This window comes from Proteiniphilum sp. UBA5463 (genome assembly GCF_002427225.1).
Classification (GTDB): Bacteria; Bacteroidota; Bacteroidia; order Bacteroidales; family Dysgonomonadaceae; genus Proteiniphilum; species Proteiniphilum propionicum.
Genome location: NZ_DIQL01000004.1, coordinates 455 through 53,657 on the forward strand (window position 1 = coordinate 455; position 53,203 = coordinate 53,657).

Annotated in this window: 72 protein-coding genes and 1 tRNA gene (1 of these 73 only partly in view); 19 read left to right on the forward strand and 54 right to left on the reverse strand. The window is 42.7% G+C overall.

The features are described from left to right. Positions 1–17: 17 nt before the first annotated feature. The 26 genes from B3B27_RS00755 to B3B27_RS00880 form a co-directional block, all read right to left on the reverse strand. Positions 18–233, reverse strand: a complete 216-nt coding sequence (locus B3B27_RS00755) for a hypothetical protein (RefSeq protein WP_286846510.1) — start codon at positions 231–233, stop codon at positions 18–20. A gap of 73 nt (positions 234–306) precedes the next feature. Beyond that, positions 307–609 (reverse strand): hypothetical protein, encoded by a 303-nt coding sequence (locus B3B27_RS00760; RefSeq protein WP_286846512.1) that lies wholly within the window; start codon positions 607–609, stop codon positions 307–309. Next, complete coding sequence (locus B3B27_RS00765; protein ID WP_286846514.1) at positions 599–1,153, reverse strand: HNH endonuclease signature motif containing protein; 555 nt, start codon at positions 1,151–1,153, stop codon at positions 599–601. The genes B3B27_RS00760 and B3B27_RS00765 overlap by 11 nt, the downstream gene beginning before the upstream one ends. Before the next feature lie 320 nt (positions 1,154–1,473). Beyond that, a complete protein-coding gene (locus B3B27_RS00770; protein WP_286846516.1) occupies positions 1,474–1,770 on the reverse strand; it encodes a hypothetical protein in 297 nt (98 codons plus the stop codon). Between the two features lie 206 nt (positions 1,771–1,976). Beyond that, positions 1,977–4,052 (reverse strand): AAA family ATPase, encoded by a 2,076-nt coding sequence (locus B3B27_RS00775; protein ID WP_286846518.1) that lies wholly within the window; start codon positions 4,050–4,052, stop codon positions 1,977–1,979. Further along, entirely contained in the window at positions 4,053–4,514 is a 462-nt protein-coding gene (locus B3B27_RS00780) for a hypothetical protein (RefSeq protein WP_286846520.1), read from the reverse strand. Position 4,515: 1 nt separating this feature from the next. Then, positions 4,516–4,950, reverse strand: a complete 435-nt coding sequence (locus B3B27_RS00785) for a DUF1367 family protein (protein WP_286846522.1) — start codon at positions 4,948–4,950, stop codon at positions 4,516–4,518. Continuing rightward, the gene (locus B3B27_RS00790) at positions 4,947–5,156 is read right to left on the reverse strand and encodes a hypothetical protein (RefSeq protein ID WP_286846523.1); all 210 of its coding nucleotides are present in this window, start codon (positions 5,154–5,156) and stop codon (positions 4,947–4,949) included. Before B3B27_RS00790 ends, B3B27_RS00785 begins: the two co-directional genes overlap by 4 nt. Continuing rightward, on the reverse strand, positions 5,149–5,301 hold the full coding sequence (locus B3B27_RS00795; protein ID WP_286846524.1) for a hypothetical protein: 153 nt from the start codon (positions 5,299–5,301) through the stop codon (positions 5,149–5,151). Before B3B27_RS00795 ends, B3B27_RS00790 begins: the two co-directional genes overlap by 8 nt. An 11-nt stretch (positions 5,302–5,312) precedes the next feature. Beyond that, entirely contained in the window at positions 5,313–5,582 is a 270-nt protein-coding gene (locus tag B3B27_RS00800; RefSeq protein ID WP_286846526.1) for a hypothetical protein, read from the reverse strand. Between the two features lie 28 nt (positions 5,583–5,610). Beyond that, positions 5,611–6,516 (reverse strand): hypothetical protein, encoded by a 906-nt coding sequence (locus tag B3B27_RS00805; RefSeq protein ID WP_286846528.1) that lies wholly within the window; start codon positions 6,514–6,516, stop codon positions 5,611–5,613. Continuing rightward, complete coding sequence (locus B3B27_RS00810) at positions 6,488–7,201, reverse strand: hypothetical protein (protein WP_286846530.1); 714 nt, start codon at positions 7,199–7,201, stop codon at positions 6,488–6,490. The genes B3B27_RS00805 and B3B27_RS00810 overlap by 29 nt, the downstream gene beginning before the upstream one ends. A gap of 1 nt (position 7,202) precedes the next feature. Next, positions 7,203–7,571, reverse strand: coding sequence for a hypothetical protein (locus B3B27_RS00815; RefSeq protein WP_286846532.1), 369 nt, complete (start codon positions 7,569–7,571; stop codon positions 7,203–7,205). After that, complete coding sequence (locus tag B3B27_RS00820; RefSeq protein WP_286846534.1) at positions 7,568–8,551, reverse strand: hypothetical protein; 984 nt, start codon at positions 8,549–8,551, stop codon at positions 7,568–7,570. The genes B3B27_RS00815 and B3B27_RS00820 overlap by 4 nt, the downstream gene beginning before the upstream one ends. Positions 8,552–8,560: 9 nt before the next feature. Beyond that, positions 8,561–8,752, reverse strand: a complete 192-nt coding sequence (locus B3B27_RS00825; RefSeq protein WP_286846537.1) for a helix-turn-helix domain-containing protein — start codon at positions 8,750–8,752, stop codon at positions 8,561–8,563. 15 nt (positions 8,753–8,767) lie between these two features. Then, positions 8,768–8,832, reverse strand: a tRNA-OTHER gene (locus B3B27_RS00830). Positions 8,833–9,439: 607 nt separating this feature from the next. After that, positions 9,440–9,625, reverse strand: a complete 186-nt coding sequence (locus B3B27_RS00835; RefSeq protein ID WP_286846539.1) for a hypothetical protein — start codon at positions 9,623–9,625, stop codon at positions 9,440–9,442. Between the two features lie 328 nt (positions 9,626–9,953). Beyond that, positions 9,954–10,397: a ribonuclease HI gene (locus tag B3B27_RS00840; protein ID WP_286846542.1), complete on the reverse strand. Its 444-nt coding sequence runs from the start codon at positions 10,395–10,397 to the stop codon at positions 9,954–9,956. A gap of 18 nt (positions 10,398–10,415) precedes the next feature. After that, positions 10,416–11,303, reverse strand: coding sequence for a hypothetical protein (locus B3B27_RS00845; protein ID WP_286846544.1), 888 nt, complete (start codon positions 11,301–11,303; stop codon positions 10,416–10,418). A gap of 277 nt (positions 11,304–11,580) precedes the next feature. Then, positions 11,581–12,549, reverse strand: coding sequence for a ribonuclease H-like domain-containing protein (locus B3B27_RS00850; RefSeq protein ID WP_286846546.1), 969 nt, complete (start codon positions 12,547–12,549; stop codon positions 11,581–11,583). A gap of 21 nt (positions 12,550–12,570) precedes the next feature. Further along, positions 12,571–13,140, reverse strand: coding sequence for a hypothetical protein (locus tag B3B27_RS00855; protein ID WP_286846548.1), 570 nt, complete (start codon positions 13,138–13,140; stop codon positions 12,571–12,573). Positions 13,141–13,222: 82 nt separating this feature from the next. Next, positions 13,223–13,711 (reverse strand): transglycosylase SLT domain-containing protein, encoded by a 489-nt coding sequence (locus B3B27_RS00860; protein ID WP_286846550.1) that lies wholly within the window; start codon positions 13,709–13,711, stop codon positions 13,223–13,225. After that, positions 13,708–14,148 (reverse strand): hypothetical protein, encoded by a 441-nt coding sequence (locus tag B3B27_RS00865; protein ID WP_286846552.1) that lies wholly within the window; start codon positions 14,146–14,148, stop codon positions 13,708–13,710. Before B3B27_RS00865 ends, B3B27_RS00860 begins: the two co-directional genes overlap by 4 nt. Before the next feature lie 247 nt (positions 14,149–14,395). After that, positions 14,396–22,282, reverse strand: a complete 7,887-nt coding sequence (locus tag B3B27_RS00870; protein ID WP_286846554.1) for a discoidin domain-containing protein — start codon at positions 22,280–22,282, stop codon at positions 14,396–14,398. A 238-nt stretch (positions 22,283–22,520) separates the two neighbouring features. Beyond that, positions 22,521–23,630: an RNA-guided endonuclease InsQ/TnpB family protein gene (locus B3B27_RS00875; protein ID WP_286846556.1), complete on the reverse strand. Its 1,110-nt coding sequence runs from the start codon at positions 23,628–23,630 to the stop codon at positions 22,521–22,523. Positions 23,631–23,749: 119 nt separating this feature from the next. Beyond that, positions 23,750–24,166, reverse strand: coding sequence for a hypothetical protein (locus B3B27_RS00880; RefSeq protein WP_286846558.1), 417 nt, complete (start codon positions 24,164–24,166; stop codon positions 23,750–23,752). 118 nt (positions 24,167–24,284) lie between these two features. Here B3B27_RS00880 and B3B27_RS00885 point away from each other — a divergent pair, with 118 nt between their 5' ends. Then, on the forward strand, positions 24,285–25,370 hold the full coding sequence (locus tag B3B27_RS00885) for an RNA-guided endonuclease InsQ/TnpB family protein (RefSeq protein WP_286846560.1): 1,086 nt from the start codon (positions 24,285–24,287) through the stop codon (positions 25,368–25,370). A 31-nt stretch (positions 25,371–25,401) separates the two neighbouring features. Here the strand turns inward: B3B27_RS00885 and B3B27_RS00890 are convergent, their stop codons facing one another. The 7 genes from B3B27_RS00890 to B3B27_RS00920 are packed head-to-tail and all read right to left on the reverse strand — an operon-like array spanning position 25,402 to position 32,042. Next, entirely contained in the window at positions 25,402–29,550 is a 4,149-nt protein-coding gene (locus B3B27_RS00890; protein WP_286846563.1) for a tape measure protein, read from the reverse strand. A gap of 3 nt (positions 29,551–29,553) precedes the next feature. After that, positions 29,554–29,886 (reverse strand): hypothetical protein, encoded by a 333-nt coding sequence (locus B3B27_RS00895; protein ID WP_286846566.1) that lies wholly within the window; start codon positions 29,884–29,886, stop codon positions 29,554–29,556. Beyond that, positions 29,829–30,260, reverse strand: coding sequence for a hypothetical protein (locus B3B27_RS00900; protein WP_286846567.1), 432 nt, complete (start codon positions 30,258–30,260; stop codon positions 29,829–29,831). Before B3B27_RS00900 ends, B3B27_RS00895 begins: the two co-directional genes overlap by 58 nt. A 43-nt stretch (positions 30,261–30,303) precedes the next feature. Then, complete coding sequence (locus tag B3B27_RS00905; RefSeq protein ID WP_286846568.1) at positions 30,304–30,876, reverse strand: hypothetical protein; 573 nt, start codon at positions 30,874–30,876, stop codon at positions 30,304–30,306. Between the two features lie 2 nt (positions 30,877–30,878). Beyond that, positions 30,879–31,286: a hypothetical protein gene (locus B3B27_RS00910; RefSeq protein WP_286846570.1), complete on the reverse strand. Its 408-nt coding sequence runs from the start codon at positions 31,284–31,286 to the stop codon at positions 30,879–30,881. Beyond that, positions 31,283–31,726 (reverse strand): hypothetical protein, encoded by a 444-nt coding sequence (locus B3B27_RS00915; RefSeq protein ID WP_286846572.1) that lies wholly within the window; start codon positions 31,724–31,726, stop codon positions 31,283–31,285. Before B3B27_RS00915 ends, B3B27_RS00910 begins: the two co-directional genes overlap by 4 nt. Further along, the gene (locus B3B27_RS00920; protein ID WP_286846574.1) at positions 31,713–32,042 is read right to left on the reverse strand and encodes a hypothetical protein; all 330 of its coding nucleotides are present in this window, start codon (positions 32,040–32,042) and stop codon (positions 31,713–31,715) included. The genes B3B27_RS00915 and B3B27_RS00920 overlap by 14 nt, the downstream gene beginning before the upstream one ends. Positions 32,043–32,059: 17 nt before the next feature. On the opposite strand from B3B27_RS00920, the gene B3B27_RS00925 reads away from it, so the two are divergent. Further along, positions 32,060–32,221, forward strand: a complete 162-nt coding sequence (locus B3B27_RS00925) for a hypothetical protein (protein WP_286846576.1) — start codon at positions 32,060–32,062, stop codon at positions 32,219–32,221. Between the two features lie 175 nt (positions 32,222–32,396). On the opposite strand, the gene B3B27_RS00930 is transcribed toward B3B27_RS00925, so the two are convergent. From B3B27_RS00930 to B3B27_RS00940, 3 genes are read right to left on the reverse strand one after another with little or no spacing between them, the layout of a single operon-like run. After that, positions 32,397–33,536 (reverse strand): major capsid protein, encoded by a 1,140-nt coding sequence (locus B3B27_RS00930; RefSeq protein WP_286846578.1) that lies wholly within the window; start codon positions 33,534–33,536, stop codon positions 32,397–32,399. 2 nt (positions 33,537–33,538) lie between these two features. Next, on the reverse strand, positions 33,539–34,177 hold the full coding sequence (locus B3B27_RS00935; RefSeq protein ID WP_286846580.1) for a hypothetical protein: 639 nt from the start codon (positions 34,175–34,177) through the stop codon (positions 33,539–33,541). A gap of 5 nt (positions 34,178–34,182) precedes the next feature. Continuing rightward, positions 34,183–34,791, reverse strand: coding sequence for a hypothetical protein (locus B3B27_RS00940; protein WP_286846583.1), 609 nt, complete (start codon positions 34,789–34,791; stop codon positions 34,183–34,185). 229 nt (positions 34,792–35,020) lie between these two features. Here B3B27_RS00940 and B3B27_RS00945 point away from each other — a divergent pair, with 229 nt between their 5' ends. The 8 genes from B3B27_RS00945 to B3B27_RS00980 all read left to right on the forward strand — a co-directional run bounded on the left by B3B27_RS00945 (position 35,021) and on the right by B3B27_RS00980 (position 41,068). Then, the gene (locus B3B27_RS00945; RefSeq protein WP_286846585.1) at positions 35,021–36,577 is read left to right on the forward strand and encodes a terminase large subunit domain-containing protein; all 1,557 of its coding nucleotides are present in this window, start codon (positions 35,021–35,023) and stop codon (positions 36,575–36,577) included. A gap of 3 nt (positions 36,578–36,580) precedes the next feature. Further along, positions 36,581–37,321 carry a DNA-methyltransferase gene (locus tag B3B27_RS00950; RefSeq protein WP_286846587.1) on the forward strand — a complete coding sequence of 247 codons (741 nt, stop codon included), beginning with the start codon at positions 36,581–36,583 and terminating at the stop codon, positions 37,319–37,321. Positions 37,322–37,410: 89 nt separating this feature from the next. Next, positions 37,411–38,697, forward strand: coding sequence for a phage portal protein (locus B3B27_RS00955; protein ID WP_286846589.1), 1,287 nt, complete (start codon positions 37,411–37,413; stop codon positions 38,695–38,697). Positions 38,698–38,759: 62 nt separating this feature from the next. Continuing rightward, positions 38,760–39,251 (forward strand): hypothetical protein, encoded by a 492-nt coding sequence (locus B3B27_RS00960; protein ID WP_286846591.1) that lies wholly within the window; start codon positions 38,760–38,762, stop codon positions 39,249–39,251. After that, positions 39,248–39,490: a hypothetical protein gene (locus B3B27_RS00965; RefSeq protein WP_286846593.1), complete on the forward strand. Its 243-nt coding sequence runs from the start codon at positions 39,248–39,250 to the stop codon at positions 39,488–39,490. The genes B3B27_RS00960 and B3B27_RS00965 overlap by 4 nt, the downstream gene beginning before the upstream one ends. Then, the gene (locus B3B27_RS00970) at positions 39,478–39,906 is read left to right on the forward strand and encodes a hypothetical protein (protein WP_286846596.1); all 429 of its coding nucleotides are present in this window, start codon (positions 39,478–39,480) and stop codon (positions 39,904–39,906) included. Before B3B27_RS00965 ends, B3B27_RS00970 begins: the two co-directional genes overlap by 13 nt. Continuing rightward, entirely contained in the window at positions 39,903–40,688 is a 786-nt protein-coding gene (locus B3B27_RS00975; RefSeq protein ID WP_286846598.1) for a hypothetical protein, read from the forward strand. The genes B3B27_RS00970 and B3B27_RS00975 overlap by 4 nt, the downstream gene beginning before the upstream one ends. Then, the gene (locus B3B27_RS00980) at positions 40,685–41,068 is read left to right on the forward strand and encodes a hypothetical protein (RefSeq protein WP_286846600.1); all 384 of its coding nucleotides are present in this window, start codon (positions 40,685–40,687) and stop codon (positions 41,066–41,068) included. The genes B3B27_RS00975 and B3B27_RS00980 overlap by 4 nt, the downstream gene beginning before the upstream one ends. A 67-nt stretch (positions 41,069–41,135) precedes the next feature. Here B3B27_RS00980 and B3B27_RS00985 read toward each other — a convergent pair whose 3' ends face one another. The 9 genes from B3B27_RS00985 to B3B27_RS01025 form a co-directional block, all read right to left on the reverse strand. Continuing rightward, a complete protein-coding gene (locus B3B27_RS00985; protein ID WP_286846601.1) occupies positions 41,136–41,360 on the reverse strand; it encodes a hypothetical protein in 225 nt (74 codons plus the stop codon). Positions 41,361–41,433: 73 nt separating this feature from the next. Further along, the gene (locus B3B27_RS00990) at positions 41,434–41,724 is read right to left on the reverse strand and encodes a hypothetical protein (RefSeq protein WP_286846602.1); all 291 of its coding nucleotides are present in this window, start codon (positions 41,722–41,724) and stop codon (positions 41,434–41,436) included. Positions 41,725–41,735: 11 nt separating this feature from the next. Then, the gene (locus B3B27_RS00995; protein WP_286846603.1) at positions 41,736–42,116 is read right to left on the reverse strand and encodes a hypothetical protein; all 381 of its coding nucleotides are present in this window, start codon (positions 42,114–42,116) and stop codon (positions 41,736–41,738) included. Position 42,117: 1 nt separating this feature from the next. Then, positions 42,118–42,651 carry a hypothetical protein gene (locus B3B27_RS01000; RefSeq protein ID WP_286846604.1) on the reverse strand — a complete coding sequence of 178 codons (534 nt, stop codon included), beginning with the start codon at positions 42,649–42,651 and terminating at the stop codon, positions 42,118–42,120. A gap of 1 nt (position 42,652) precedes the next feature. Next, complete coding sequence (locus B3B27_RS01005; RefSeq protein WP_286846605.1) at positions 42,653–42,871, reverse strand: hypothetical protein; 219 nt, start codon at positions 42,869–42,871, stop codon at positions 42,653–42,655. A gap of 13 nt (positions 42,872–42,884) precedes the next feature. Beyond that, positions 42,885–43,148, reverse strand: a complete 264-nt coding sequence (locus tag B3B27_RS01010; protein WP_286846606.1) for a hypothetical protein — start codon at positions 43,146–43,148, stop codon at positions 42,885–42,887. 2 nt (positions 43,149–43,150) lie between these two features. Further along, on the reverse strand, positions 43,151–43,423 hold the full coding sequence (locus B3B27_RS01015) for a hypothetical protein (protein WP_286846607.1): 273 nt from the start codon (positions 43,421–43,423) through the stop codon (positions 43,151–43,153). Between the two features lie 3 nt (positions 43,424–43,426). Next, complete coding sequence (locus B3B27_RS01020; RefSeq protein WP_286846608.1) at positions 43,427–43,762, reverse strand: hypothetical protein; 336 nt, start codon at positions 43,760–43,762, stop codon at positions 43,427–43,429. Positions 43,763–43,765: 3 nt separating this feature from the next. Continuing rightward, positions 43,766–44,122 carry a hypothetical protein gene (locus tag B3B27_RS01025; protein WP_286846610.1) on the reverse strand — a complete coding sequence of 119 codons (357 nt, stop codon included), beginning with the start codon at positions 44,120–44,122 and terminating at the stop codon, positions 43,766–43,768. 1,135 nt (positions 44,123–45,257) lie between these two features. On the opposite strand from B3B27_RS01025, the gene B3B27_RS01030 reads away from it, so the two are divergent. The 9 genes from B3B27_RS01030 (at position 45,258) to B3B27_RS01070 (ending at position 49,670) form a co-directional block, all read left to right on the forward strand. Further along, complete coding sequence (locus B3B27_RS01030) at positions 45,258–45,566, forward strand: hypothetical protein (RefSeq protein ID WP_286846611.1); 309 nt, start codon at positions 45,258–45,260, stop codon at positions 45,564–45,566. 32 nt (positions 45,567–45,598) lie between these two features. Continuing rightward, positions 45,599–45,922, forward strand: a complete 324-nt coding sequence (locus tag B3B27_RS01035) for a hypothetical protein (protein WP_286846612.1) — start codon at positions 45,599–45,601, stop codon at positions 45,920–45,922. 88 nt (positions 45,923–46,010) lie between these two features. Continuing rightward, the gene (locus B3B27_RS01040) at positions 46,011–46,427 is read left to right on the forward strand and encodes a hypothetical protein (protein ID WP_286846613.1); all 417 of its coding nucleotides are present in this window, start codon (positions 46,011–46,013) and stop codon (positions 46,425–46,427) included. Between the two features lie 89 nt (positions 46,428–46,516). Beyond that, a complete protein-coding gene (locus B3B27_RS01045) occupies positions 46,517–46,822 on the forward strand; it encodes a hypothetical protein (protein WP_286846614.1) in 306 nt (101 codons plus the stop codon). Between the two features lie 9 nt (positions 46,823–46,831). Then, positions 46,832–47,056, forward strand: coding sequence for a hypothetical protein (locus B3B27_RS01050; RefSeq protein WP_286846615.1), 225 nt, complete (start codon positions 46,832–46,834; stop codon positions 47,054–47,056). Between the two features lie 596 nt (positions 47,057–47,652). Next, positions 47,653–47,916, forward strand: coding sequence for a hypothetical protein (locus B3B27_RS01055; RefSeq protein ID WP_286846617.1), 264 nt, complete (start codon positions 47,653–47,655; stop codon positions 47,914–47,916). A gap of 57 nt (positions 47,917–47,973) precedes the next feature. Continuing rightward, on the forward strand, positions 47,974–48,201 hold the full coding sequence (locus tag B3B27_RS01060) for a hypothetical protein (RefSeq protein WP_286846618.1): 228 nt from the start codon (positions 47,974–47,976) through the stop codon (positions 48,199–48,201). A gap of 199 nt (positions 48,202–48,400) precedes the next feature. Continuing rightward, positions 48,401–49,369 carry a tyrosine-type recombinase/integrase gene (locus tag B3B27_RS01065; RefSeq protein WP_286846619.1) on the forward strand — a complete coding sequence of 323 codons (969 nt, stop codon included), beginning with the start codon at positions 48,401–48,403 and terminating at the stop codon, positions 49,367–49,369. 121 nt (positions 49,370–49,490) lie between these two features. Continuing rightward, positions 49,491–49,670, forward strand: a complete 180-nt coding sequence (locus tag B3B27_RS01070) for a hypothetical protein (protein WP_286846620.1) — start codon at positions 49,491–49,493, stop codon at positions 49,668–49,670. Between the two features lie 228 nt (positions 49,671–49,898). Here the strand turns inward: B3B27_RS01070 and B3B27_RS01075 are convergent, their stop codons facing one another. The 9 genes from B3B27_RS01075 to B3B27_RS01115 form a co-directional block, all read right to left on the reverse strand. Next, a complete protein-coding gene (locus B3B27_RS01075) occupies positions 49,899–50,141 on the reverse strand; it encodes a hypothetical protein (RefSeq protein ID WP_286846622.1) in 243 nt (80 codons plus the stop codon). Between the two features lie 2 nt (positions 50,142–50,143). Further along, positions 50,144–50,881 carry a helix-turn-helix domain-containing protein gene (locus B3B27_RS01080; RefSeq protein ID WP_286846623.1) on the reverse strand — a complete coding sequence of 246 codons (738 nt, stop codon included), beginning with the start codon at positions 50,879–50,881 and terminating at the stop codon, positions 50,144–50,146. Further along, positions 50,812–51,261, reverse strand: coding sequence for a hypothetical protein (locus B3B27_RS01085; protein WP_286846624.1), 450 nt, complete (start codon positions 51,259–51,261; stop codon positions 50,812–50,814). The genes B3B27_RS01080 and B3B27_RS01085 overlap by 70 nt, the downstream gene beginning before the upstream one ends. Further along, entirely contained in the window at positions 51,245–51,685 is a 441-nt protein-coding gene (locus B3B27_RS01090) for a hypothetical protein (protein ID WP_286846626.1), read from the reverse strand. The genes B3B27_RS01085 and B3B27_RS01090 overlap by 17 nt, the downstream gene beginning before the upstream one ends. Positions 51,686–51,986: 301 nt before the next feature. Continuing rightward, positions 51,987–52,268 carry a hypothetical protein gene (locus B3B27_RS01095; protein WP_286846627.1) on the reverse strand — a complete coding sequence of 94 codons (282 nt, stop codon included), beginning with the start codon at positions 52,266–52,268 and terminating at the stop codon, positions 51,987–51,989. Continuing rightward, on the reverse strand, positions 52,261–52,551 hold the full coding sequence (locus B3B27_RS01100) for a hypothetical protein (protein ID WP_286846630.1): 291 nt from the start codon (positions 52,549–52,551) through the stop codon (positions 52,261–52,263). Before B3B27_RS01100 ends, B3B27_RS01095 begins: the two co-directional genes overlap by 8 nt. Further along, on the reverse strand, positions 52,551–52,760 hold the full coding sequence (locus B3B27_RS01105) for a hypothetical protein (protein ID WP_286846632.1): 210 nt from the start codon (positions 52,758–52,760) through the stop codon (positions 52,551–52,553). Before B3B27_RS01105 ends, B3B27_RS01100 begins: the two co-directional genes overlap by 1 nt. A 23-nt stretch (positions 52,761–52,783) precedes the next feature. After that, on the reverse strand, positions 52,784–53,059 hold the full coding sequence (locus B3B27_RS01110; protein ID WP_286846634.1) for a hypothetical protein: 276 nt from the start codon (positions 53,057–53,059) through the stop codon (positions 52,784–52,786). 5 nt (positions 53,060–53,064) lie between these two features. Continuing rightward, positions 53,065–53,203, reverse strand: partial view of a hypothetical protein gene (locus B3B27_RS01115; protein ID WP_286846636.1) — the final stretch only. It continues 311 nt past the right edge of the window; 139 of the gene's 450 nt are visible here — the last part of the coding sequence; its start codon lies beyond the right edge, outside the window — the gene reads right to left on this strand; it ends in the stop codon at positions 53,065–53,067.

A 53,203-nucleotide genomic window follows, 5' to 3' on the forward strand; every position in this document is an offset into this window, starting at 1 on the left:
TATTCGTAAACGCCACGTTAGCGGTTATTGCCCCAAACCTCTCTAATGTAATCTTTCATTACCATAAATACTGTTTTCCAAAACATATCTTCTTCAGTATTTGTGTTTATTTCGTGAGATGGGTTTCTGCTATACCATAAGTGCATTAATACCTTTTCATTGTAAGGCAACGAACCGCTAACATCGGTTTTGTTCAATGCCTCGTTTTTCTTTTGTTCAAAATTTTCATTCATAAGATATTTTTTTTTAAGTTGAAAGTTTATTTTTTTAATTCGGTACTAAACAAAGCCTCGCCCCGTTAATTAATTATTCTATCGGTCTCCAGCCGATAATATTATCAGATCGCCATACTTTATTGAAAAAAACGATCTCAAAATAAAACCCAAGACGATTTGACTTGCACTTGCATAAATATAAACCAGCATCATCCGGCAACTCCTCTTTCGGGTCTCTCCAACGAATGGCTTCATTATAACCGACCATAAATGATTTGTGAGCAACCCCTAAAAGTTCATTTATGATATAAAAACCACTGTGATTAGAACTTATCAATTCCTCTTGTAATTCTCGAACGAAGGCTATTGCTTTTTCTTCTGCTTCATTTTTCATAATATATAATACTTGTTTTGTTTGGATTCTGCCCACATAACATCGCCGCAAGCGTTGAATATTTTAGTCCCATATCTTTAGCAGCGCTTGTTACTGTAGGATATATTTTCCCCGTATCATTGTTGATAACCTTTCTCGCCATGCGATTATTTTCCCCGGTTCTCATCCTGCCAGCGTCCCTTAAAATTTTTCTATGTCTATCCCCTATTTTGCTTAATCCAATACTAAATGCGTGTTTGCAATTTTCACTTCTTGTACACCACTCCAGATTAGCGACAGAATTGTTTTCCTTATTTCCGTCAATATGATTTACATCAAGAGATTTATCATCAGATGGAATAAATGCCTCGGCTATAAGTCTTTGAACTTTTATTGTTTTTGATTTATAATATCCAACACTAAGTCCAACTCTTAAATACCCCTGTTTATCTTTCGACATTTTTAGAAATTTATCCGTCTTTGCGCTATATATTCTGCCATCATTTGTTGCGAAGTACCCCTTATATTCATTAATTTCTTTAAATATTATTTCTTCTACTGTCATAATCTTTAGCTTATATCGTCAACCTCCAAATCAAATTCCCATAATGGGTTTTCCGTTGAAATCTGGGCAGTATATCCCAAACAAAACTCCACCCATTCTTCCATTTCAGCATCGGTGCACTCACACGGTGCTGTTACTGTTATTGTGTATTCCCTTGTCATAATCCCTCCTGTCTTAATTTTTCTTCTTTCATTTCTTCTTCGGTTTAAACTTTGCTATCAATTCGTTCTTGCTCCAAATCTCCTTGTCTTTCGTTATCCTGATGTCGTATTCGACGCTTTGGATGAACCGCCAATACTCAAGTCGCTCCGTGAATATCCTCATACCGCCATTCCAAGTTTAAGTTCTACAATCCTTGCCGAATCAGCGACAAGCAACTTTTGCCAGTATCCGTGTGCAAGGTAGTCGTTGATGGATAGTTTCGTCTCCATCTGCTTCAACCCGTTGATAATCGAACTGTGGCTCTTATATCCGAACATGTCCGCTATCCGCATCAGGCACCAGCCTCTTCTTCTTAGATAATAGTACACCGCAAATCTGGCGTAGGTGAATCTCACTTCTCTCGACTTGTCAAGCAAATCGACACCGAGTATGTTTGAAAATTGCTCTGCTGTCATGTCAAAATAATGTTAGTTGTCTTTGGTGATTTATTAATCTCTGTTTCGCCTGCTCGTAATAATCCTTATCCAATTCAATAGCTGTTAAATCAAACTTTAAGTCGTGGCAAGCTATGCCAATTGATAAACTCCCAAAATGGGTGTCTAAAATTGTATCACTAAAAAATAGTCAGGAAGCCCACGTGTTTCAACCGTGGGAGGAATGACTAAAATGGTAGTTTTTCTATTGGTGTGAATGGTAAATCGTTCATAAAGGATGTATTTCCCGTAGGAGCGAATGATAAATCATTCTTGAACTGCTCCTCGCTGGTGTTGAACTTCGGTGTTGCTACCGAAAGACCCGAATCCAGTTCCTGCCAGTTATACACGAAATTTTCAAACGGCTCATTCAACATCCGCTTGCTCTCTATCTCGAAGTACAACCCGACCATGTAGTCCTGAACACCCAAATCCCTGTTCTTCGCCACCTCGATCACGTTGTGGAACTTGTGATAATGGGATGCAACAGCTTCGCCGAAATATTCATTCGATTGTCGTATGTAGTCGTTGTTAACCCTGTGGACAATAAAGACGTTGTCGGCAAGGTTTCTGATATTCCCCGTACCGCTAATGTCGTCCGGTCTTAATAGCGCCTTGGATTTCTTCGGGTGTGCAACAACATGTATATGCACGTCAAACTCCTTTGCCAAAGCGGACAATGACTTCACGGCGCTCGTCTGTTGAGCGTTCATCTCGTTCCCAAGCTCGTCAAGCTCGAGCGTCATTATATTATCCAGTACCACCACGTCAATATCTTTCTTTCCCAACCGCTCCCTCAAATCGGCAAGAAGCTGGGTGTACTCGCTTCCGTAATCGTTGTTGTAAAGAAAGAAGTGCCCGTCAAGCCACTTGTCAATAAGAACCCCGTGTCTCTTTGGAACGTAGAACCTGTTCTCATTTTCGGTAGCCATCGTGAACTGTCTCCCTGCTGCCTGCAAGCGCAACCAGTTCTTAACCCTGCTCGGAGTGAGTTCTCCCGAATACATCAGCACGTTGAATCCGTCGTTTACCGCAGTAAGTGAAAGCTGCCCCAAGACGGTGGATTTCCCAGATGAGGAGCTCCCAGTCCATATTGAAAGCTCTCCTTTCATGAACCCAATAATCTTCCTGTCCAGTTCGTCAAAATGCGAACGGACGTAAACAAGGTTGCTCCTGTCTATGTCCTGTATCTCCGACATCTCTAAGAACTTCTCCCCCTTGTCCTCTTTCTGCGCTTTCTTTACTTCGGGTTTCGTTCCGTATGCGGAATGCCTGTGCGGAGAGTACTCGTATGCCCTCGGCTCGAACATCTTCCTTACATCCTGCCACCGATATTGAGAACAGGAGTTGTGAAAACACTTGTATCCTATCGCCCCGCTATCGAGTCTGAATATTGCCGCATCCTTTCCGGTGTGGGTATGGTCAAACAGACAATGCTCCAACACGTACTTCTCGCCACCTGCATACTTAGTCCGCTCTCTTACCTTTATGCCGTGACTTGAAATAAAGTTGTCTATATCGAACCTGTCCGCACCGTAGCTGTTCCATCTGTTCCTCTCGTCTGGAACCGGAAGCATCGCCGCAACCTTTTTCAACAGGGATATGTCTGTCGGCTTTATCTCGTCCGGCGCTTTTGTTATCCTGCTCTCCCTGTGCGGCCTGTCCTTGCTGTCCTTTCCCTTTCTCGCAAATGTGCCGTAGAGCTTCGTAATCCTCGAAGCGTTAAAAACTGTCGTGTCTATCTGCGCCTTTGGAGTAGAAAAGAACATATCCAACACCTGAAGAACCTCACGTATCAGCTTTGTATTTTCGTCGCTGTTTTTAAGAAATATCGGGTACAACAAGTGAAAGCCGTTTCCACTGTCGGCAGATACCGGAGACGAAAAACCGATGTCCCTAAGGAACTTATACACCTTTAGTCCCGCATCTCTCGCTTCCGCCTTTTCTTCGTCGGTAGCGCCAACCCCGGTTGGTCTTGTCGGGTCAATATCAATAAGAAGCCATCTCCTGTTGGTGATGTCGGCGTCTGATGTTGTATTCTTTGACAACTGAAAACACTCCTGCTGCTTGCGGTCGTAGCATCCCTCTGCAATGTCGTTGAACACGAAGTATATGTTATCACGGCTGAAAGGTTTCAACGCCTCTATAAGACTGTCTGCGCTCTTGAAGTACCCGCTGTAAACCTTGTCGCCTATTATTCTTACCTCTACCAGTCCGTTGTTCTTGATGACATCGACCGCCATCCGCACTTGCGTTTCATCCATTTACTGCGCCTCCGTTATCTTTCTTAAATCCCTGTAACCGGCAATTTCAACGGTCTTGGGTTTTTCAGTTAAATCATACTCCGGCAGGTTGTTCAAAAACGTACCGAAGTTCTTCATGTACACCTTGTCTCGTTTGCAGTCATCAACATACCTCTGTATCGTACGCACAAGCTGATCTCTTGTCTTGTCTTTCAGCAGCCGTGCTATCTTCCCCCTGTCGGAAGAACTCTTACCCAGGTTTCTGCCAGTAACGACACATCTCGTCGGGTATGATGAATAAACGGCATCAACATCTTCCTTGTCAGCTACCGGCTCTTCCCTTGCCATGAACACACTCTTTGCCATGTTGTAAATGGCATCCACCTGCGATTCATAGTATATGTCCGGCGCATTGTCGGGGATTGTTTTCAACACCGTATGCAGGTACTCCCGAAATTCGGTCTTGTCGCTTTTCTTTGCCATATCAGAAGTTTATCAGATTCTTTTCAAATTCACTTTCCGAAATTCCCCGAAGAATAGTGGAGAATATCACATCTTTTACCCTGTCATACAGGTCTCTGAACTCGTGCTCATCCATGCTCGAAAAGGAAACGGACTTCGGCACATCCACCCATTCCTTTAATCGGAATGAAAACACCTTGTCGCAATGCCCGGCGGCTACTTCGAGAGACTTCCTGAATACCTCCTTATTCCCGTGAAAGAACTCCACCTGCTTCTCGTTAAGATACTCCCAGGTGCAGTTAATCAATGCGAAGTACAGATTGTGAAACCGGATATTCCTCGGCTGCTTTATCTCCGCCTGATATACCTCTCCTATTTTCAACTTCTTCTTTTCGTCATGGTCGGCATCGTACATCGGCACGAGACCTCTTGCCGTGTTAAGCAGGTTTAGCTTCATAGCTTCTGTACTATTAAATCGTTTATTCCTTTCCAGACCTTGATCTTTCCGTCAATATACAGCTTGTTTAAAGCCTCCCTAAGAGGTTCTTCTCCCATATCGGAACACTTGTTCCATATCTCGATGAAAGGGGCGCAAATCGGCTCTATTTTAGCTTCTCTGCGCCCTCTCTCTATCGTGTCGATTGTGGAAAGAATCCTATCCAACTGCATGTTTCCGTATCAGCTTAACCGTGTTCTTATCGGTTCTTACAAAAGCACAGTTCGAGAAGTTGCTTATACCGATATTTCTGTACTGCATGGCTTCCCTCCTGAATACTTTTACCCAGTAGCTATCGTTGTTTTCTTTCATGGCTCTTTTTTTTAAAATGGTAGTCCGTCTCCTCCGTCAGAATCGGGAATATCTTCCTGTCTTTTCTCAAACTTGTATTCCTTGCCGCTGCCGACAAACACTTTTTTTGCCTTGTTCTGCCGCTCCTCTTTGGTCTGCGACATATATAACATATGTGTTTCTCCGTACTGTCCTGTCTCTCTGCGTTCGTCAAGTACAAGGTTCACATACTTCTTGCCGTTCTTGGCTTCCACAATTTCACTTTTCGGAATATCCGATAAACATACGCTTACTGTAATCATCTTCTTAATTATTTTTGGTTTTAAACTGTTATTTCAACTTTATCCTGATTGACGGCTTTACCTCCGTCTGTTTTACATATTCCTTGTGCAGTTCCGGGTGTTCCTCTTTGAACCTCTTCCCGTCAAAGGTCTCCTTTGTGTAGGCATCGACTTTTGAAATGGTGAAGTAATCGTTATCCCATCGGCTGACACCGTGCCTCTCAAACATCTCGATAAGTTGCTGGTTGAAAGTGTCCCTCTTTACTTCGAGTTCGGCAATCTCCACCAGTACGTCCGACATCTTTTTTACAATCTCAATCGCTTTCTGGTCGTTAACAGTCAGCAGGTTCTTTTTTACATACTGCCGACCATCTCTCTCGCAGTTTAGGAGCTCTATCACTTCTTCCTGCGGAATTTCATCAATTGGATGTAGCGATACTCCGTTGCGAGTCCAAATGGCGTAAAACTTGTTCACCGGAATATCGGGATTGACAATGTTGAAAAGATACTTGCAAATTGACAGTTGCCATGACAGCGACTCCTTGTCGAGTGCCGCCGTGTTCTTAACATCACCCAGGTCAACCGCTCCAATAGGCGTATCCTTAAACCTCAACAGCTTATCTATCGGGGTGGCAAAATCGGCATAGTCCGTGACAATGTATTCACTGTCTAAAACTTCAAATCCGCTATCCGCTTTAAGCTGTGCGTAAAGTCTCGCCTCCTCGCTGTTGATTTCTCCGAACATGTCATATACCTGTAAGTCTTCATGCACCTTTGTTCCTCTCGCAGCAGCAGCTTTTAGAATCTTTTCGGGAACAGCCCTGTACTTGTCTGGAAAAAGTTGTCTGGAAATAATACCAGTAATTCCGGTTAGCCTCTTATCACCAAGCCAATACTCGTGGTTTTCGGTAAGGATTACGCCGCAGTTATTTAGTGCCAAGTCGTTTCTTTGCATTTGTCATCTCGTTTTTAAATTCAGCAACCCCCTGTAGGTTCTTAAAGGTATCCCACACAACCATCAGGTCTTTTGAGCTCTTGCATTTTGATATGGCCTCCATAGCCTGTTTCATGTCGCTTTCAATATTCTTTGGCGCTTTTGCCTTTGTCTTAGGCTGTTCCGCTTTCGTCTTTGTTCCCATCGAAAATCGAACATTACCGTTCTGGTCTTTTATTTCCAACTCGCTGATCTCTCTCCTGTCGTTATAGGCGATGTGAGATACCTTGAACTTGACCTTGAATGACAATGCCGGCTTTCCCCTTGAATTATCAACTTCTTCCGCCGCAAGGTTAATCCAGATGAAAGGAGCAGTATAAAGTTCCCTGCCAATACCAACGTTGAACCCAGCCCGTTTAAATGCGTCCGATGCCTGCCCTTTCTCTTTCTCCGTGTTGCTCTCTACTCCAACATCCTGTTTTCTTACCCAACACCTCTTGTCGTTGTCCCAGATTTCAATATTGCAGAACAGGTTGTCGTTGATTACTTCGTGCGTCCTCTGCCAGTTTCCGTTTCCGAATATTTCATCAAGCAGGTTCATATCTGTTCTTGCATCCTTGTAAAGCAGGAGAACACACCCGTTTGTCTTTACTGATTGTGCCCGACATTCGATTTCGTCGGCTCTTAATAATCGTATCTCATTCATGTTATAGGTATTTACTTGTTGTGTCTCCGCAAGACCGCAGGTAATCGTTGGTCTTTTCAATGGCTCTCGCCTCAATCTCCGCCTCTTCAAGCCGATTTCTTTCTTCGGCTATTTCTTCCATCCGCTTTTTTACAACCTTTCCGACAATATCGATAAACATCTCCCTGTCAAACCAGTCTGGGTCTTTTTCAATAACAGCCGTCCTGCCAGTACTGTATTCGTAGATAATCTCGTCTATTTCCAAGTCATCTTCAAAATCGTAGGAAAAGAAGAATGTGTATCCGCAGTAGTCGGTGTAGAATCTGCCGTAGTCATCGTTATTTTCGGCTATCTGGATAGCAGCATCCGCTATAATCTGTGTTGTTGTCATAGTTTTCCCTTCATTACTTTTTTAAATTGCTCTTTGGATTCAAATTTGATTGCATTTTTCCATGTATTACCCAAAATATCATAATACCTATTGTAATCTTTTCTATCATAAACTCTTATTATAGCATAAGAAGTGTCATTATCCCAGAATATCGCCAAATCGCCTTTTTTCGGCTCATCGCTCCACGGTTCGAGCCAGTCCTCGTCAAATATAGGACCATATATATCTTCTGAAAAAATCACACGCCCATTACCTATATATTCTTTAACAGTAAGCCTTCTCCCAATATATGCGTCCATTCCAGGCGTGAAAATTGGCTTAATGTTTCCGTGAGTCTTGCTCGAGATGCCGTCTTTTATCCTAACAACATCACATACCTTGAATTTACGCTTCGGAATGTCTTCTACGCACTTTTTGTCGTCATTCCACCGCTTTCCTTGTTCGGCGAGTGCATCAATCATTCGTTGTTTTTCTTCTGTGGTTGCATGGCGTTTGACTCCATAGTAACCTGCAACTTTATCAATGACGAGCTCTCCATAAACTGGTAAATATGCGTGATCAAATGTGCGACCACCATCAGCCTCTTTGAAAATTAAAATTGAACCGAACTTGCTAACAACGAAGTCTCCATCATTATAAATGGGAGTGTCTTCAATACACTTTTTTTCGGCGTTCCAACGTTTACCATCTTTCCTTAACAATTCAATTAACTCTTGTTTTTCTTCTGCGGTTGCATATCTAAAAGTAGGTTCTGAAAAATTCGCTGCATATGCTCCATTATAACTCAGCATATCTGAATATATAGGCCATGAGTTAGCATGATAAATGTTTGGATAGCTCTTAACTATCATTATTCTGCCATCTTCATATACAAAGTCGCCGTTTTTGTACTTAGGCTCTTCCACCAGTTCCATCAAACTGTCAACTCCCGATTCAATTTCTTTCAATCGGTAAATCTTATCGTCAATTTTTATTCTCATTGCTTTTTTTTAAAGTGAATATTCTGCAAACCATTTTTTGCCGTTAGTCTTTCTCTCCGTCTTAATCGGGAGTCCGTCACGCTTTAATTCGTATATCCTCGCACCAAGACGAAGACAATCGTACCTGTTCAATGCTTCAAGCGGAGTAATACTCTTTCCGCTCTCCAAATGCTGTCTGATTAACTGATTCTGTGTTCCCATATCTTAAAGAATTTGAGCTTCTTGACGGAATCGAACCGCCACCACCTGAAACAGATGCACTACCGTTATACTAAAGAAGCAACACGACAGACTATCTCACGACACCCTGCCGCCAACTAAAAATTTTACAAACAATGAAAAACAAGTTCCCGAAAACCAATCACTCGGCAATCGGGCAGGCAGTATTTATTAATCATTACATCAAACATTGGTTAATACTGTGGGAACTGCCTGTTAGCGCAATATGGTTTTGTAACCTCCACCAAAAGGATTGCCTAAGCATTGCACTGTATTGTGAAAGGATGGGGCAGGATTCGATACCTGCACGGCATAACTTCGCATTTCCATTACTGCTACTGCCTACGATATCAAGGAGACCTGCCTGTTTACTAAAAACTTATTAACAGTTCTCCGTACCGTTAGCGTCTATTTCCGCCACCCATCCTAATTTCTTCTTTCTCCGCACATATCAGGGTCTTGTTAACCGGCCACCCAAAGGATTACATTGCTTTCTACAATGGATTGTGCTATCTTCCGGCTTCCTTTCGCCGTGTTATCGCTACCTTTTCCGTAGCTCACCATTAAGTCAAAGAACTTTTTTTGTTCCCGAAACCGAAACAAATCAGCTTCGGGTGTGCAGACCGTATCACTACGACCTTTTCCGCAAATTAAATATGCAACAAAGATCTATCTTATCTCTATCAGCGAGGTCTCTCCCTCGTCGTTTATCACATAAAATCCGGTCAGTCTTCCGTTCTCTTTCCTCGCCACAACATTTCTCCTGTTCCCGGATTTATAAACCCTCCTTGCCAGCCTGTCGGCACCCGTCATCCACTGACCGTCGTAGTGAACCAGATTATCTATCTTTCTCATTTTTCTCCTATGGTTAAACCTACTTAAAATCAAATTGGTTATGGAATTTTTATTTGTATTGTTTTCAGAGATCATATATTTGTATCTTTTTGTTTTTGTAGTTGCAAATCATTGTTTCATCATCACTCCGCAAATGTACAAATAAAAGTTTGAATACGCAAATTATATTTGTTGTTTTAACTAATCTTAACTAACTTTTAACAGTAGCTATTTGCAAATTGTTGATAATCAGTGGTGGCTATACAAACAAAATTTGTAATCGACAAAAAAACGGACACCGTATGGAATCCGTCTGAAAAATGTGGTCTTTGAAATGTTTATGTCAGTCCTAAATTGAGCCTTTTGCCTTGAGATACCTTTCAAAATTGGCGTAGGTTTCAGATATGAGAGACAGCTTTTCCCTTGCGAGTTCTTTGCATGCGATCATATACTGCGTGTCGGTATTCCCTGATGGTCTGACAATCGTGATGTTTCTTTCTTTTGCGAGTGCCATCGCTTCCACCAGGAGGTCTTGGTTCTCGTACCCAGTCGGGTCATCCACGAGGATTGTGTTTGTGTAGTTATTGTCACTAACGACGACAACATTTGAACTTGTTCCGATAATGGAAGACAATCCAGATATTATAGCTTGTAGCGACATCCTGTTGCAAGTGGTGTCGGTGAACCACTCAGAACCCGATGAGATTTCTTCATCATCATTTGTCATGATAAAAGCACATGCTCCGATTCTTCTGCTTGCCTCTGCAAGTCCCTTAGTGTAGATTTTTACCATATTTTGCAAGTTATTGATTTACATGGGGTGTTCTGCTTTGACACCATTATATATAATATTCACGGTACTATTACAGCCGCCACCGACTTCCCCCGAAGAGAGAGAAGAAGAGATATTATTATATTTACGGCTATGTTCAAAGAAGATTCTTATGTTTTCAGGTTTTGCCAATCCGTAGCTGTTTGTTTGGCGTACCCAAATCTTGCCATTGTACATGTACAAGAAATTACCCTTACACATCTCGGCCTCCTTCAATGCCGAATATTCCCACCTTGAGAGCTTTGATGTTTCTTTGCGGCTCATGTAAGTCTTGAACCTGAGTCTTCGGTAAATCACCCCAGACTTGTGCAGTTCATTGACATCCCTCTTGGCGGTGCTGATTGACACACCCATCATTTCTGCTATCTCATCGTACCCGAAACTAAACCCAACGTAGTTCGTCACACCGGAGCATACTGCAAGCCCTCGTCTTGCTCTTGCTGTCTTCCATTTGCCATGCCTTACTTCTTCGTGAATGATTTCTGTATCGCCGGCGTGCTGAACTATTTTGATTTGGTTTAAAAGTATCGAATGACGAAACTTCTTTATTATCTCTTTGTGTGAAATTGGCTTGCTCAATTCAAGAGTATATATGATGTCATACTCGTTGTAAAGTCTGCAAGCTATGATAAGACCGTTTTCTCTTCTGATGTAGCCGAATTTCTCTGCATCTGATAGACATCGTTTCAATTTGGCGTCACCAAGCCCGAATTTTGATTTAAGGCTCTTATAAGACAGGTTCTTTCCTTTTAGGACTGATGATACGTACATTGCTTTAATTTGCAATGCGAAGGCGTAGGCATCAACCCTCGACTTGTCGTGGTGAATGTCCTTGATATGTTCTATGGAAAAATGCAGCCTTCTCATATTGAAAAAGCCCCGTCGGATGAGGAAGCATCGTCAGGGGCAGTTACGTGTATCGACACGTGGCGTAAATCGTATGTTGAGTGCAATTGCTTCCTCAATATGCAACACAAATATACAAACAATATTTATAATATGCAAATTTTATATGAAAAAGTTATCGACAATTGGAAAAACAATTAAATAAAGACGGTCAGACCGAGGCAAGTCCGACCGCTCTGCGCTGTTTACGGGTACAGCGGAGGAAACCTTTACATACCCCAAACCAAAGGTAGAGGGTTCACACGCTCATCACGAGCGCCTTTCTTTTCTCTTTCGGATAATCCGACGTTCTTCTCCGTGCCAGCCCGCCACAATCCATGCACCGGACATTGGAAAATTTCGATACATTGGTGTATGAAAATGTACCCGTGTCGGCGAGATTGGATGAACCACAATGCGGGCATGTCTCGTCCTCGTTTTCAAGGTACATCGATATATTCGGGTGGTTCTTTATCCACGGCCTCAACTTGAGGTACACCTGTTCGAGAATTTCAACGTCCTTGATGTTGTACGCAAGCATGTAGTCGAGGGCTTCCTGTTCCCCGGCAAGGCATCGTTTCCACAGCAAAAAATTTGTATCGCTCTTGTGTTCTATTCCCAGATACCCGGCAAGTGCATCGAGCTTGTTTGAAGAGAACCCGAAGTTCTCCTTTGCAACCTTTAGGGTATCTATCTGTCGATATGGCGTAGGCGGCATGAGTCCGTTTATCAGGAATCTGCTGTTAAGTCTTGGAGTGTCAAACCTCTGTCCGTTATGCGCTATAATTATATCAGCCTCATTAAACAGGTGCCACATTGACTTTGTAATGCGTGAATCGTCCTCCCTTAGCGCCTCTTCCGGTGTAAGCACGTCGCTCATCATGTTCGGATTGTTCAGCCACTTTGCGCTCCATGACAGCATGAACCACTCCGATATGGTCTGGTCTAACGAGACGAACTGCTTGAACCTGCCCCACACGTAGGCGCTAAGCGGCGATGTCTCTATGTCGAATATCAGAATCTTCGGAAATTTGCTCTTGTCGATTTTCAGTTCCGTTATATGGTCTTGCATCGAACGGTGATTATTCAGCATCTCCCTTTCCTTGTCGCTGATGCGAACCCTGTACTTGTAAGAATCCTTTCTCTTGTTATAGCTCTCTACCTTGTGTCCACGTATCGAAGCAATGAATATCATCTCCTCGTCGTTAAGTGTCTCTTTTTTATTCATCCCCAACTGTGTTTGTTCAACTTAAAATTTATATTTAACTCCGAATTGATGTGCCCTGTTTCCGCTTATATTGTTATACAGGTAATTGTACTCCAATCCCAGGTCTTTAATGAAGAATCCGCCGCCAACCCCCACGTAGTTGAGCGTGTTATATGTAGCCGAAAAGTACGGCATGATCAATGGCTTCCTGTAAGTGGTTTTTTCTATGTGTATCGGTGTAAACGTGTAGTCAAATGATTGTATTCTGTTGTACTGAACCACCTGCTTAATATCCAGTTTCCCCTGCTCGTTGTTGAATACGTTGAAAGAGTACTCCCTTTTTAATATGAAGTCGGCTATTATCTTTCCTGTATCTACCGAGTGCGTGATGTAATTATTTACGGTATCTACTTTCCAGAATATTGACGGCAACTCAGTTATGCTTGTCTCGAACTCCCTTAGCTCTTTCCCTAACTTGAAGTCGGCATAGACTGTCCCCTTGACCGTTTTCCCCGCCACGAGACGCTCCCTGTCGTTTTCCTTGACAGTAATCCTCGCAAAGAAAAATCCAAGCGCAAATCCTATTAAAACGAGTATTATTTCTTTTTTCATATACTTTTGAAACATAATGTGAATATAGTGAAAATCAGCCATGTATAAAAGCCATATCGTCTTGAGTTATCAACATTACGACTTAACGATAGAACTTTTTATATTTTTCCGGCATATTATTCCTTAGTGCCGTTTTTATTTCATCTACCGTTATGTCTAAATCTTTATTGAGATCAAATATCTTGTTCTGTTTTGCAACGATGTCAGGGGTTATCACAAAATGCGGCTTGCCCATCGCCTTAGGATAGAAGACAGCCAAATAAACATCCACCCACGACTTCATCTTTCCCTTGTACGGTCTTAAATAAGCCAGAACATAATATAACTGCTGTACGTTGTTCATTCGCTTTAGGACGTCCGTGGTTGTTCCTAATGAGCGTGCCGTGGATGGCATGATCTGTATTAACCCGACGGCACCGCTTATCTGATTTACCGCCTGTGGATTTAGTCTGCTTTCAAACCACATAACAAACATCAACCAGTTTGCCTCAATGCCCAATTCATGGGAAATGTTGTTTACCTTTTCGGTAAATTCTTCCCTGTTCTCTTTTATGTATTCCTCGAAATTCATGCCGTTTCTTTTTTATATGTTCCGAGCGGTGGCCGTCTTAATTTGCAATCAGTGACGAAACAGACGTTGTTTTCAGCCATCCTGCGTTCCTTAATTTCATTTTCAATTGTTTTCTGCATACCTGATATTTTTCGGTTATTCTCTCCAACATTAAATTCAAGATTTTTCAATTTCTGATTGGCCTCTTCGAGTGCGGATTTATATCCGTCAATAAGTCCTTGCTGCTGCTCTATCAGCTTGTCTTTTCCCTCTATGATCTTGTTGAACCTGTCCTGCTGCGAACCGATCAATTCCATCATTTTGTTCATCGCCTCGGTTGAGCTATCCACTACATCCGCTTTAGAGCCAGCTTTATCCTCCTTTAGCTTGAATAACCACGAAACACCACCTCCAGTAAGCATTCCGACTATTGCCGATATAATTATCTCCCAATTCATACCTTTTCCTTTATAACTGTTTTAAACTTTTCTTCATTTTTTTAGTCAAATATTTGGTATTTACCATTTTATTTTGTATATTTGCGATTATTAAAATTTTGAATCATGAAAAAAATTCTATTTCTATTATTGATTGCACCCGCATTTTTTCTTTGTTGCGGCAAAAGCGAATCCGACATAATTGATGAATTTGAAAAAGAGATTAGCGATGTTAATCCAGATGTCCCCATTTACTGCGATTTATAATTTACCTTGCTTTTAATCTATTAGTTACAATCCATCCTATAGTACCAACCCCGACTAGTTCGACGTATTCCCCGAAGTCTATAATCATTGAATTTGCCGATATTGGATTTGATCTTCCTGTCAATACACTTATAGTCCCAGGTTGATCGTTATACTGATCGACAATGTCTGTTGTGAAACCGTAATTTGCATTCAATATCTGCTCAGTGCCTGCTGAAATTTCTATTTTGCCCCAAAAATTTATACTTCCGTCATCAGCTGTTTCCCCGTTGAAAACAGCAATTCTGTACCCGTTAATCACCGTTGGTAGCTTTACCGTTGTCCTACCAGTACCAGGCTGATTCCTTGCTATTACATTTGTGCTTGCTGTTGCCGGGTTTGTTATAATAGGATGAAAACCACTCTCATCTCCCCACCATGCTGCCTGGTTGTATGTTTCAACAAATGGAATTCTTACAAGCCCCTCGAAATATCCGGCGTTTCCCTTCACCATTCCAGTAAATTCCCCGTCGGTTGCATTTACCGTACCTTCTACGGTCAGGTTTCCGACAGCATCCCAAGAAAGTTTACCCCCAGCTCTGTGTCCTGAACCGTCGTGTCTGTCAATTGATTTTGCCGTACCAGCTATACCCTCCGCATATGTTCCGCCAGCGACAAGGAACGGTAGGTTCTTGTTAGCTCCCTGTATCCCAGATATAAGCCCGGTAACCTGTTCGCTGTTCAGTTCCCTGTACTCCGTTATCACCGTACTGATCAACCCTCCGTTAATGGTTGTTTTGAAAGTATCGGTAACCGCAGCCCCCTTCAACACTTTTGCCAGAACCTCGTTAGGACGGAAAGAGATTATATTCCCCAAAGCGGTTTCCTTGTACGTCCCACTTTTTGCAGAATCGAAAACGGGTGTCCAGTTAACGCCGTCTGTGCTTACCTCTGTTTTTGTGCCGTAGTAGGTACGACCGTCAGCGTAATAGTGCCATATTTGTATATAGTCGATATCGTAGTATATTTGTCCGAGGTCGATCTGTGCATATACTGAAACCCCAGTGCCAGTTATTGACGAATATGTCGATAAATTATTGTCCGTAGAGTTTTGTGCTGGATTTCCAGTGTTGAACGTTCCATTTGAAGTCGGTACTTTAGATAACGCCAAATTTGTTCCTGCTTTATTTGTTATTTTTATCTCGCTCCAATGATTGTCACTGTTTACAGAACTACCATTAACCCAATCCCTCACATACCTTGCACGCATGTAACCGTCTGCTGCGAGTTGTGCTTGTTCGGCGGTTAGTTTTGCATCACCCGCATTTTGATTTACCTTGTTCGTGATGTTGTTAAGCAGAAACGTTTTTTCGTCGTAATACTGTGAAAAGGCTGTTCTGATTGATGCGCCCGAAACGGTCGAATTCGTCGTTAAATTTGCGAGTACCGGCGAAAGCAGATTGTTAAGTGCCGTGTATTTCGCTTCGTAATTGCTCTTATCGACCGAATAATCGTTTGCCTGCGCCCAGATGCGTGGATATTCGGCGTAGATTTCTTGCCACAGATTACTCAGGTACTGTTTCTCTGACGGGTCTGCAACGTTGTCCGAAAGGATATCGTTGATGCGGGTCTTTTCGGTGTCGATGGCGGCTTGAACGTCTTCGGGTGCGGGTGTCCAATCGGTGGCTTTGTTGCCTTGCTTTAGGTTGAAATTCCTTATTTCATACTGATTTATGCCTGTCGCACCAATTATATAAATATGGGTATAAGATGTATTTTCAATCGCATAATAAAAGCTAGCTTCAACTTTAACCCATTCGTCGACTATTAATTGCGGTCTGTTGTGCTGTACGGAGAGCGCACTGTTTACGTAATAAACATCATTTTGAAATTGGATGTTCTCATTTGTTACTTTTATCTCGAATGTTATTGTGTACTGCTTGTTTAATGGCACATTTAGCTCATCCATTCTGAATATCGCTAACGCACTGGCGGACGTGTTATTCGAGAAGACATAATCGCCCTCGTACTTTAAATAAATGTGTTCAGCATTTTTTGCGACAGCCCAATAATTCCTCCCCCCAATCTCCAAATTATTCACCGCCTCCCATTCACTCGAAACCGCATACCCTGTGTAGATAGTTTGTGCGGGATTCTTGTAAACAACTTTAACCCTCGACCAGATATATTGCCCTTGAATCCATGCAGGTTGCGTTGTGCTCCATCCAGTTGTAGGTTGCACAGTCTTTGAAGTGGAAATTGCATATTCCTCCGTCACGCTCTCAACGCCTTGTCCTACCGCTCCAGTATCACCTTTTTTAGGTGTGATGTTTGCGGGAGTGGAATAGGTAGGATTGCCTGCCGAATAGGTTGTTTTTGTACGAGTCCAAAGCTGTTCACCCTCTGCCAATGCCGGTGCGGTTGTAGCCCATCCTGTCGTTGGTGCTGTAGTCGGGCTTGTGTTCTTTGCAAATTCAACATCAACACCAGTTATCGAAACACCATCGGCACCCGCCCTGCTTTTACTTATCGTAAGAACCTTGTCGATTGTAACTCCACTATAAACGGCACGAAGCACTACCGTTGCGTTGTCTGCGCTCATGGCTGAAACCGAATACGCCCCTGCGGATGTTATCGCTGCGGTACACCCCGTTTCACTCACTTTTGAGAATGTTATTCCAGAAGTTACTTTCGTTACACCGTTGTACACCCAGAACTCTCCGTTTGCGGGAGTAAAGGACGAAACGGCACCTGCGCTGTTCGCTTGAAGCGTAACGCTTTCGTTCGTAAGAAGCCCTACAATTGCGTTCTGCCCTGCGTCTCCCTTTGCGCCCATCTTTCCTACAGAATAGGAAGTAGATGTTGAGCTATCCGTATAGGTTATTACAGTTCTCGTCCACAGGTATTGATTTTCGGAAACGGATGGAATAGTTCCCGACCACGTTCCAGTTGGAACAACAGTGCCCGATGAACTTGCCTGATAGGTTATAACAGTTGAACTTATCCCTTTCCCGGCAGCACCAGAAACGCCCTGTTTTGAAACGGAATAACTTGTCGTTGTGGTACTGTCCGTATATGATGTAATCGTCCTCGTCCAGAGAAACTGCCCCTCCGGAACAGTGGGAACGGATGTCAACCACGTTCCAGTCGGTGCGGTTGTGCCGGAAGCTCCAACCTGATATTTTATTTCCGTTCCAGATATTCCCTTTCCCGTAGCACCGTCAGCAACCCTGTAAATGGTTACCTTGTCCGTCAGCGAACCGAGTGTTGCAACTATTTCTATTCTCTTGTAGGCAGCGAGCCATTGAGCGTTTGTTAACGTTCTTGTGTTTCCTGTTCCTCCGAGCGTTATTACGGTCTGTGCCGTTCCAGCATCGTTGTACGGAGTTGCGACAAAAGTGGCTGTTCCTGATACGTTTTGCAGTTTAGCCCCAATCGATATTGTTTGCCCAGCTTGTGGTGTGTTGTCGGGATTGCATTTCATCACCTGTGCGGAGGCCGACAAGTAAAGAAGCGGTGCGCTTGCCCCCGTGTCACCCTTATCGCCTGTAACAACCCTTGCTGCGGTGTATGATGGAAGTCCAGATGAGTAGGTTACCTTTTCCCTCGCCCATAGGTACTGCCCGGCAGGTCTGGTAGGGATGGTTGTTGAAAATACTGTCGGCGCAGTTGTTGAACTTGCGCTCACCGCATATTCTGACGTAACATTTGTTATCGAAATTCCGTCAGCCCCATCCGCTCCATCAGCCCCGTTTGACCCGTCTGCTCCATTAATTCCAGATACGACCCGCTTTGCTGTTTCAAAAGTAGTGCTGTCTGAATAGGCAATTATTTCATACTGCCACATGTATTCGTTCCACGCCTTTGCCGGAACCGTGTTACTCCACGATATGGGTGGATTTACCCCGTCCGTGCTTACTGCGTATTTGGGTGTAATTGAAGATATTGAAACGCCCTGATCGCCCTGCTGACCTTTTGCGTACATCCATGTATAATCACCTGGGGTGTCAGAATCGGTTGCAGTAAAGTCGGCATAGATTCCAATCCATGATTTTCCTGATGGATTGTGAGAAAAACCACCACCCAGCGAATCATCCGCATAAGCAATGTGGATGTATGAATTAGCCCCGTTATCGCCCTGAATTTGCCCAGCATCCGTCCATGAACCCGTCCATACCCATAAATGACCCGTGTCCTCTGCAATATAACCATCCCCCAGACTTGCCGAGCTTGGCAGGCTTGCGGATGTGGGCACTTTTCCTTTTATGCTTACCGAAGTACCGTCTTTTCCTACTATTTTTATTGCCCCCGTCCATGTACCGTTAACGCCAGTTTTTTGTCGCATATAAATATCATTCGTCTGAAAGGTCGTGTGCCAACTTGTTCCGTTTGTCGAATACTCAACATAAAGTTTCGTGTCGGCTATTTTTGCATCCACATCCTCTGGAGCTACATCCCATTCGTCTTTTATATTGCCAAACTTTACGGCGAACCTGCTTATATCTAAATAGAAGTCATTTATATCACCTGCTATCTGAATAGTAAAAGGAGAAAACCTGAACCCTCCAGTCAAGTCGGAGCTGACTACGAATGTGGTGTAATATCGTGTCCATTCAGTAGTTAGGTTTATTGTTTTTCCGTGGTCTGAAAGACTTTTTGCAGGGGTATATTCCACTGCAAATAGCGTTGATGTAGTTGCCAGATTAACCCTTGCATCAAACGATATAGTTATTTCCTTTCCAACAACTGACCGCGAAAGCGCAGTTAATGGTATTATATTATATAAACTAATAATAGTCGGACTTAGTGTCGTGTTTGTTCTCTTTATCCTGACAAACTTTCGACTACCTTCATCCATATTAGTTTTTGAAATTGGATATTGTGAACTATCATTTGATGTAATACTTGTTTTATCGTAACGATCACTTTGAAGCAAAAGATTAACCCCTCCACGTATATTATTCACCGCCGAATCATCCGTGTACCTCACTTTTTTTACCCAGTGCGCCTGATTGTAGGTTGTACTGTCCTGCGTGGCTGTTAGGATTTCACCTGCTTTATAAGCTGTTCCGTTGACGGTTTGATCGGCTGCCAATACCCACATGTCGCCAAGTTTATACGATGTTGGCTGAATAAGATGTGTGGTGCTTTTCCCGTCTGCGGTACTCTGTGCCTGTGCGGCTTTTTGAAGTGCCAAAACGGCATCGGAGTCTGCAATTTGTGTCCATGAGTACACCCCCGCATTTACGACGAAACGCCAACTCTTCCCTGCATCTGTAGCAGGTGCTTGTTGTGTGTTGGTAAAAGTGTCACCTATGTGTCTATCCTTGATGGCATTTGTAGTCCAGTCAGAAGCAGGGTAATTGGCAAGTGTCGGAGAATACGGGTAGAACCAGTTAGAAACCTCGCCGTCTATTTGAGCCTGCAATTTACCCACTTCGGTGTTGATTAGACCAACGTTTTCCGCAGCATCATCTATAGCCTGCTGTGCCGCTAAAGCCGCAGCATTTGCCGCCCCCTGTGCATCCTGAATGTCTTGAGACGTGCCGTCAGCCCAGTCAGCCAGACTTGTCTCACCGCCACCAGTTGAAGCAAATCTTATCTCTCCGCCTATAACCCCATTGAGCAGGTCGAAGTATGTAAGACCGTCGCTTGAGACAATCTTGTCCGTTGTTATCCTGCCGGGAAGAATCTCTGTAAATCCGTACAATGAAACAAAAGACCTCCCCCCGTCGCTATTCTCGCTGTTCAGTATTCCCGTGAGAAAATAGTAATAGTTGGCATCGTCATACATCCCTATAGGAACATCAGATAGAAGAAACACCGCCCCGCTTGTCGTCCGTGAGCATTTGGCGTACAGATAATACGGTTTTTCGGCAACAAGAGTGTTGTTGGAATATGAAGCTATATCCCAGAACTTGTATGCGCTTACAGGATGATTGGATGAAATCTCCGTTATGCCAAGCGTCATGTGTTGGATTATTCCCGAAGTAGTGGTAAAGCTCTTTAAAACATCGTCCCAGTTGAATGCGTGAGATACTGCTACAGGTGTGGTCTTGCTGCTTACGAACCTGAACTGAAGACTTTCGTTTCCAACAAGAAGTTGCATCGTCTGTACCGTGATTGGATTTATTCCCGTGGAGAACCCGTCTATTGCGGCACCAAGAAGTGTTATCGTTTCCTGTATCTCTTTCCACTGCCTGTCGCTGTACTGTTGCAACTTGACAATTTTTTTACCTGTGTCCTGTACGCTGCTGTCGGTCTTTTGAATCTCGTTAGTCAGTCTTGCAATAGCACTTCCCTGAACGGAAACCTTGTCCGTAACCACAAAAGAATATTTCGGAAGCAAACCGCCGTATTGTATTGTTATATTATTGATGTGTAGTTCTTGCGCTCCGTCGGTAACTTTTGTATTATTAACCGTCAGCTTGTTTCCGGATTTCAGCTTCTCCCTGATGGTCTTTCCGTCGGATTCAGGGGCGATGTTCTCCTCGAAGAAAGTGTCCGTAGGCTCTATGGCGTATGTCGGCTTTTCTACTTTCTTTACAAGCAACTGTTCGTTCAGCCAATTCTGCACCCTTAGTTCAGCCAGCTCAACATAAGTCTGTGGCATGATAATGTCGTAGATGACAAAACTATCCCCTGCCATCGCTTTGATTACCGAGTTTGGAAGCATCCTACCCGTAGCGGTGAAATCTTCGCTCGAATTGATCAAGGTTATCTTGTACTTACTTGAAACACCACCGTATGATTTTGATGTGTCAACAACAACGTTTCTAACACCGTTTGTAGCGAGTATCACAAACTCGTATCCGGCAAGCATGCCCGATGTAAAGGAAATCTTCGCATCCTGTGTAGCGGTGTACTGGTTGTCAGCAAGGTCAAATCCTATGTCTTTCACCCAGATGTCAAAAGTAGGACTGTAGCCAGCATCGTCTGGCGTGTTTGCCGTCGGAACGGACGCAGCGATAATCTGGTCTATCCTGCCAAGACCCGTAACCTCTACTCCCGCTATTGACGGGTATATTTCCTCGTTGGGCTCTAAAGCATCCTCCTTGACACCATCGGCAGCGACAAGTGCTGCATCCTCCACGTAGTCGATATAAGGTAAAGTGCCAGCGATAACACTATCCCTGAACACTTTCGGCATGATGTTCTTGATGTTGACATCTCCGCTGATCGGATTCGGGTCAACTGGAAAATCGGAGTACCTATTCGTGAAGTAGTTGATGGGAACGTTCCTTGAACCGCCAACACCGATAAGTCTATTTATTGTGGGTTCAGATTGTGCCGTGCGGGTTATCTTTACCAGGCCTCCGCTATACCCGTAATCAAAAACGTGTTGTATTACGTCAGGGGTATAGCCAATATTTATGGTGTTCCCGGTTATGTTCCATCTTAGTCCGTAGTACTCGAATGTCTTTAACAGCAAGTCCCAAATGAACATATTATTTACCGATACCATTACGGATTCCGATGTCGTGCTTCCGAGATTGATAGTCCACTTGTTCCCGAAGTAGTATTTCAGGTTGTTTTCCAGAAGCTGCTTGAACTGGTTGATGTCGGCATAGAGAGAAAATGACGTTCCCTGCGAAATGAATGTGTCAACACCCACCGTGGCAAGGTTGCGTATCTTTCTTTTTTGTAGTTCCGCTTCCTGTCCGTTGAAAATAAGATTATACTTGTAGTTGATGGAGTCTATTCCCTTTTCGGCGGTTGGCTTCGAGTTTACTATGTCGTACCTCTCCCCCTCGTATTCCACATACGCCCCGACAAAACTTGGAACGGTGGCATTATCAGATGGGTGGGTAACAGTCAAACTGATGCTCCTTAGCCCCATCTGCGGGTCAACAAATGTGTACTCGTTTACCTGCCACTTTACTACTCCGTTTATTTTTACCTCAATCATACGCTGCGCCTAATTGAAGCAAATTTAACATTTATTGATATCTAAACCTATTGTTTAGGCTTCGTATTCCACGACATTGTGAATCAATTACCACGAGTGAATGCAAAACCGTTTTAATTGTAGCAAATATTTACTATTTTTGTAACGCTCATTTGTTGTTTTCATATATTTTTGTTTTCCGCCTCGCCCTGACATACTCCAACGATTAAAATACGTTGGGTTCTGAACAACGCTTAGTCTAATGACTTACGTTAGCGTTCAAGGTTGATGCCCTCAACCCGAAATCTTTAATATTTAAAGCAGCGTTTATATCTCGGTCTAATTTATGACCATTACTACAAACCCACTCCCTGTCTTTCAATGTTAAATTTCTGTTTCTATCTCCGCAAATGTTACATATTTGAGAGCTTGGTTCAAATCTTCCAATAACCCTTAAATCTTTAACTTTGTATTCAAGAAACTGTCTAAACACTCCCCAACCACAATCTGAAATAGCAAGTGCAAGGTTGTGATTTTTAACCATTCCACTTACATTCAAATCTTCAATACAAACAGTTTCATAAGTAGTCGCAAGATAAGTTGTTACTTTATGTAGCAAGTCTTTTCTTTGATTTGTTATCTTCTCGTGAAGTTTAGCAACTCTTAGCCCTTGTTTGTAATAATTGTTTGACTGTTCTTTTAAACCTTTTTTAAACTTTCTTTGTAAAGAACGCTGTTCAACTCTTAGCTTTTTTAAGTTAGATTTTAAGTATTTTTGATTTTCAAATACTTCTCCATCACTTGTTATTGCTAAATATTTAATTCCTAAATCTATACCAACAGACCCTTTACCAAATTTCTTTTGCTCTTGTGTTTCAAAAGTTATGGAAACAAAATATCTATTGGTTGGTGTCTTAGATACTGTTGCAAATTTAATAGCTCCTTTTATCTCTTTATCTTTATAGAACTTTACCCACCCTACTTTTGGAATGAAGAACTTGAAGTTTTCATAATCTACTTTTACATTTTGTGGTATCCTAAATGATTGCCTATTTTGTTTTTTCTTAAACTTTGGAAAACCTTTCTTAGCTTTGAAAAAATTAGTGAAAGCATTGTCAAGATTTGAAATAGATTGTTGAAGTTGCTGACTACCTGACAGGTTTAACCACTCAAACTCCTCTTTCTTTTTAACTTGTGTAAGTTCTTTCATTAAGTCAAAACAAGATAATTTCTTTTCTTCTTCTTGATAAGCCTTAATTTTTCTATCTAAAGCCCAATTATAAACAAAACGACAGTTACCAAAAGACTGATTTAGTTTTTTAGTTTGACCTTTTGTCAGTTTTAATTCATATTTAATTGAGCGTATCACTTATCTTACACAAATTTTATTTTTATATAAACTTCTTATTATCTATTTCAACTATCGTGCCAAAAAATTCATCCTACAACTAAAGTTAGTAGGCTTTCTTTTTAAACTTTCGTAAATGGTTATTTATTCCACACTACACATTTTGCGCCGTCGTCCCTGTTCACTATTACATTGCTGTCGTAGTTATCAATATACAGGATAGCGTTCTCTTTTACGTTTACGGTGACGTTGCTTCCCCGTCCAACATATATCCTGCAAACTGAATATCCCGAAATAGTGAAATTGACATCGCTTGCATTAAATACATACATGTCCCTGTTGCAAAGAATGTCTACTTTTTTTTCATTGTAAACACCTCTTTCCAGCAGTTCATCATCGTACTTTTTCATGCTTTTTAGCGATGGAAACTCACGCTTCATGCACCACGTTATCCCGCTAATATACTTGTCGATGATACTCGTGTAACCCCAGTTGTCCTGCCATTCCTGACAAAGACCAAGTTTTATCGCCTCCTTTTTAAAATCCTCTCTTTTCATAAAATCTTAAGAAACCACTTCCTTAGGTGGTGGTTATGTCCTGCTCCTTACAGTTTTTTGTTGATAAGTTTTCTTTCAAATATTTGAATAATAAAAATATTATTAGTATCTTAGCCGTATGAAATTGAAGTTGAAAATAAAACTTTTGCCCACATCTGAACAGGCTGGCGTTCTCATTCAAACGATGAGAGAGGCTAATGCTGTTTGCAATGCCATTTCTGATGTTGCGTGGCAGAACAAAGTTTTCAATCAATTCAAAATACACAACCTCTGTTATCACGGATTTAAATCCACGTTCAACCTCTCCTCTCAAATGCTTGTGCGCTGCATCGGCAAAGTGGCAGATGCCTACAAGCTTGACAAGAAAACAAAACGCATGTTTAAACCACTTGGTGGTATTGCTTATGATAGTAGGATAATGACCTATAAGTCCGACAGCATCGTTTCCTTGTGGTGCATTGGTGGTCGCCAAAAGATTAAGTTTGTTTGCCACAATCAAAATTACATGCCATACATTAAGGGCGAGGCTGATTTGGTTTATAAAAAAGGGAAATTCTATCTTTTTCAAACTGTCGATGTTCCAGATGAAGATATTGACGATGTGGAGGATTTTATCGGAGTTGATTTTGGTCTTACCGATATTATAGTAACATCTGACGGTAAAAAACATACTGCCGAAACGCTTAACAATTACCGTGAGCATCGGCAAAAGGTTCGTAGTTCCATTCAACGCAAAGGCACGAGAAGTTCCAAAAGACTTCTGAAACGGCTTAAAGGCAAGGAACGGACTACCGCAACAATCATCAATCATACTATTTCTAAAAGCATTGTTCAATCTGCAAAAATGCAAGGCAAAGGAATTTCCGTTGAAGACTTGACTAACATCAGGTTCACCTCTAAACGTAGAAACAAAAAGTTTAGGGTAAAACTTGGTCGCTGGTCTTTCGGGCAACTTCGCTCCTTTATCGATTACAAGGCACGATTGAACGGCGTTAAGTTTGTTGTTGTTGAACCTGCATACACTTCCCAGACTTGTAGTGTTTGCCACAGTATTGGCACACGAAAAAACAAGTCTTTCACGTGTACAAACTGCGGAAACGATATGGATGCCGATTTTAATGCGGCTAAAAATATCGCCACGCTTGGGGCTGCCGTAAATCAGCCTGAAAAATCGGGTATGTATTGCCTCTTGCATACTGCTTAGGTTTAAAGCCACCTGCTATGCTGGTGGTAGTTTACTCCATTACCGTGTTTAATGCTATCCCTTTTCCTGTTGATGTTGATACTGAAAGCCTGTCCAAAAGGTTATACAGTGCCTTGTTTGAATCGGCAGTAGACTTCGTATTGGCTTCTATTGATGCAAGGTACCCCACCATCTGCGATTGAGCAAGCAGCATTTTAGATACAAACGGCAGTCCGTCCGCCATCATCATGTCTATATACTGGAACAGCTTCAACCGGATACTGTCGAGATACCCACCCATTATAAGTGCCGTGTCTTCCGACATGGTAGAAATGCCTTTAGATAATCCGGTCAGGTTGCTTTCCTTGGTGGCAATGTCAACTCCGAGATTTTTCAGGATGTCCATCGTCATGGTAGCCTCCTGGTTTGCGGCATCCGTGGCTTTCTTGCCCTGCTCCCATATGGCTTTCACTTCTTCCGGTGTCATGGCTCCGTCTTTCCACGCATTATCTATCATGTCGAATACAGGTTTGAGCCGTTTTTGCATGATAGTTGACAACATCGAATTGACAATCATGTTTTTCATCATGTCGGCAAAGCGTTTCTGCATGGCTTCCGTAGTGTTCCCGAATGACACATAGGCATCCATCCACGCCTGTGCAAAACTCTCAGCAGCACTTGTCAGGTCTGTACCTGTAAGTTTTTCTATGGCGTTCCGAACCACCTCGGATGATTCTTCTGCCAAGTCCTGTTTTTGCGCTTCCAGTTCAGCTATTTTATTCTTATCCGAATCCTTTCCTTTTTTCTTTTCGGCTTCAATCTGTTTATTCAATGCAGCCACCTGTGCTTTCAGGTTTTCCGCCTGCTTTGTGGCGTTTTTATAGTAGTCAGAGCCGAGAGAATCCTCCATCGCCTTTCCGAGCCTCTTGTACTCCTGTTCAAGCGATTTTACTACTTTCTCCTGCCTTTCAATTTCCTTATCATACTTTCTGTTGCGGATGTTTCTGAAGACGTTTATGTATCCGGTAACACCCTTTATAACGTCCTTTATTCCACTGAGGTCTCCCATAAGTATTTTGGCTATACCACCGCCTGTGGATACATTGGCACTCATTATATCACCAGCCGTGTTTGTCCAGAACGAAGCATCGCTTTCCTCACCAAAGGTTGCACCCATCAGTTTTTGAAACTCCTCATAGTAGCTTAGAAGTTCCTGTGCGCCGCCTATCATCCTGTTGATAGCCTCCATTGCCGCATCGGGCTGGTTTTCTTCTGTTGCCTTGATGAAGTCTTTCCACCCGTTTGTAAGCGCATAAAACGGGTTTTTCTCGTCAATCTTTCGCTTCATCTTGTCTATACCCTGTTGTACCGCTTTTGCGTCGGCTGCATTCAAGCTTGATATATCCGCTTTTTCAACTATGGCAAGTGCTTCCTTTAACGATTTTACGGTTTGATTTTCAAGGTCGGAAAATAATATCCTCCACGCATCGGAGTTCTTCATCTCGTCAAAAGAGAGGGTGGCTATTTCCTCCTTGGCTTTTCTCTTAACCTCTTCGATGGCTCTGTCTATAAGTTCGCTATTTTCGTCGGTTCTGCTGTCGTTCAATCTTTTTATCTCGTTCTGCGTCCTTTTTTCAATGGCAACCACCTTTTGAGAATAGTCCTGGTACTTGACAAGAATTTCTTCGAGCATTTTTTCCTTAGCCCTTATTTCGTTGATGTCTGCCGCACTTCCTAGTGATTCGAGAACGGATATTTGGCTTTCGGTGAGACTAACCTCCTCTTTGAAATCCTCCGGCTTTTTCCCCTCCGATTCCCACTTGGCTTTTGCTATGTCGATATTGGATTTTATCATCGCCTGCTTGCGCTCCTCTATCGCCTGCAACTCCATTTTCTTTGTCAGTTCTATCTGGGCACGCTCCTTGGCGACCCCATCTTCCATGGCATTGACTTTCACCTGTTCTATTTCCAAGGCATACTTCTGTTCTTCAAGATCCATTTTAGACCGTAGCTCGTTCAGTTTTTCAGCAGCTTTTAACAGGTCGTTATTTTTCGATGTGGGTGTTTTTTCTTTTGGTGCATTTTTTATCGAAAAACCCATCTGGGATGCTAATTTTTCAGCAAGAGCAATTTGTTCTTTCAATCTTTCCGCCTGTTTTTTACTACCTGCATCGTTCAGCTTGGAATACTCCTTATATTTGTCTGCAAGGTCGGAATAAACACCACGTATTCTTTTAATGTAGTCGTATGCCGTGTTGTCATCATTAGTCATGTCGAGGAATGCGGCATTATTGACTTTTGAAAAATTATCTACAGTTTTTTGCCAGTCTGCGAGTTCTGTTTTTGCTGCCTGTGCCGATGCTTCCTTTGCTGCTTTAAGTCCATCAACAATAGATGCTCTCTCTGTTTCCAGTTTCAATATCTCACGGTTATAGTCTATCTCGTACTTATACATTCCTGCATAACCGTATTTTATCTTTCCGCTATCCCGTTCTTCCCTTAACTTTTTTAATTCATCGTCAATTTGAGAGACACGCTCGGCATTTTGCAGGTCTGTTTTTCGTTCAAGTTTTTCGTTTACTTTTCCAAGGGCATCGGCAAGACTTAAATTTTTTACTTTTTCAGTGTCCAGGTTTGCGAATATGTCCGGGTACATCAATTGCAGCTTGTTAATTGCATCCTGTCTTTCCCTGCGAGTAGATGTTTCGTCTCTTACCGTGTTTACAAGCTGGGTTATTTTTGTATTTTCTTCTTCCCTAAGTCTGTTTGCCTCTTCTAATCGGTCGTTATATGCTTTCTGACCCTTTTCCATTTCGGTAGTTCTATCCCGAAGCGCCCATAGTGCAGAGGACAATCCAACAACTGCGGTTGCAACCAGTACATAAGGATTCGCCGCCATCACCGCATTTAGAACGCCCTGTGCGGCGGCAACTGCTCTAAGAGCTTTTATTTGCGCCATAAGAGTTCCTGTTCTTATTCCCTCTGCTGCCGACGTAGCCACAAGCGCTATTCTATATGTTCCATAAGTGGTGGCAAGAGCCAGCAGCACACGTCCAACTTCTTCGTAATTTGCCATCAGGCTGCTCGTTGCATCTATTGCTCCCTTAAGAATCTTATCACCCTTTGTTCCTATCTCGGCATTCATGATCTGGAACTTGTCTTTCAGGTTGGCAATCTTACCCGCAAGAGTCTCGGCTTGTTTTTCCTGCATCTTGTAGAATTTTCCTCCCTCGGATGTCATTTCGGTAAAGATGTCCTTTATCATCTCAAACGGAACTTGTCTTGTAGAAATAAGGTCAAACACTTCACCGGTTGTCACAACCTCTCCCTTTAAGAGTGTAAACTTGTCCGCAAGCATCTGTACAAGTGGTATCCCCGCTTCTGTGAATTGACGCAATTCCTGACCCCGTAATACGGCGGCAGACCTGACTTGACCGTAGGCAAGAATAATTCGGTACATCTCAACACCCAACCCGGCAGATACGTCCGCAAGCATCTTTGTCGTGTCGTATAACTCTTCATACGGCACCGAGAAAGCGGATAACTGCTTTGTATAGGAAACAAGGTCTTTGAACTGGAACGGAGACACGATTGCAAGCTCTTTTATCCTCTCGAATATTGCCGCTCCCTTTTCCGCATCCTGCAAAATTGCCTGTAACGACACACGCTGCATCTCGAACTCTCCCGTGATGTCGACAAGGTTCTTTGTAAGCCTTATTCCTCCGTACACGGATAGAAAGTTCATGGCATACGACTTCAGCTGCGTTAAAACTTCCGATTGTTTTTTAAACTCCCTATTCTGTCTCTGTATTGCACCCGTAGCCTTGTCGGATTCCGCAGCAAGCCTGTCCTGTGCCTTTACCGCCTGATCTAAGGTTCCTGCGTATATTCCCGCTTCGGTTTTCAACTTCCTGTACCTCTCGATAATGTTCGAGCCGGCACCAGCCCTCGCCTCGTCAACAGTGAGCCCCCTGAACTCGGCACGCATCTTGCGAAGCTGTTCGCCAACAGACTGTGCATCCTTGGCTATCTTGTTCATACTTCCGCTGTTCGCCAGCTTGTTGAAGTCTATCTTGCTGAAATTAACAGCGAGCGGTGCATCGTCAAACAGCTTCTGCCATCTCTTGTGCAAGTCCTCAAGCTCCTTTTGTGCCTTTGCAGCACCGTCTTTCGTGTTAAAGTTTATGCCGTATTCTAACATGTTTTAATCTCCTATTTCTTTTCTTACCTTGTCCATATCGCTCTCTGTGCCTATCCCGAATCGTGCCGCCTTTTTCTTCGCATCCTCGCTCGAAGTTCTCGTGGTTGACTTAGGAATAGCTTTCTTGTCTCCGTATATGTATCTCGTCTTGTCGTATAGCATCAGGTTCTGTTTTGTCACCCCATCAAGGAAGTGGTAGTTTAAAAAAGCTAAAACCCCGCCATAGGGATAGATTTCCATCATGGTAGGGTTGTCAAGCGATAGTTGGAACTTACTCTTTATGACGTTTTTATCATCATCAGCCTTGTCGTCAACGTATTTTCCACGAGCACGCAATTCTTCAAAAAAAAAGCCGTCTCGTTATCGTTCAACCCTGCCGCCATGATAGCACTAAGGGTTTCGGTCGTGTATAACCTGTTTATGATGCGCCAGTGAATAGCATGAAGCAAAGGGATGTTAGCCCATCCGTTCAAGAGGATAAGACTTGCAATCCTCGCATCGGAGGTGTTGAGGTATCTCAACCTCTTTCTCATTCCTTTCATGCTTTCTTCATTGCTGAAAAACTTCACCTTTAGCTGGATGTCGTTTATCTTGTTGAGGATGTTCCTCTTGGTGTCTCCAATTCTGAATGTCCTGCCGAGAACGGTAATAGACTTCTTGTCTCCCCGTTCAATCCTGTGCGCAATCTTTAGTAGGTCTTTTTCGTCCATAATAAATAAGTCAAAAGAGAGGGGGAATTAACCCCCGCCCTGATTAAGTATAAGCAAGTTCTCCCTCGACGAACATCACCGTTTTTAGGTTTGTCGTGTCGATAGCCTCTGCGGACACATTGATACGGATACCCACTTCCTTTCCGTCCATTTCAAGGTTTGCAACAACCCTCGCTCTGGGAACGATGATGGAGCGGTCACCAGTGTCATTGGCGATCATTATCGGTCTTTCCAGAATAGCGGGTTTGTGCATCAGTCCGAGAACTGTTGCTCCGGTAGGGATTCCATTAGCACCTGTAAATGTGTCGGAAATTGATTCAGCTCCGAAGAACTCTGTTAACATCTCACTCGATGTAGAAGCTGCAAAGAACTCGAACCCGAACGTACCCTCGGTAGTCAGGTTGTAGTAGGTCTTGCCCTGTTCGTTCTTCAACGGTTCAAGGCTGGCTGCTTCTCCGGTGAAACTCGTGCTGTCCAGCTTTATGTGCCCAAGCGATTCGGGGCTTGCCAGCGTGGACAATTTAGCCGTTGCGTAGTCCGCAGGCTTATCAAACATTATAATGTCGGATTGTCCGACAAAATGCTTGTTTAATGCTTCAATTTTACCTATTGCCATAATTATGATTTTCTAAAAGTTATGTTAATTAGTTTTGTACTGTAACCCTCGTAAATACCACCGCCGGAATAGACGATGTTTTCAGGGTCAAGAGAAAATACATATCCGTCCTTGCTCGCTACGGCACCATCCTTGAAAAGCCCGTCGAATGTCGAAAGGATGATGTTTTCCCGCACGGTGTTTCTTCCACCCGTGGTAAGTAGTTTTACGTTGATGGATAAGAGGACATATCCCTGCACCAAGCCCAATTTTGACAGGTTGGTTTTCAACCCGCCGTTCTGTCGCAGTTCAATGTATTCGCTTGGCAACCCACTTGTAGGTTTGTCGCCAGTATAGATTTTCTGTGTCACTCCGTAATCGGTGAGGACTTGTTTCAAAACGCCAGTAGGGTTTATGTCAGATAGTTTCATGATTTTCTCCCGTATAGTTTTACTATTTCATCGAGAATAAGCTCGAACTCAGTGGATAGCATGTCGGTAAAGAACCCGCTGTTTCTTCCACTGCTGTCAACTTCTTCTGCGTATGGCATGGCGGTAAACAGGACTATATGGTCTCCATTTCCGTAGTTGCTCATACCAGTGTTGAGAACATGGTCTATCATGTCTTCACCCCATATCGCAACCCAGTTGATTATCCGTGGCTCTTCCGCTTTCCGTGGCATTACGAACTTCTTTAATGTTCCACTGCGATACACCCCCACACCCGCACTGTCTTTCAAGTTGTGGGTGTCAACGGGAATCACGTCCGAGCTTTCGATATACCTTATCATGGCCTCCGCCGTATCGACAAGTATATTTTCGGTCAGCATGTCTATATCCCTGTGAAACTCCCTAAAGTCAATCTGTGCCATCTTTTAACCATATACAGGTGTCGTTCAATTCGGGGAAATCATTGTCGTAGATAGCCTCCCAGTCTTTCACGGTGTATCTTATCTCCCTGCCGTTCCATGTCGTAACCACAACCCTGTCGTTTATCTCGAACAGGACGTTGTTAACCGGAATGAAAAGGACGGGTTCGTGCTCGAACTGGAAGCCGTCGTACCTGGTCTGTCCCGATATTTCCAGCAGACATTTACCGCTGTGCACCGGAGTCAAAACCTCGATACCGTTGCTGTCCACCTCGCCAGCAGAGCGACTTATAACACATGAATCCGGATATTCCACCATCGTCAATCCCCCCTTAAATGGACAAAGAGTGCGGACGAGGAAACGGAAGCGCTTTCGCCCCACTTTGCGTAAAGCTGGTTTGCCATTTCCCTGAACGCACGCCTGTCATATACCCCAAACTGGTAGGTGCGCTCACTAACGCTCCTATTGCCTTTTTGAACCTTTCTACCACCACCTGAAGCCGCACTTGCAAGAATTATATATAGATCGGCGGTTGCCAAATCCCTGATCTTCTCGCTCACGTTTTCAAACGGCTCATCAGCGGCGATACCTCTCCGAGTAAGGACAGTAAGGATATTCGCATCCGAAAATGAGAAATCAAAACTGCCCTTTAAGAACTCGGAAATGGTCATGTTATACAACTGTTAAAATGTGCATGTAATTAGGCTTGTCTGGAACCACAAGTGCGGTTAACTCCGATTCCATATACTGCGTTTTCTTGCGAGCATCGTAGTCGTATGTAATCAGAAGTCTGCCTCCGTAATACTGTGCAAAAGAGGAAGCCTCTCCGACAGCGATAGGAGCAACAGCGATTGTTTCCCCGATCTGTCCGTTAGGAACAAGTGCCCAGTTGTTTGGCTCGAAAGAGCGTACCTCGGTGCCAACAACCTTTTTAGTTGCCTTGTCAAACTTGTCAACCTTGGATATGCTCTCGATAGCCACAATCGGGAACCCGATAATATCCTCAAGGACAGCCTTGCGTTGAACTTCGGCAAGATTTGATCCAACCTGTTGAGCCGCAGCAGCGTCTGCAGCAAGAGGATTCAAATTATACCCGACGGCCTGTTTTACCTTTGAGTGACCGAGGGTCTTTTTCAGGGTAAGAGCATCAACTTCCCAGTGATAGCCAATGCCGTTAACCTTTTCGCCAATAGCTTTCAGGTCGGCAACAGGGTCGGAAGTTGCACCCTCTGCACCAGTGGAAGTAACCCACCATACTGCGGTGGATGTTTTTGCAACTTTGTTGGCGTCTGGAATAGAAGCACTAAAAACAGTGCCCGTGATTCCGCCTGCATTATTTGCAGCAGTAAGACTAAATCCACCCGTTGACACCATTTGATGACGCATATAGGTCATGGCGTTGGTGTGAGAGTCAATCAATTTCTTGTTTATATTGAACAATGCGTCCTGTGCCAGATCGACAACATTTGCGTTTGTTACACGCTTTATCATCAGTTGACGATAGTCGTTTTCGTCGAATGCAGCGTATTTCTTGGCACGGGGAACTTTTCCTGTCTGCAATAATTCACCCTCAACTGAAATCGGAGTTCCAGGACTGTCAAGGTCAACCCATGTAGCCATGGCACTAATGCCATACTCTTTTGAAATTTGCTCAAAAGAAAAATCGGGGAGCAAGTCTGGAGACCAGTTAAAGCCGGTCAAGTCCAATTTGTTGTATGCTTCCTTTGAAGCATCAATAAAAGCCTGTAATGCGTATTTGTCGCCTACGGCGGTGCTTACTAAATCGTAAAATACTTTATCTCCTGTCCACATAGTTATACTCCTTTCTCAAATTTAATTCCGGGCATAGCTGCCTTATAAGCGGCGGGAACAGCCACAATTCTGTCTTCAAATATGCGACCGTCGTCCACAACGGCACCTGTCGCCCACGTGTCACCATCTTCTTTTACGATGTCGTGCAGAAGCAATCCATTAGGAACAGCCGTTTCCTTTACAACCTTGCCAGTAGCGCCGGCATCATCTGCTTCTGCATAGACAGTTCCTGCTGCGGCAGTACCCAGAGAATTAGCCACGATGGTAATCGTATGCGTTCCGTCACCGTTGTCAACGGCAGCAGAATAGGCTACACCTGCGCCAGTTCCACCTATAGCTGTAGGTACTGCTATGATGTTACCTCCGGCGGCAGTCAGCGGATAATTGCCGTAAAGAACAGCTTCCGTGTCTGTAGCCTCAAGCGTTTCAGCAAGTTCATAGAAATAGATAGGCTTCAATGTACCCCCGGATTTGTCGAGGTACACAGGTGTACCGGCCGGAATGACAGAGCCTACGGGATAATTGGCGAAAGCGGTAGCGTCAACGACACCACCACCATGCTTAACCCCTTTAACCTCAGACCACACCTGATAGCGTGCCCCAAAGGTTTTAGAATTTTGTCCGTAAGTGTTAAAGCTCATAATTTTTAATTTTTAGTTTCAATTAATCCTCTTTCTTCAAGTCTCTTCTTGAATGCCGAAAAGTCTGGCGTTTTCGGGTCTGCTTCTCCCTTTTCAGGTACAATCCCGAATTTGCCTGCCGTCCTCGCAGCTTTCTCGATGAATGCAGCTTCTGCGTTTTCCTGACCGAAGTCAAAACCGTCCGCTGCAACTTCGAGCACGTTCTGCGGGTAGATGTTAGCCTTTGCAAAGGCACTTTTCCGCACTTGTTCGGCAGTCCTGCGCTTGTCTTCTTCCGCAAATCGCTGGTCGTAGCTATCGAATTTTTGCATGAGTGATTTCACCCATTTGGGTTCGTCATCATCCTGAGGTTCTTCCTCCTGTTTCGGTTCGGCTTTCGGAGCGGGCTTTGCCTCCTTGGCTTTCTTGAGAGCATCTGCTACGTCTTTTCTCACGTTTCCTGCGATTGTATTGAAAACAGGGTCTGCAATCTTGAGGAAATCCTCGACGGATGTTTCCTCGGTTACAACTGGCATCAGGGTCTCCAACACCTCGTTTATAGTTCGTTCACTGATTTGCGAGTTTTTCGCATACTTGTCCTTGAGGCTTTCAAGGATTTCTGATTTTTGAATCATACTTTTAATAATAAGTTAGTTAATAAAAAAACATAAAGTAAAGGTATAGATTTATACCTATTTTAACAATAGTTTGCAATAGCACAAACCCCTGTTCGTGGCGTTTCGTTCACTTGGTCGTGGTACATTAACTAAAACACAAGCATTTAATCGGTATATTTGACATTTGTAAAACGCAAATAATGTTTGTAAAATGGAGATACTGGACTGGCAGGAAAAGTTTGACGGGATGCGGCTAAACGATGGCTCGCAGACGGAGGCGTTCCTGTGCACATCAGATATAGTGATATACGTCGGAAACAGGGGTGTTGGAAAGACGCACCTCATGCTTTACAGGGCGCTTCCCCATATTCACAAGCCGTACTACAGGGCTATCTACTTCCGAAAGATGGTAAAGGACAGTCAGGGTGCGGGTGGTATTGCCGACAGGTCTAAGGAGATTTTCGGGCAGTTCGGAACATACCTTGAAAGCATACAGAGTCAGACATGGAAGCTGGAAAGCGGGGCGAGAATCGTCTTTGGGAATTATTCGGCATCAGAGAGGGAGTTTGCCGAAGCCATACAGGGTAAGGAGTATCACGATGCTTTCATCGACGAGGTTACACAGATTTCAGAAGACAGGTTCAATGCCATATTCTCCAACCTTAGAAACACGACCGGAGACAGGACGCAGATACTCGGTACCTGTAACGCCGACGCAGAGAGTTGGATTGCAAGACTTATAGGCTGGTGGATAGACCCTGAAACGGGCTACCATATCCCCGAAAGAAACGGAGTGGAGAGGTATTTCTACCAGTGGGGAAACGACATTACTGAATCGCACTGGGGAGATACGAAAGAAGAGGTGTACGAGCAGTCGAAAACCTACCTTGCCGATCACTGGAACGACGAGATGGCAAAGAGCGGTTCCATACTCGACCTGATACAATCCATAACCGTGTTCGAGGGGAAAATGAGCGAGAATGAGCACCTGATGAAGTCAGGAGGAGTAAAGTACTACGGCAAACTCTTAAAGGGTTCAAACGAGATGAAAGGGCGGTATGCAAGGGCTTGCTGGAAAAGGGTTGACATAGGTGACAGCCTCATTTCCGATGCAGACCTGCAACGAATGTTTCACAACTCGCATCAGACGAACGGAACGAAGTATGCTTCCCTTGACGTTGCCGGAAGTGGCGATAATGCCGACAAGGTGGTACTCTGGATATGGGATGGCTACCACGTTACGGGTGTTCATGCAACACAGGGATTAAAACCAAACGAGCTTCTACAGTGGACGCAAAGACATCTTTCGAGAGAGGGCGTACAAAACAAGAACTTCATTTATGACGGTGTCGGAGTCGGATGGATATTCGAGGGGTTCTTTCCCGGAGCGGTAAAGTTCATGTCGCAGGCAGCACCGTCGGACGACACCAAGGTAGAGTTTGACAGGAAGAAACTGAACGTGTACAGAAACGCAAAAGCGGAGGTTGTCGGAAAGTTTTTAGACAGGCTGAAGAATCATAACGGCTCAGGCGAGTGTGGTGTGAGCATATCAGATGACGTGCTACAAAAGGTAATTTTCGGAAAGACCGTAAGGCAGCATCTGGAAGAAGAAAAGGTTGCCATCAGGTGGAGGGAAGACAGGGAGGGCATCAAGCAGATGATCGACAAGAAAGAGGTGATGAAAGTGCTGGGTCACTCCGCCGACTTCATTCTTGCGCTGATATACAGATTTTCGGTTGACAAGGCATTCAAGAAGATGCCGGAGGACAAGGTTCGGAAACTGGCTAATTTTTTATCGTTTTAATGTATGATTGATTTAAGAAAAGGTGATTGTTTGGAGGTAATGAAGTCGATACCCGATAAAAGCATTGATGCTATTATTGCAGATTTGCCTTATGGTACAACGGCTTGTAAATGGGATAGTGTTTTGAACCTTACCTTGTTGTGGTGTCAATATTTTAGGGTTTTGAAGAACGGTGGGAATATTATTCTTTTTTCACAACAACCGTTTACAAGCGAATTGATTAATTCAGCAAAAGATATTTTTAGGTATGAAGTAATATGGGAAAAAGAAAAGCCATCAAACTTTGCATTTGCTAAACACGGAATAATGAAGTATCACGAAAACATTTTAATATTTGGAGAAGGCAAGGGAACATATAACCCACAAATGACAATAGGGAAGCCGAACCATAGTGTAGGCAAAGGCATAAGAAAAAAGAATAACGAAAGTGGGGCGAACACGGCAATAGTAACCAATAAAACAGATGGGCTTAAACACCCTAAAAGCGTACTAAAATTTAATCGTGAAGCAAAACCCGAACACCCAACTCAAAAACCCGTAGCACTTTTGGAATACCTTGTAAAAACCTACACAAACGAAGGCGATACGGTTTTAGATAACACAATGGGAAGCGGAACAACAGGAGTGGCTTGTGTAAACACAAACCGCAGCTTTATCGGAATAGAAATGGATGATAAATATTTTGAAATAGCGAGCAAGCGAATAAACGATGCAATTATAGAGAGACAGAGTATGATTTTTTAACACACAATCCAAAAAGATATAAGACTATGGAATTAAAATTTAACAACAGGAAGTTCTGGGAGATACCGAAGCCGGCAGGTGACCGGGCAATGAGACCATCTTACGACAGGGTTACGCAGGTGAAGTTTTACAACGAGTACTACCCGACAGGACACAAGATATTCAACCCTGCATGGTATCAGGACATATCCATAAGGGATGAAAACGGGGTTCATGTCGATACGTACTTTGTGAACAGGGTGAGTGTTCCAATTCAGGCTATGGCAATAGACATAATCTTAGCGCACCTGCTTGGGAACAAGACCCATATTGTCGATGGAACGCTGAAAGAGAACCCGGCGCTTCCTTTTTATAAGGAGTACTGGCAGTCAAGGAACATAGACACTGCAAGGTACGAGTTTGTGAAAAGCGCACTTGCCCTCGGCGATGCGGCACTACTGTTTTACAGGGAAGAAGAACAGTTGAAATGGCAGATGCTGTCCTTTTTCAACAGGGACGAGTACAACATGGAATACGACAAATACGGAAAGCCACTTTACTTCTACAAGTTCTACGACAACAAGTGCGACGTGTACGACAGCCAGATGTGCACAACCTACATAATGGACGGAGAGTGGAGCAAGGCAGACAGCGTTTTTCACGGGTTCAACGGACTCCCCGTTGTCTATCACAGGCGAAACGACGGTGCTTTCTGGACACGCTCGCAATCCAACATTGACAATATGGAGGTGATGCTTTCCAGACTTTCCGAGGACAACAGGAAGAAGTTCAAATCCATCTACCACCTTAAGTCACACGACCCGGATACTGTGCAGACCAAATCGACGGCACTCACAGACCTTATCATAACCGATACCGACGGAGACTTTAAAATGGTAAACGGTGCTGAAATGTCGGCACAGTTCAAATTCGAGTTTGAAACGCAACTGGAGCTTATTTTCAACGCCCTCGGAATAGTGTTTCCAAAACACAAGTCAAGCGGAGACATGCCTACAGGTTCCATGAAAATGATGTTCTACCCTACGGAAAGGGTTGTGATGTCGCTTATCCACGAGTTCGACGCTGCGATAGACCATATCAACAACATTGTAAAGCAGGGGTTCGTGTCCGAATATCCTGGGCACACGGAATCGATTACAAATGGAAACATACGTGCGTCCATCAGGATGTTCACCCCGCAGGACGATGAATCAAAGGTGAAATCGATCACAGAACTGAAACGGTACGACATTATAAGCGGGGAGACAGCGTCGGAAGAAGCACCCTACTCCGCCAACAATGAAGAAGTGAGAAAGGAAAAGGAAAAGACTGCAAAAATCGAGTATGAGAGGAAGATGGAGAATTTGAGAGATGTTAATCCAATTTTTAAGGAATGATAGTAAGGGAAAACGCAAGGGTTAAACGTGGTTCTGCCGAGTATGAAGTGATAAAACGGCAGGTGCTGGACTTGTACATCATCTCCGAGAATGCAACCGCCTGTTACGAACTGTGGCGACGGGCGGTGGACGGGGAGGATTACAGCGACACCGCAAAACGGGGTACCGCTGCAAACTTCTTCAAGCAGGAAAAGCATGTGGAGTACATGGACAACAAACGTGCGGAACTTGCACAATGGGGGTTCGACCTGTACTCACGGATGAATAACCTCGACACAACCGAGTTCAAGACCAAAACAGACAAGTATGCTGACATAGAGAACATCACTCCAGACGAGCTAAGGACAAAGAACCTGACTGAACTCGAAGAGCTCAAGAACAACACGCAAGACCCGAACTTAAAGGCGAACATCATAAAGCAGCAGACCGACCTGATGGATGCCAAGATGAAGAAAGAGGAAGTGCAAGGCACGGATAAATACATACATTACTACTTACCGATGTCCTACTGTAACGGATGTCAAATGAAACCAAATAAAAAAGAAGAAAAATGAAACCTGAAGTTGAAAAATTAGTTTTTACAGAGTACGAATCGGATAACAACTTTATCCCGTTCATGGCGGAATCACCGTTTGGAACATACTACATCGACTACGACAAGAGCGAAAAGACATACAGCTCCTACTGTCAGTACGATGAGATAGGCATTGACAAGATCCTTATAAAAGCCATCCAGAGGGTTAATGATTTCCACAGGGCTAACGTATTGAACTGTTTGTCATGGCAGGAATGATGCGGCTAAAGATAGGCGCAGACATAGTGAGGGACATATCCTATTGGGGGTTGGAACTGATAAAAAGTCCTGAAGCATACGGTGGGAGTATCAAGGACAGTAATATCGTGGTTACCGATTTTCCCGAAGAGCACGGATCGAGGGTGTATATCCCGGCCACCCCGAAGAAAGCCGCCTACGAATATACGGTGAAGTTCGGGTTCTACAGCGAGACAGACACCCCGGCAAGCAAGATAAGCGCCTTTACAAACCTGCTTGTCGGAAAGACGGTGGTAATATATAACGATTACAAGGACGTGCAACTGACCGGGTACTACAAGTCATACAAGGATGACGGACTGTATAACGGAACAAAGGTTGCCCTGTTCGATGTAACATTTTTGATTAACAACCCAAGCACAAATATTTATACATGATAAACCAGAATGAATTTATCAAGGCTGCCAAGAAAGCGTTCGAGATAGCGGACTTCTCGCACAAGTTAACATACAGGGTGATAGCTACTGCGGCAAAAAAGCTCATAGACTACGGATTCAGTTATGCGGAGTTCAAGGGAAAGTATGGAAAGGACTTCAAGTTTGACAACACCAAGAGAGCCGCAAAACAGATAGCCTATGTTCACGAGTACATGGAGAAGATTGTTTCCGATTCGCTCGAAACGGTTGACGGCATATCACACACGACAGCAAAAAATCACCTCGGACGCATCCCCGATGAAAGGTGGGATGACGAAGCATTCATTGCTGCGATACTGTTCGGAGACACCTACAGGCAGAGAGTAAAAAAGTACACCGATTCGTTCAAGAACGAGATACAGTCATACATCAAGGTAGGGCAGGAGGAGAAAATGACGGCGGATGGTGTTCTCCACTGGTACATGGACAGGATGGAAGACCCGAAATCTGACGACCTTATCATTTCCGCCATAGCATCCGGGATGATCGAAATGAGTGGACTATCTGCATACAGGAGTTTCAGAAATCTGAATGACGACATGATCACCCGTGGATTCAGCAGGGCAAACATGTTCTACTGGCGATTTGCGGAAGCAAAATTCATCATAGCACAGAAAGACAGCCACACCTGCGACACATGTTCCGGTCTTGACGGTCAGGTATTCAGGATTGACGAGGATGTACTTCCCGTACACGGCTCTTGCAGGTGCATTGAAATACCCATAATGAACACGATTATATGAAGATACACGAATTTGACCCCGTTATTTATCCCTGCAAGTTGTGGGTGACAAAGGAGCTTACGGATGAGCTCGACGACATATTCGAGATGTTCCCAGAAGATGGAGAGACCAACATACCCATAGAACTTGCCGGAGCAATGACGTTTTCCGTAAAAAACAGGGAAACAAACGACCTCGGATTTCTTGTTGCTTTCAAATCGGCAAAGAGAATGACCGTGAATATCATTGCTCACGAAGCAAGGCACGTCGGGGATATGCTATTCGAGAGGATAGGGGAAGACCCGCAGCACTCGGAACCTGCTGCGTACTTTACCGGATGGGTGGCGGAGTGTATAGATAAGGTTAAGAGAGGCAAGGCTGGCGACTTGAGCAAGAAGTAGGACATCAAGGTATAAAAAAGAGGCGGGGTAATTCCCGCCTTTCTTTTGAACATTCGTAAATGCCACGTTAGCAACCATTAAGGAATCGCTCTATATACTCTTTTTCGACCTTGCATAAACCCCAATTTTCTACGCATTTTTCAATGTCCTCAATAGAATAACGGTTGCTAACATTGTATAAACGCAATTGTCGTTCAACAAAGTTTAGTACTTTCAATTTAGTTTCGTCAGACATACTTTCACCAAAGTCTCTGCGTTTCATTTTTTCGTAAATCTCTTTTTTATTCTTCATTTTCTTTTAGTTATTTAATTAAGTTCAACTGCGTTTATACTTATCCGTTACATCTTCTTCCATATCGAAACAGTTAAGGTAAATCCACTGGCATCGGGTTAACATCTAAAACCTCGTTCTCCGGCATAATCAAAGTCTTCTCAACCAATATCTCGGCTACAATTATACCAGATTTTTTAACAAACTGCAAGTATCCATCGTGTATCATATTTAAAAGCATCCACTCGGCCATGTTATACATAGTTTCTGTTACCGTTATGCTCCTCCATTCACCATTTGTATCAATAAACTCGATTGTTTTTAATGCACTATCGTCCTGATAACTGAATGTTCTTAAAACATTCCTGTTAAAAAAATTACTCATAATTACTTGTTTTAATGATTAATACTCTTTGTATATTTATCATCCAATGCCATGATTTTAGCCTCCATGTTTTCCAGCCGAACACGCAGCCCCTCGAATATAGAAGCACTGACATATCCGTGTGGAACCGTCAATTCATTGTCAATCCACGAATACGCTTCTTCAAGCATAAGCCGCTTCACCTCATCTATATTTTCAAAGTCTTTCAATGGGTGCCGCCTGCCTCCGTTCTTGAAGTTGAATGCGTAGGAGTGTATAGCGTCGTCTCCGAAATCTATGGGGTCGTAGCTCTTTGAACATGTGTTGTCTCCAGTTAGTTTAAACATCAAATCCTGTAATGCATTAGCATATCCCCTAAGATAGTTCTGTTCACTCTTTGTTAATCTTTCCATATTATTCGTTGTGAAATCCATGTAGCTTATCCAACACTTTCAATTTACTCTCGATAAATTTAGCCTCTATCTCGTCAAACAGCATCGGGGTATATCCTATCCTTTCGCAACAGACATTGAAATAGTTATCCCCGAGATCAATATCCGGATTGTGGATGTGCCCGTGAATATTGCCCCTGTAATACCCATGAAGCTCGTGGGGATGTATCGGAATGTGAGTACAGATAAACCCCTTGTATTCAAGACAGCCCATAATCGTTATTCCCATATCCCTGATTGCATCACAGCACTGTCTTGTGTCGTGATTTCCACCGACAATACGGATTATGCCGTTCAGTTGAGACAGGTATCCGGCTACCGACTTATGATCTTCCATTGTTATGTCACCCAAAATATAGACAATATCCCTTTTGCTTACAATTTTGTTCCAATTATCTATAATCAGATCGTCAAACGCATCGGAATCCATACCTCTTAATTTCCCGATATTCTTGTGCCCGAAATGCAGGTCGCTGATGAAATATACCCTGCTCATATTATTCGTTATAAAGTCCAAGTTCCTCGTCCATCCTCATCATGTCAACAAGACAAGACCTCCTCTCAATAATCGTCATCACTGCATCGGCAACAGCCACAGATTTTCTTGCCACCCACTCGGCATCTATTCCTCCATCCTTTATGTCAGCGCCAGACAGTATCCCGTTCATCGCCGAAAGTACCGTCTCGAAGTGCATCCGCTCGTATTTATCCGTCATCTTACCACTAATGTTATTCGCTAAACCATTCTTCAAGTATGAATCTCAATATAAGGTCGCCATCGTAATATTCGGCAGAGAATCCTCCGGAAGAGATGGTTGTCTTCTTCATCCACGCCTCCGAAAGCAATTCCCTGGCCGCTTTATGAAGCGCACCGACAGACGAAATCCCCTCGCCTCCTATGCCTAAATACCAGTTCCACTCAAGCGCAATCATGGCCTTGTGAACCATCTCAAAATCAAAGTTGTTTAAAATGTCGCCAATCTTCTCTTCCATCTTTAAATTTTCATTTTTTCCAGCTCGTTAACTAAAATAGCGGCGTCTATCGTGCCGTCGTCTCCTATTAAACCACAAATTGAATCCTGCACTGTAGACAACGCCTTATTGTAACTGTCGATTCTATTACCAAACTCACGGTTAATCCTATCTTGAACAGCCTCGTCAAGCCATTCATCCATTTTTTCGTATGCCCTGTTTCTGCTGTAAACATAAACCCGGACAAGACACCATACGAAAAACACTACTGCTAAAAATATAAGTAAGATGTTCATGTGCTACTTATTAGTGTTTTGATCGTTAATGAAATTTACAATATCCTCTAATCCGGAAATATTGTCTTTTGAAATAATTATTTCACCATACATGCCGCCATACCTTTCTTTTTTGAATAGATATTGAAATGCAAGTTTCAGCCTCTCGAAAAAATTATTACGAGATGCAAGAGACACGTTCATATATACGTGATTTTCCCTGATTTCAGTTCCATCCCACTGCGAAACATCTTTTTTGTATATTATGCAGTGATCAACGTCATTGCATTCACAAATAATAAGCCCGTGTTCATATTCAGGACATCCTGAAAGATCATACCCGGTAATTTCTGTTTTCATTTCTCAATCAATTTTATAGTTATAAATTCCCATCTTCTTATCCATGTCGGAGGCGCTTCCCTTGAAGTATAATGCCGGATTGACCAGATAATCCCCACCGCCATATTTCCGGATAACATTCAACTCCCGAAGCTGCCGCAATAACTGGTAAAACCTGCCCTCCTTTATCTTTAATCGCATCATCATGTCGTATCTGTTCTTTCCGCTCAAGTTTACAAGACCACTCATGTTCATCCTGTCGGCAAGAAAGTTCATTGCGTTCTTCTGCTGCTCGGTCATCGAGTCCCACACAAGCCGAGAGTCAGGAGTGTTGACAACACAATAATACTTTACCTTGCCCCTTACATCGTCATTCGCCATTTACAAACCGTTGTTTCAAATAATGCGGCAAATATACAAATAATATTTGTAATATGCAAATCTTTATTGTTAAAACTTTACTCAATGGAGTAAAAAATACTTTACTCAATACAGTAAAATTTATTTTACTCAATAGAGTAGAAAATAGTTTACTCAATGGAGTAAACAGCCAAAAACACCCGAAACCACCACCAATAAACACTTTAAGACCTGTTTTTAAAAGTAAATCCCTCATATCATATATCATATCTTTGCTTACTTTACAAATACTAAAGGTGAAACAAAGTAAGCGTAAACAACAAATACTCTTACCTCACTGCGTTCGGCGCTGCCGTTCCTCTCATTCGGCATGGTTGACATAGCCTCATTCGCTCCACTGTATATGTCTTTCTTAATTCAACGCATTTTAAGCCGTTCTAAGGCGTTGTAGGTAAAAAGACGGGTATATACTCCAAAAGTTGGAGAAAGTGGCTGAAATCGTCTTAAAAGTGGTTCTGTGGGTATTTAAATATACTTCCTGCTTCACAGAATAGTCAACAAAGAAGAAATAAACATAAAGTAACATCTGTTAACTTAATTAACATACGTTAACAACAATTCTACCAGCCACACAAAGGAACATCGTGGAAAAATAGGGAAAAATTTTATGGGGGATAGATGCCCTGGAACTACCGGTTAATGGGGGGGGTGCACCCATTATAATCCTTTGCCACAACCGTTTGCGATATGTAGCTACGTGTGGACTTCCATCCTCAAAACTTCAATTATACCTATAATTTAAGACTGTTCGTTAATCTACGAACAATAATGAGTCAACTAAATGAGAGTCAGTCCATTATCCATTATTTATCCTCATATTTATCTTATTTATCCTACATTCTCACCTGACCACCCATCTATTTACATTTGTTAACAGAAATGGAATTAATTAACATTTGTTATACATTTGTGTAGTTTTTTACAATTGAATTTAAACATTTTTAACGTAAATATTTTGCAGTAATTTGCGTATCACAAACTTAATTTGTATATTTGTGGTGTTAAGAAGTGCATGGAGTGATCCAAAAAATTAACATTAATTAACATTTTCTTAACCGGGCGGAGACGAATAAATTTACTTTTAAAAAACAAAGCTATGAAAGTAGGTGATAAATTGTACTATACAAGCAGAAAGGGAAACCTTTTTTGCGCCACGGTGACTAATGTTACCTGGGGTTATGCTGATGCAGAAGTGACCGTTAACGGCCGTACTGTAGGAACTGAGAGAAGTAAAGTGTACGACGTAACAGAAGAGAGGGTTACCGGCACGTCGTTTAACCCGTTTTTAGGAACGAAGGCACCGAAGACGGAACTTGTTAAGGTAGGTGAGAGCTTGAGGCTGCACACCTATACGCATGCTGATTTACCGAAAAACAGGAACGACGTGTTTTTTTATTACAAATAAGTTTCTTTAATATAACAACTAAACATAACAAAATGAAAACAGAACAAAAAAGAAAAATGATCTTGTCTTATGTGGCACGGATGGAAGATGAACAGGTGGAATTTTTGCACGGATTATTCCAGGTAGGCAGATTTTTCTCAAAGGATGATTTGCTGAAATTGTTTGCACCGGAAGTGGATGTTAACAAAATAGACTCTTCCTTCCCGGTTGACTATTTGCGAAGGATTGAAAACATTTACCGGGATGCAAAAAACGGCAACTATGTTTACGATTACAATGAAAATTATTTCGGCTCTCTCGTAAATATCAACAACATTATAGCGGAAAAAGTTTTGGAATTTTTCGGTAACATTTAAGATCATGAAAAAACTAATTATTCTATGGATTAAGGGTGTTTATATCCGGCACCAATTTTTAAACAAAAACAACTAAAAAACAAAAAAAATGGAAGCAAAACTAAAAACATTTACAGACTACTGCAAAGAATTTATTGAAGATCATTTGCAGAATTATTTGGGGACAAATGGCTACGGTTGTGATTTGGGATACACAATTACTGAAGGTATTAATGTGGACGGATCGTGCACTTATTCAACGTACAAGGCAAAAGAGTATTTAAAATTTTGGTGGGACGAGGCAGCTGACTATTTTCAGTACGAAAGGGACAATTTCGGTGAAAACTCACACAATCCGTTTGAGAATCCTGAGGCCTACATGGTTTGCATGGTAATTGAAGGAGTAAATAGTTTATTGTCAAAAAGCAAATTTATTGACAAGAATTGGAACAACAATATAGAGTTGACCGACAAAAACATTAAAAAAATCATCCGGGAAATTAAAGGTTTTGAAGTTGAATTTTAACCGGTTAACCCGCTTTAATTGCTTGAAAATAAAGCAGTGCAAAAATTGGATTTTTAGCGGGAACAAATTAATTTTTTAAATTTATAGATATGAAAACAAAAGAAATTATTACCGGTTACCCATTTGTTGATCACGTGGATCAAGATTCTCGTCCTGAATTATCAATTGATTTTTTGGATAGGGCCTATACAAGGTTTTACACAAATAACCAAAACATTATAAATTTTGGTTATTATAAACTCATGGGCTATAAATATGATTTTAAGCCGTATTTAAAAAAGTATTTATACAAACAATATGGTTCGTGGCGCGAAGCGTATGCTCCAAACAAAACAAAATTACGTGGTGTTGTTTTTGGCAAAATAGATAGGATAATAGAATTGAAAGATAAATAATTTAAAGCTATGGAAAAAGAAATTTATGAATTTATTTGCCCGGTAAATTATTTGCCGTACATTTTCTACGCTGAAATTGACAGCGTCACGGATGATGAAATTAACAGGATTGAGGATGTTTTGTCAGGCTACTGCTGTTTTTCAGCAAGAGACGAACCGTTTTTCACGTATCGAAACGATTTTAATAAATTGGGTGATGATTGTGTAACATTAACAGCTTTAAAAAATGAATGAGTGTAGATGCAGTTATTGCAACAAATTACTGTTTAAATCACTTTTGCGGACAAAAAAGACTATTTACATAGTTTGCCCCAGGTGCAAAAAAATGAATGTAATTTAATAAACTCAGAGACTCAGGAAGTCCGGTTACTGTAAAAAGTAGTCGGACTTTTTTTGTTCCATACAATTGTACAAATAGATCATAAATATAAATAAAACTCATATAAGCTATTTGCGGGCTATTTAAGCTACTTAATATGCAAAGTGATACATAACATCCCATAAATATAAAAAGTGCCTTAAAACGGCTTAAAATAGGTCTATTAAAAAATGGTACTATGCTATACAAGGTATATTTTGCAACATGCACCGGGATGAAAAGCGTACACGAAAAAACCGGGATTGTGCACAGGGTTAAGACCGGTCGAACGACTGAGGGTTCAATACGACCGAACGATTGGGGTTCACTTCGGTCGAACGATTTGGGGTTAAGGTAACCCGAACGATTAACGTTAATTAACTAAGATTTAACTAAAAAGATTTGCTTATTGCAAACTTTATTTGTAATTTTGTTTATGAAATAATTAAATAACTATTAAAACACTACAATAATGAAAGCAATTAAACTTAAAACAGCAACCGCACCGAAAGTGTATTTTAGCGAGGGATCGGTAAAAGACTGGAACACCAACAAGCATGCACTTGTATTAGCAAGCAAGGTTGTCGGACTGGTCGTATTGAATGTAACAAGCAATACCGGATTCACAGACGAGCAAAACGGATTGTTTGCGCATTACGACAAATCCGAAAAGTATCTGATGGTTCAGACAATGGATGAAATGGAGAAAGGGTTAATAATACCCGAACGGGTTTAAAATAGTCGAACAATTTACTACATTTGCAAAGTATTAATCAATTAATAACAAAAAATTATGAAAACAGAAGTTACAGTATTAAGAGTAGAGAGACGGCCGGACAAACCATTTTCGATAAGAAAAAAATCCGGCGGCTGGTTGTGCGCAAACACGGCTGACAGAAAAAACTGGCATTATGCTAATAATCCAGGATGCACGGGTGTTACGGAATATGCCACATTAGAAAACGCCGAAGAGGTTTTGAGCACGCTGAAAAATCACGAAATTGTAGAATTTAAGGATTGAAAAAAGCCGGAGCGAACCCCGGCTTAATATTGAAAGCAATTCACAGTTGAAAACATGCGAAATGTGATGCAAAGATAAGGGTTTTATGTACCCGAACGAATAAAAAACATATGTTATAAAACATATAGGGTTAAGCATAGCCGAACGATTATGGGTTCGGACAAGTCGAACGATTAAAAATTTAAGATACAATTGACATATGATGACATTCAAAGAGTTTCTAATTGCCGATACGGACAGCACACAGGCTGGAACGTTCTACAAGGACTTCCTCTCTTACAAGGACGAGATCAACGACAAGGACGTGACATTAAAATTCCTGGAGCGGCTAAAGGATTATGCGCTTGACAGGGTAGCACCGAACAGCGCAAAGGTGTACATGGCATATTTTAAAAAGGCGTTCTGGCGTGCCGAACGACTGGGGTACTCCTTTCCTGTCAACTACGAGGAGGTGCAAAAGGTGCTGAAGATACAACAGGAGGCTTCAGAACACGTTTACCTTACCGCTACGGAGCTTAAACTGATCGAGGCATACGAACCCTCTACGGAGGTCGAACGGTTCACCAAATGCGCTTTTCTGCTTTGCGCATACACAGGATGCAGGGTTACAGACTACCCGCTTATCACCGAAGCTAACTTTTACGGCAACGAGCTCAGGTTTACCGCTGAAAAGACAAAGGTAAGTGCTAAAATGCCATTACATCCGCTTGTTCCGAAACTTATAGACGAGCTGATGGACTTCAATTACGAGCCGCAAAGCATAGCCCCGACGGTGGGTGCCGCCATAAAGAGGATATGCGAGAAGTCCGGGATAAACACCCCGGTGTCGCTGTACAACAGAGGAAAGAGGCAGACGCTACCGAAATGGAAGTTTGTGTCAACACACACCGCACGCAGGAGCTTTGCGACCAACCTCTACCTTGACGGATACACGATAAAACAGATCTCCGGGATGATGGGGCACAAGAATACCAATCAGACGGAGGGGTATATCATTTCATCCTTTGCGGACAACGTGACGGGAGAAAGGCGGTATCTGAACCCGGACAAAAAAGCCGATCCCAATAAGATCGAGGCGGTGAAAATACAGATGATGCAGCAGCTTGGATTGTCGGAAGAGGATGCTGCGGCTATTGTGGAGGGAATTAAGGATAAGTTGGCGGGTTAACCATACCCGAACGGGTTGACAGAAGTCGAACGATTAAAGAATAGATTATGAATACGGTGGGCGGTTCAAACATGACAAACGGTCGCAGATTTACGCAGTTTAATTTATAACACAAATGATTATGAAAAAGAAAAAGGAAGTTAAATTTTGGAATGATACAATACAGGAAATCGCTAAATTGCGTAAACCTGTTGTTATAAAATCGGTTTGCCCTAAATGTGGTTCAGACAGATGGATAAAAGAAGGTGAGTATTGCGAATGTACAGAATGTATGACATTGTTCAAGCAAACTGTTTTATAACACGGTATTTACGAATGTTTAAAATGAATATTGATCATGAACGATAACACTATTATTGCTGCCAATTCGGTGGTGGTGGATGATTGTTTCTGATATACAAGATGTGTGAAACAAAAGTATAGGGTTTAATGCGGTCGAACGGGTTCGTGTTCACCGAACGACCGGGTTCAGTGTCAATGAACGACCGAAAAAAGTGAACAAAAAAGGGTGTACTGTTTGGCGCACCCTCTATTTTCTCGACAATTTTTCTCTCCACTCCTTTAACTCCGTTCTCCTGTATTCACAGTCAAGGGTATAATCAGAATAATTGTAGTCGTTGATTATCTCTTTAGGGTCTGGGATACTGTAATCCTCTTTGTCTATCAGGTGAAAAATGCTGCGAACCGCATTGTTAATTCCGCCTCTTACGTATTTCCAATATGGCCGTAGTCCCCTGTCTTTATATATTGCTTTCTTTCTGCTGCGAGACATGTTTATTCATTCTTCATCCTGAAATCATCCTCAAACCAAAACCTTGGTAAACCGTCCTGTCGCTTTAGACGAACTCCCCTCGGCTGTCTTAATGCTTTCTCCATCGGCATCATCAGGTACTCGCAAATCGCCTGTAATACGTCCACGTCTAGTCTCTTGTTGTCGAACAATACCGACATTTGCTTATCGGATAAATTCAGGTGTCTTGCCACTTCCCGCATCGTCTTGCCCTGACGGATTACCTCCATCCTTATATTGCTTCCTATAACCTGCGGGGGAACAGCATCTACCATACCCTGACTTGTCTTTATATACTCCTTGAACTTGCGAATCTTTTTCAGGTAGTCCTTGTTTGCCTGATACTCCTTTTTCTTTTCCTCCTGATACTTTCTAAAGCACTTGCGGCACAGACCGCCCCACGCCTTGTTTATCTTATCCCTGTCGGTGACGAATCCGCAGGACTTGCAAACGGAGAAGATTTTCCCGAACTCGTATTCAACCTCGCTGATGAACGGTTTTCTATCCTTATAGAGAAACCTGTCTGTAAGCCTCTCCTTTAGCATAGCCCCCTGTCTCTCCGTTATCCTGTTCGGCAAGACAAGGAGTTCGTTATGAGACATCTTGGCTTTTGACTGGTCTAAGATTATCTGACCTGCGCTAATATCGTACTTCAGGTGGAAAAGTTTTGCCATTTTTCTCTTGTTCTTGAAACGAACCACTCGTTTTTCCTGTTCAGCCACTCCACGTCTTTCGGATTGTCGAACCTGTTACCCCAAATGGTAAAATTACCAATACCGTCTTTTATCCGCAGCTTCCAGAGCGACCCGTCCTGATAGCGTGGAAAGATGTCGTACCCCATGTCTGTTTTTTGCAACAGGCAGAGGATATGTCTTTCTCCCTCCCACAATTGTATAAGGTCTCCGACGAAAGCATCCTCACCGTCCTTTGACTTGCATACATATTCGCATATCGTTTCAGGGATTACGGGGATGGGTGAAACACCATCTATGCCCTCAAAGATTTGATGACGCTCAATCTCGGTTCTTTCAACATCCTTGAAGTAGCCTACAAGAAAGCCTCTCACCCATGTTCCCGTTTTTGTCTTAGCCCTGTGTATCATCTTTCAACAACTCCTTTGCTTCGTGTTCCGATTTTAGATTGTCAAGTATTTCCTGCTCGGTTTCGTCGCTTTCTGGAACTGGAACATCACCCAAAGTTTTCATCACGCTGTCGATGTACTCCCCACGGAGTTTGGTATTGCTGAAAAGAAGCTGGGTAGTACTCAACAGATATACCATAAATTCTGCGCTTTTTCTGTCTTCTGCGGCTGCCTCCTCTGACTTCCTTGCCAATCCATCTTCCGTTTGTTCTACGTCGCTTAAAAACGACAGGAGCATGTTATACTCTATCGTAGCGTTACTAAACACAAACTTCCGCAGTTTATACGTGTAGTCTTCTATCTCCACCTTGTCGTCGCTTATCCGAACCTCGAACGCACCAAAACGCTCCTTGATTTTTGTAATCTTACCGTTTCTTTCTTTCATGCTGCAAATATACAAATTTTATTTGAATTTTACAAATCTTTCTTTTCTATAAATTCAACCGCCCGCTTCAACGGCATGTAATTGGTTGAGTCTATTATTATACTATCCCAATGACCATACCTGCTCCTATACCCAAAGATGTACCTGATTGCGACGAATATCCTTTTAAATAAGTTCTTATAAGTAACGAGGTGCGGTTGCAACCCTACCTCCCTATACCCGTCCGAAAACTCATCATCATACCATATAAGCAATTGGTGTTCGGCAGACCCACAACTGCAAAATATCACGTCTCTTTTCATTACAAGTTTTTTTGAAGTTCTGCAAACTCCTTGCAAATACCGTTATAGTCCTCCGTGATTATCTCGTTCAGCACGGTTAGCAAATTAAGCGTGTCCGGAACATCAAGTATCTGCGGAATGCCGGAAACCCGCTTCGTATTCTCTTTCTGCTCGAAGAACCCCGCTTTCTTGTGCGGATGCTTACACAGCACAACATAATCATACCCTTTCCACTCCTTGAAAAGCCTTTCATACCTGCTCTTCTTTGCCTCCAACTCCTTTAGTCTCTCGTACTTATTCATAAATTGATACATTTTTTATTCCTGTTATCTTTCTTAACTGATGCAGAAAGCTGAACCTGTTTGCAACCATTATCGGATGTTTAAGATCGAACCGCATCGTTTCTTCGGAAAAGAAAAAGACTATCCGTGTTATCCTGTCACCGTCAACAGTCTTTCTCAATCCTTTTAATCCAGTCTCAACGCCTTTCAAATATGCGCCTACGGCTATCCAGTACCGCTCATCTGTCGGGTCGAACTCCTCGGCGGCATATTCTTTGGCAAGCCTGTACTCGTCATTCATCATTAACCTATTAAATCAATCAGCTTTTTATTTCTAAGGATTTTATCCTTGTTTTCAAGAAGCCATTTTAAATTATCAAATTTGCAGGAGCCGGGTTTGGTTTTTTCTATCTCCTCCTTGACTTCAATAGCCTTGCTGCTTATCCACCTCAAATTCTCTTCCCATTTTTCTTCATCATACTTATCGTATATATAGCTCAAACTACTTCCCATATCATTTTTTTACTGTTAAATTATTATAATTCATACACTTTTAGTTTTTGCCATAGCTCAACCGTCAGCTTGTCGCCCTCTTTCAAAAGGTCTTCAAATCTGTCAACGCCTCCCCTGACTGTAGATTCGTTATACCCGAACATCTCACCTATTTCCGTATAACTGTGGTCATTAATACAGAAGCACAACCACGCCCCCTGTCTCGCACGGACAACTTTTGTCTCTCTCGTATCCTCCGTAATGTCAAATCCCAAAATCTCGTTAATGTCCTCGATGGTTACATTCTTGTATTTGCTCATAATCCCTAATTTTCTACGAGCATAAGCAGTTTCCTTACCGCCTGCTCCTTGTTATCACTATATAATACAAACTCGTCGTCGATCATCCCCATGTACCCCCCACCGAAGTACCTTGAAGAAACATCGTGTATGGAATATTTTCTG

Coding starts and splice junctions, on each gene's coding strand:
- B3B27_RS00755 (WP_286846510.1), bottom strand. CDS start 233: ATGAATGAAAATTTTGAACAAAAGAAAAACGAGGCATTGAACAAAACC.
- B3B27_RS00760 (WP_286846512.1), bottom strand. CDS start 609: ATGAAAAATGAAGCAGAAGAAAAAGCAATAGCCTTCGTTCGAGAATTA.
- B3B27_RS00765 (WP_286846514.1), bottom strand. CDS start 1,153: ATGACAGTAGAAGAAATAATATTTAAAGAAATTAATGAATATAAGGGG.
- B3B27_RS00770 (WP_286846516.1), bottom strand. CDS start 1,770: ATGACAGCAGAGCAATTTTCAAACATACTCGGTGTCGATTTGCTTGAC.
- B3B27_RS00775 (WP_286846518.1), bottom strand. CDS start 4,052: ATGGATGAAACGCAAGTGCGGATGGCGGTCGATGTCATCAAGAACAAC.
- B3B27_RS00780 (WP_286846520.1), bottom strand. CDS start 4,514: ATGGCAAAGAAAAGCGACAAGACCGAATTTCGGGAGTACCTGCATACG.
- B3B27_RS00785 (WP_286846522.1), bottom strand. CDS start 4,950: ATGAAGCTAAACCTGCTTAACACGGCAAGAGGTCTCGTGCCGATGTAC.
- B3B27_RS00795 (WP_286846524.1), bottom strand. CDS start 5,301: ATGAAAGAAAACAACGATAGCTACTGGGTAAAAGTATTCAGGAGGGAA.
- B3B27_RS00800 (WP_286846526.1), bottom strand. CDS start 5,582: ATGATTACAGTAAGCGTATGTTTATCGGATATTCCGAAAAGTGAAATT.
- B3B27_RS00805 (WP_286846528.1), bottom strand. CDS start 6,516: ATGCAAAGAAACGACTTGGCACTAAATAACTGCGGCGTAATCCTTACC.
- B3B27_RS00810 (WP_286846530.1), bottom strand. CDS start 7,201: ATGAATGAGATACGATTATTAAGAGCCGACGAAATCGAATGTCGGGCA.
- B3B27_RS00815 (WP_286846532.1), bottom strand. CDS start 7,571: ATGACAACAACACAGATTATAGCGGATGCTGCTATCCAGATAGCCGAA.
- B3B27_RS00820 (WP_286846534.1), bottom strand. CDS start 8,551: ATGAGAATAAAAATTGACGATAAGATTTACCGATTGAAAGAAATTGAA.
- B3B27_RS00825 (WP_286846537.1), bottom strand. CDS start 8,752: ATGGGAACACAGAATCAGTTAATCAGACAGCATTTGGAGAGCGGAAAG.
- B3B27_RS00835 (WP_286846539.1), bottom strand. CDS start 9,625: ATGAGAAAGATAGATAATCTGGTTCACTACGACGGTCAGTGGATGACG.
- B3B27_RS00840 (WP_286846542.1), bottom strand. CDS start 10,397: ATGGTAAAAATCTACACTAAGGGACTTGCAGAGGCAAGCAGAAGAATC.
- B3B27_RS00845 (WP_286846544.1), bottom strand. CDS start 11,303: ATGAGAAGGCTGCATTTTTCCATAGAACATATCAAGGACATTCACCAC.
- B3B27_RS00850 (WP_286846546.1), bottom strand. CDS start 12,549: ATGAATAAAAAAGAGACACTTAACGACGAGGAGATGATATTCATTGCT.
- B3B27_RS00855 (WP_286846548.1), bottom strand. CDS start 13,140: ATGAAAAAAGAAATAATACTCGTTTTAATAGGATTTGCGCTTGGATTT.
- B3B27_RS00860 (WP_286846550.1), bottom strand. CDS start 13,711: ATGAATTTCGAGGAATACATAAAAGAGAACAGGGAAGAATTTACCGAA.
- B3B27_RS00865 (WP_286846552.1), bottom strand. CDS start 14,148: ATGAATTGGGAGATAATTATATCGGCAATAGTCGGAATGCTTACTGGA.
- B3B27_RS00870 (WP_286846554.1), bottom strand. CDS start 22,282: ATGATTGAGGTAAAAATAAACGGAGTAGTAAAGTGGCAGGTAAACGAG.
- B3B27_RS00880 (WP_286846558.1), bottom strand. CDS start 24,166: ATGAAAAGAGAGGATTTTAAAAAGGAGGCGATAAAACTTGGTCTTTGT.
- B3B27_RS00885 (WP_286846560.1), top strand. CDS start 24,285: ATGAAATTGAAGTTGAAAATAAAACTTTTGCCCACATCTGAACAGGCT.
- B3B27_RS00890 (WP_286846563.1), bottom strand. CDS start 29,550: ATGTTAGAATACGGCATAAACTTTAACACGAAAGACGGTGCTGCAAAG.
- B3B27_RS00900 (WP_286846567.1), bottom strand. CDS start 30,260: ATGGACGAAAAAGACCTACTAAAGATTGCGCACAGGATTGAACGGGGA.
- B3B27_RS00905 (WP_286846568.1), bottom strand. CDS start 30,876: ATGGCAATAGGTAAAATTGAAGCATTAAACAAGCATTTTGTCGGACAA.
- B3B27_RS00910 (WP_286846570.1), bottom strand. CDS start 31,286: ATGAAACTATCTGACATAAACCCTACTGGCGTTTTGAAACAAGTCCTC.
- B3B27_RS00915 (WP_286846572.1), bottom strand. CDS start 31,726: ATGGCACAGATTGACTTTAGGGAGTTTCACAGGGATATAGACATGCTG.
- B3B27_RS00920 (WP_286846574.1), bottom strand. CDS start 32,042: ATGGTGGAATATCCGGATTCATGTGTTATAAGTCGCTCTGCTGGCGAG.
- B3B27_RS00925 (WP_286846576.1), top strand. CDS start 32,060: ATGGACAAAGAGTGCGGACGAGGAAACGGAAGCGCTTTCGCCCCACTT.
- B3B27_RS00930 (WP_286846578.1), bottom strand. CDS start 33,536: ATGTGGACAGGAGATAAAGTATTTTACGATTTAGTAAGCACCGCCGTA.
- B3B27_RS00935 (WP_286846580.1), bottom strand. CDS start 34,177: ATGAGCTTTAACACTTACGGACAAAATTCTAAAACCTTTGGGGCACGC.
- B3B27_RS00940 (WP_286846583.1), bottom strand. CDS start 34,791: ATGATTCAAAAATCAGAAATCCTTGAAAGCCTCAAGGACAAGTATGCG.
- B3B27_RS00945 (WP_286846585.1), top strand. CDS start 35,021: ATGCGGCTAAACGATGGCTCGCAGACGGAGGCGTTCCTGTGCACATCA.
- B3B27_RS00950 (WP_286846587.1), top strand. CDS start 36,581: ATGATTGATTTAAGAAAAGGTGATTGTTTGGAGGTAATGAAGTCGATA.
- B3B27_RS00955 (WP_286846589.1), top strand. CDS start 37,411: ATGAGACCATCTTACGACAGGGTTACGCAGGTGAAGTTTTACAACGAG.
- B3B27_RS00965 (WP_286846593.1), top strand. CDS start 39,248: ATGAAACCTGAAGTTGAAAAATTAGTTTTTACAGAGTACGAATCGGAT.
- B3B27_RS00970 (WP_286846596.1), top strand. CDS start 39,478: ATGGCAGGAATGATGCGGCTAAAGATAGGCGCAGACATAGTGAGGGAC.
- B3B27_RS00975 (WP_286846598.1), top strand. CDS start 39,903: ATGATAAACCAGAATGAATTTATCAAGGCTGCCAAGAAAGCGTTCGAG.
- B3B27_RS00980 (WP_286846600.1), top strand. CDS start 40,685: ATGAAGATACACGAATTTGACCCCGTTATTTATCCCTGCAAGTTGTGG.
- B3B27_RS00985 (WP_286846601.1), bottom strand. CDS start 41,360: ATGAAGAATAAAAAAGAGATTTACGAAAAAATGAAACGCAGAGACTTT.
- B3B27_RS00990 (WP_286846602.1), bottom strand. CDS start 41,724: ATGAGTAATTTTTTTAACAGGAATGTTTTAAGAACATTCAGTTATCAG.
- B3B27_RS00995 (WP_286846603.1), bottom strand. CDS start 42,116: ATGGAAAGATTAACAAAGAGTGAACAGAACTATCTTAGGGGATATGCT.
- B3B27_RS01000 (WP_286846604.1), bottom strand. CDS start 42,651: ATGAGCAGGGTATATTTCATCAGCGACCTGCATTTCGGGCACAAGAAT.
- B3B27_RS01005 (WP_286846605.1), bottom strand. CDS start 42,871: ATGACGGATAAATACGAGCGGATGCACTTCGAGACGGTACTTTCGGCG.
- B3B27_RS01010 (WP_286846606.1), bottom strand. CDS start 43,148: ATGGAAGAGAAGATTGGCGACATTTTAAACAACTTTGATTTTGAGATG.
- B3B27_RS01015 (WP_286846607.1), bottom strand. CDS start 43,423: ATGAACATCTTACTTATATTTTTAGCAGTAGTGTTTTTCGTATGGTGT.
- B3B27_RS01020 (WP_286846608.1), bottom strand. CDS start 43,762: ATGAAAACAGAAATTACCGGGTATGATCTTTCAGGATGTCCTGAATAT.
- B3B27_RS01025 (WP_286846610.1), bottom strand. CDS start 44,122: ATGGCGAATGACGATGTAAGGGGCAAGGTAAAGTATTATTGTGTTGTC.
- B3B27_RS01030 (WP_286846611.1), top strand. CDS start 45,258: ATGAAAGTAGGTGATAAATTGTACTATACAAGCAGAAAGGGAAACCTT.
- B3B27_RS01035 (WP_286846612.1), top strand. CDS start 45,599: ATGAAAACAGAACAAAAAAGAAAAATGATCTTGTCTTATGTGGCACGG.
- B3B27_RS01040 (WP_286846613.1), top strand. CDS start 46,011: ATGGAAGCAAAACTAAAAACATTTACAGACTACTGCAAAGAATTTATT.
- B3B27_RS01045 (WP_286846614.1), top strand. CDS start 46,517: ATGAAAACAAAAGAAATTATTACCGGTTACCCATTTGTTGATCACGTG.
- B3B27_RS01050 (WP_286846615.1), top strand. CDS start 46,832: ATGGAAAAAGAAATTTATGAATTTATTTGCCCGGTAAATTATTTGCCG.
- B3B27_RS01055 (WP_286846617.1), top strand. CDS start 47,653: ATGAAAGCAATTAAACTTAAAACAGCAACCGCACCGAAAGTGTATTTT.
- B3B27_RS01060 (WP_286846618.1), top strand. CDS start 47,974: ATGAAAACAGAAGTTACAGTATTAAGAGTAGAGAGACGGCCGGACAAA.
- B3B27_RS01065 (WP_286846619.1), top strand. CDS start 48,401: ATGATGACATTCAAAGAGTTTCTAATTGCCGATACGGACAGCACACAG.
- B3B27_RS01070 (WP_286846620.1), top strand. CDS start 49,491: ATGAAAAAGAAAAAGGAAGTTAAATTTTGGAATGATACAATACAGGAA.
- B3B27_RS01075 (WP_286846622.1), bottom strand. CDS start 50,141: ATGTCTCGCAGCAGAAAGAAAGCAATATATAAAGACAGGGGACTACGG.
- B3B27_RS01085 (WP_286846624.1), bottom strand. CDS start 51,261: ATGATACACAGGGCTAAGACAAAAACGGGAACATGGGTGAGAGGCTTT.
- B3B27_RS01090 (WP_286846626.1), bottom strand. CDS start 51,685: ATGAAAGAAAGAAACGGTAAGATTACAAAAATCAAGGAGCGTTTTGGT.
- B3B27_RS01095 (WP_286846627.1), bottom strand. CDS start 52,268: ATGAATAAGTACGAGAGACTAAAGGAGTTGGAGGCAAAGAAGAGCAGG.
- B3B27_RS01100 (WP_286846630.1), bottom strand. CDS start 52,551: ATGATGAATGACGAGTACAGGCTTGCCAAAGAATATGCCGCCGAGGAG.
- B3B27_RS01105 (WP_286846632.1), bottom strand. CDS start 52,760: ATGGGAAGTAGTTTGAGCTATATATACGATAAGTATGATGAAGAAAAA.
- B3B27_RS01110 (WP_286846634.1), bottom strand. CDS start 53,059: ATGAGCAAATACAAGAATGTAACCATCGAGGACATTAACGAGATTTTG.